Annotated in this window: 50 protein-coding genes (1 of these 50 running past the window's edge); 17 read left to right on the forward strand and 33 right to left on the reverse strand. The window is 61.0% G+C overall.

From position 1 onward, the window contains the following. The 3 genes from B7X90_RS01170 to kdsA form a co-directional block, all read right to left on the reverse strand. Positions 1-1,556: TonB-dependent receptor (locus B7X90_RS01170; RefSeq protein WP_292620968.1), on the reverse strand; the 1,556-nt coding region annotated here is incomplete at its 3' end. A 167-nt stretch (positions 1,557-1,723) separates the two neighbouring features. Then, entirely contained in the window at positions 1,724-2,749 is a 1,026-nt protein-coding gene (locus tag B7X90_RS01175; protein WP_292620969.1) for a phytanoyl-CoA dioxygenase family protein, read from the reverse strand. A gap of 47 nt (positions 2,750-2,796) precedes the next feature. Further along, complete coding sequence (kdsA, locus tag B7X90_RS01180) at positions 2,797-3,627, reverse strand: 3-deoxy-8-phosphooctulonate synthase (protein WP_292620971.1); 831 nt, start codon at positions 3,625-3,627, stop codon at positions 2,797-2,799. Between the two features lie 174 nt (positions 3,628-3,801). Here kdsA and B7X90_RS01185 point away from each other — a divergent pair, with 174 nt between their 5' ends. The 5 genes from B7X90_RS01185 to B7X90_RS01205 are packed head-to-tail and all read left to right on the forward strand — an operon-like array spanning position 3,802 to position 8,911. Beyond that, positions 3,802-4,809 (forward strand): KpsF/GutQ family sugar-phosphate isomerase, encoded by a 1,008-nt coding sequence (locus B7X90_RS01185; protein WP_292620973.1) that lies wholly within the window; start codon positions 3,802-3,804, stop codon positions 4,807-4,809. After that, positions 4,802-5,638, forward strand: coding sequence for a 3-deoxy-manno-octulosonate cytidylyltransferase (gene kdsB / locus B7X90_RS01190; RefSeq protein WP_292620975.1), 837 nt, complete (start codon positions 4,802-4,804; stop codon positions 5,636-5,638). Before B7X90_RS01185 ends, kdsB begins: the two co-directional genes overlap by 8 nt. Before the next feature lie 11 nt (positions 5,639-5,649). Next, positions 5,650-6,246 (forward strand): histidine phosphatase family protein, encoded by a 597-nt coding sequence (locus B7X90_RS01195; RefSeq protein ID WP_292620976.1) that lies wholly within the window; start codon positions 5,650-5,652, stop codon positions 6,244-6,246. Continuing rightward, positions 6,243-7,715 carry a beta-3-deoxy-D-manno-oct-2-ulosonic acid transferase gene (locus B7X90_RS01200; protein WP_292620978.1) on the forward strand — a complete coding sequence of 491 codons (1,473 nt, stop codon included), beginning with the start codon at positions 6,243-6,245 and terminating at the stop codon, positions 7,713-7,715. Before B7X90_RS01195 ends, B7X90_RS01200 begins: the two co-directional genes overlap by 4 nt. Beyond that, entirely contained in the window at positions 7,712-8,911 is a 1,200-nt protein-coding gene (locus B7X90_RS01205) for a glycosyltransferase family 1 protein (protein WP_292620980.1), read from the forward strand. The genes B7X90_RS01200 and B7X90_RS01205 overlap by 4 nt, the downstream gene beginning before the upstream one ends. Before the next feature lie 34 nt (positions 8,912-8,945). Here B7X90_RS01205 and B7X90_RS01210 read toward each other — a convergent pair whose 3' ends face one another. Beyond that, positions 8,946-9,563: a sterol desaturase family protein gene (locus tag B7X90_RS01210; RefSeq protein ID WP_292620982.1), complete on the reverse strand. Its 618-nt coding sequence runs from the start codon at positions 9,561-9,563 to the stop codon at positions 8,946-8,948. 267 nt (positions 9,564-9,830) lie between these two features. On the opposite strand from B7X90_RS01210, the gene B7X90_RS01215 reads away from it, so the two are divergent. After that, positions 9,831-10,622, forward strand: coding sequence for an SDR family NAD(P)-dependent oxidoreductase (locus B7X90_RS01215; protein WP_292620983.1), 792 nt, complete (start codon positions 9,831-9,833; stop codon positions 10,620-10,622). On the opposite strand, the gene B7X90_RS01220 is transcribed toward B7X90_RS01215, so the two are convergent. After that, positions 10,593-12,029 carry a sulfatase-like hydrolase/transferase gene (locus B7X90_RS01220; RefSeq protein ID WP_292620984.1) on the reverse strand — a complete coding sequence of 479 codons (1,437 nt, stop codon included), beginning with the start codon at positions 12,027-12,029 and terminating at the stop codon, positions 10,593-10,595. The two genes, B7X90_RS01215 and B7X90_RS01220, sit on opposite strands and share 30 nt — an antisense overlap. A 165-nt stretch (positions 12,030-12,194) precedes the next feature. Then, on the reverse strand, positions 12,195-12,599 hold the full coding sequence (locus tag B7X90_RS01225; protein WP_292621026.1) for a hypothetical protein: 405 nt from the start codon (positions 12,597-12,599) through the stop codon (positions 12,195-12,197). On the opposite strand from B7X90_RS01225, the gene B7X90_RS01230 reads away from it, so the two are divergent. The 4 genes from B7X90_RS01230 (at position 12,489) to B7X90_RS01245 (ending at position 16,221) form a co-directional block, all read left to right on the forward strand. Then, a complete protein-coding gene (locus tag B7X90_RS01230) occupies positions 12,489-13,451 on the forward strand; it encodes a capsular biosynthesis protein (RefSeq protein WP_292620985.1) in 963 nt (320 codons plus the stop codon). The genes B7X90_RS01225 and B7X90_RS01230 overlap by 111 nt on opposite strands. A gap of 120 nt (positions 13,452-13,571) precedes the next feature. After that, positions 13,572-14,777, forward strand: a complete 1,206-nt coding sequence (locus tag B7X90_RS01235; RefSeq protein WP_292620986.1) for a Wzz/FepE/Etk N-terminal domain-containing protein — start codon at positions 13,572-13,574, stop codon at positions 14,775-14,777. Between the two features lie 2 nt (positions 14,778-14,779). Next, positions 14,780-15,577, forward strand: coding sequence for an ABC transporter permease (locus B7X90_RS01240; protein WP_292620987.1), 798 nt, complete (start codon positions 14,780-14,782; stop codon positions 15,575-15,577). Next, positions 15,574-16,221, forward strand: a complete 648-nt coding sequence (locus B7X90_RS01245; RefSeq protein WP_292620988.1) for an ABC transporter ATP-binding protein — start codon at positions 15,574-15,576, stop codon at positions 16,219-16,221. The genes B7X90_RS01240 and B7X90_RS01245 overlap by 4 nt, the downstream gene beginning before the upstream one ends. A gap of 144 nt (positions 16,222-16,365) precedes the next feature. On the opposite strand, the gene B7X90_RS01250 is transcribed toward B7X90_RS01245, so the two are convergent. The 9 genes from B7X90_RS01250 to B7X90_RS01290 form a co-directional block, all read right to left on the reverse strand. Then, complete coding sequence (locus B7X90_RS01250; RefSeq protein WP_292620989.1) at positions 16,366-17,307, reverse strand: hypothetical protein; 942 nt, start codon at positions 17,305-17,307, stop codon at positions 16,366-16,368. A 113-nt stretch (positions 17,308-17,420) separates the two neighbouring features. Next, positions 17,421-19,175, reverse strand: a complete 1,755-nt coding sequence (locus tag B7X90_RS01255) for a glycosyltransferase (protein WP_292620990.1) — start codon at positions 19,173-19,175, stop codon at positions 17,421-17,423. A 262-nt stretch (positions 19,176-19,437) separates the two neighbouring features. Further along, the gene (locus B7X90_RS01260) at positions 19,438-21,033 is read right to left on the reverse strand and encodes a glycosyltransferase family 4 protein (RefSeq protein WP_292620991.1); all 1,596 of its coding nucleotides are present in this window, start codon (positions 21,031-21,033) and stop codon (positions 19,438-19,440) included. Next, entirely contained in the window at positions 21,030-23,786 is a 2,757-nt protein-coding gene (locus B7X90_RS01265; RefSeq protein ID WP_292620992.1) for a glycosyltransferase, read from the reverse strand. The genes B7X90_RS01260 and B7X90_RS01265 overlap by 4 nt, the downstream gene beginning before the upstream one ends. Position 23,787: 1 nt before the next feature. Continuing rightward, complete coding sequence (locus tag B7X90_RS01270) at positions 23,788-24,366, reverse strand: HAD family hydrolase (protein ID WP_292620993.1); 579 nt, start codon at positions 24,364-24,366, stop codon at positions 23,788-23,790. Next, the gene (locus B7X90_RS01275) at positions 24,359-25,816 is read right to left on the reverse strand and encodes a bifunctional heptose 7-phosphate kinase/heptose 1-phosphate adenyltransferase (protein WP_292620994.1); all 1,458 of its coding nucleotides are present in this window, start codon (positions 25,814-25,816) and stop codon (positions 24,359-24,361) included. Before B7X90_RS01275 ends, B7X90_RS01270 begins: the two co-directional genes overlap by 8 nt. Then, positions 25,813-27,042, reverse strand: a complete 1,230-nt coding sequence (locus B7X90_RS01280; RefSeq protein WP_292620995.1) for an AGE family epimerase/isomerase — start codon at positions 27,040-27,042, stop codon at positions 25,813-25,815. The genes B7X90_RS01275 and B7X90_RS01280 overlap by 4 nt, the downstream gene beginning before the upstream one ends. 348 nt (positions 27,043-27,390) lie before the next feature. Next, the gene (locus tag B7X90_RS01285) at positions 27,391-28,143 is read right to left on the reverse strand and encodes a DUF5672 family protein (RefSeq protein WP_292620996.1); all 753 of its coding nucleotides are present in this window, start codon (positions 28,141-28,143) and stop codon (positions 27,391-27,393) included. 5 nt (positions 28,144-28,148) lie between these two features. Beyond that, on the reverse strand, positions 28,149-29,741 hold the full coding sequence (locus B7X90_RS01290; protein WP_292620997.1) for a glycosyltransferase family 2 protein: 1,593 nt from the start codon (positions 29,739-29,741) through the stop codon (positions 28,149-28,151). 181 nt (positions 29,742-29,922) lie between these two features. On the opposite strand from B7X90_RS01290, the gene B7X90_RS01295 reads away from it, so the two are divergent. Then, complete coding sequence (locus B7X90_RS01295; RefSeq protein ID WP_292620998.1) at positions 29,923-31,056, forward strand: polysaccharide biosynthesis/export family protein; 1,134 nt, start codon at positions 29,923-29,925, stop codon at positions 31,054-31,056. A gap of 1 nt (position 31,057) precedes the next feature. Here the strand turns inward: B7X90_RS01295 and B7X90_RS01300 are convergent, their stop codons facing one another. The 12 genes from B7X90_RS01300 to B7X90_RS01355 form a co-directional block, all read right to left on the reverse strand. Further along, positions 31,058-31,870, reverse strand: a complete 813-nt coding sequence (locus B7X90_RS01300; RefSeq protein ID WP_292621000.1) for a class I mannose-6-phosphate isomerase — start codon at positions 31,868-31,870, stop codon at positions 31,058-31,060. Beyond that, entirely contained in the window at positions 31,867-32,907 is a 1,041-nt protein-coding gene (locus B7X90_RS01305; RefSeq protein WP_292621001.1) for a sugar phosphate nucleotidyltransferase, read from the reverse strand. Before B7X90_RS01305 ends, B7X90_RS01300 begins: the two co-directional genes overlap by 4 nt. A gap of 71 nt (positions 32,908-32,978) precedes the next feature. Then, positions 32,979-34,271: a glycoside hydrolase family 130 protein gene (locus B7X90_RS01310; protein WP_292621002.1), complete on the reverse strand. Its 1,293-nt coding sequence runs from the start codon at positions 34,269-34,271 to the stop codon at positions 32,979-32,981. Continuing rightward, positions 34,258-36,645: a glycosyltransferase family 4 protein gene (locus B7X90_RS01315; protein WP_292621003.1), complete on the reverse strand. Its 2,388-nt coding sequence runs from the start codon at positions 36,643-36,645 to the stop codon at positions 34,258-34,260. Before B7X90_RS01315 ends, B7X90_RS01310 begins: the two co-directional genes overlap by 14 nt. Before the next feature lie 179 nt (positions 36,646-36,824). Further along, on the reverse strand, positions 36,825-37,595 hold the full coding sequence (locus B7X90_RS01320) for a TonB family protein (protein WP_292621004.1): 771 nt from the start codon (positions 37,593-37,595) through the stop codon (positions 36,825-36,827). Positions 37,596-37,627: 32 nt separating this feature from the next. Further along, complete coding sequence (gene fdhD, locus B7X90_RS01325) at positions 37,628-38,422, reverse strand: formate dehydrogenase accessory sulfurtransferase FdhD (RefSeq protein WP_292621005.1); 795 nt, start codon at positions 38,420-38,422, stop codon at positions 37,628-37,630. Further along, the gene (locus tag B7X90_RS01330) at positions 38,403-38,669 is read right to left on the reverse strand and encodes a formate dehydrogenase subunit delta (RefSeq protein ID WP_292621006.1); all 267 of its coding nucleotides are present in this window, start codon (positions 38,667-38,669) and stop codon (positions 38,403-38,405) included. The genes fdhD and B7X90_RS01330 overlap by 20 nt, the downstream gene beginning before the upstream one ends. After that, positions 38,666-41,518 (reverse strand): formate dehydrogenase subunit alpha, encoded by a 2,853-nt coding sequence (gene fdhF / locus B7X90_RS01335; RefSeq protein WP_292621007.1) that lies wholly within the window; start codon positions 41,516-41,518, stop codon positions 38,666-38,668. Before fdhF ends, B7X90_RS01330 begins: the two co-directional genes overlap by 4 nt. Then, complete coding sequence (locus B7X90_RS01340; protein WP_292621008.1) at positions 41,508-42,041, reverse strand: molybdenum cofactor guanylyltransferase; 534 nt, start codon at positions 42,039-42,041, stop codon at positions 41,508-41,510. The genes fdhF and B7X90_RS01340 overlap by 11 nt, the downstream gene beginning before the upstream one ends. Before the next feature lie 115 nt (positions 42,042-42,156). After that, positions 42,157-43,671, reverse strand: a complete 1,515-nt coding sequence (locus tag B7X90_RS01345; protein WP_292621010.1) for an NADH-ubiquinone oxidoreductase-F iron-sulfur binding region domain-containing protein — start codon at positions 43,669-43,671, stop codon at positions 42,157-42,159. Then, positions 43,668-44,081, reverse strand: coding sequence for an NAD(P)H-dependent oxidoreductase subunit E (locus tag B7X90_RS01350; protein ID WP_292621011.1), 414 nt, complete (start codon positions 44,079-44,081; stop codon positions 43,668-43,670). Before B7X90_RS01350 ends, B7X90_RS01345 begins: the two co-directional genes overlap by 4 nt. 72 nt (positions 44,082-44,153) lie before the next feature. Next, positions 44,154-45,041, reverse strand: coding sequence for a LysR family transcriptional regulator (locus B7X90_RS01355; protein ID WP_292621012.1), 888 nt, complete (start codon positions 45,039-45,041; stop codon positions 44,154-44,156). 204 nt (positions 45,042-45,245) lie between these two features. On the opposite strand from B7X90_RS01355, the gene bioB reads away from it, so the two are divergent. From bioB to bioD, 3 genes are read left to right on the forward strand one after another with little or no spacing between them, the layout of a single operon-like run. Then, the gene (gene bioB / locus B7X90_RS01360; protein WP_292621014.1) at positions 45,246-46,310 is read left to right on the forward strand and encodes a biotin synthase BioB; all 1,065 of its coding nucleotides are present in this window, start codon (positions 45,246-45,248) and stop codon (positions 46,308-46,310) included. After that, the gene (locus B7X90_RS01365) at positions 46,310-47,458 is read left to right on the forward strand and encodes an 8-amino-7-oxononanoate synthase (RefSeq protein WP_292621015.1); all 1,149 of its coding nucleotides are present in this window, start codon (positions 46,310-46,312) and stop codon (positions 47,456-47,458) included. Before bioB ends, B7X90_RS01365 begins: the two co-directional genes overlap by 1 nt. Next, the gene (gene bioD, locus B7X90_RS01370) at positions 47,455-48,075 is read left to right on the forward strand and encodes a dethiobiotin synthase (protein ID WP_292621016.1); all 621 of its coding nucleotides are present in this window, start codon (positions 47,455-47,457) and stop codon (positions 48,073-48,075) included. Before B7X90_RS01365 ends, bioD begins: the two co-directional genes overlap by 4 nt. 56 nt (positions 48,076-48,131) lie before the next feature. On the opposite strand, the gene B7X90_RS01375 is transcribed toward bioD, so the two are convergent. The 4 genes from B7X90_RS01375 to B7X90_RS01390 are packed head-to-tail and all read right to left on the reverse strand — an operon-like array spanning position 48,132 to position 52,106. Beyond that, positions 48,132-48,911 (reverse strand): cyclase family protein, encoded by a 780-nt coding sequence (locus B7X90_RS01375; protein ID WP_292621017.1) that lies wholly within the window; start codon positions 48,909-48,911, stop codon positions 48,132-48,134. Further along, on the reverse strand, positions 48,908-50,065 hold the full coding sequence (locus tag B7X90_RS01380) for an alpha/beta fold hydrolase (protein ID WP_292621018.1): 1,158 nt from the start codon (positions 50,063-50,065) through the stop codon (positions 48,908-48,910). The genes B7X90_RS01375 and B7X90_RS01380 overlap by 4 nt, the downstream gene beginning before the upstream one ends. A 3-nt stretch (positions 50,066-50,068) precedes the next feature. Beyond that, entirely contained in the window at positions 50,069-50,971 is a 903-nt protein-coding gene (locus B7X90_RS01385) for a VOC family protein (RefSeq protein WP_292621019.1), read from the reverse strand. A 19-nt stretch (positions 50,972-50,990) separates the two neighbouring features. Beyond that, a complete protein-coding gene (locus B7X90_RS01390; RefSeq protein ID WP_292621020.1) occupies positions 50,991-52,106 on the reverse strand; it encodes an FAD-dependent oxidoreductase in 1,116 nt (371 codons plus the stop codon). 239 nt (positions 52,107-52,345) lie between these two features. Between B7X90_RS01390 and B7X90_RS01395 the strand changes: the two genes are divergently transcribed. Continuing rightward, positions 52,346-53,554, forward strand: coding sequence for an MFS transporter (locus B7X90_RS01395; RefSeq protein WP_292621021.1), 1,209 nt, complete (start codon positions 52,346-52,348; stop codon positions 53,552-53,554). Between the two features lie 62 nt (positions 53,555-53,616). Here the strand turns inward: B7X90_RS01395 and B7X90_RS01400 are convergent, their stop codons facing one another. Beyond that, complete coding sequence (locus tag B7X90_RS01400) at positions 53,617-54,630, reverse strand: aromatic ring-hydroxylating dioxygenase subunit alpha (protein WP_292621022.1); 1,014 nt, start codon at positions 54,628-54,630, stop codon at positions 53,617-53,619. A 56-nt stretch (positions 54,631-54,686) separates the two neighbouring features. On the opposite strand from B7X90_RS01400, the gene B7X90_RS01405 reads away from it, so the two are divergent. Continuing rightward, positions 54,687-55,316: a TetR/AcrR family transcriptional regulator gene (locus B7X90_RS01405; protein ID WP_292621023.1), complete on the forward strand. Its 630-nt coding sequence runs from the start codon at positions 54,687-54,689 to the stop codon at positions 55,314-55,316. On the opposite strand, the gene B7X90_RS01410 is transcribed toward B7X90_RS01405, so the two are convergent. After that, positions 55,306-55,776, reverse strand: coding sequence for an Lrp/AsnC family transcriptional regulator (locus B7X90_RS01410; protein WP_292621024.1), 471 nt, complete (start codon positions 55,774-55,776; stop codon positions 55,306-55,308). The genes B7X90_RS01405 and B7X90_RS01410 overlap by 11 nt on opposite strands. A 103-nt stretch (positions 55,777-55,879) precedes the next feature. On the opposite strand from B7X90_RS01410, the gene putA reads away from it, so the two are divergent. Then, positions 55,880-57,671 carry the 5' portion of a bifunctional proline dehydrogenase/L-glutamate gamma-semialdehyde dehydrogenase PutA gene (gene putA / locus B7X90_RS01415; protein WP_292621025.1) on the forward strand. The gene runs 1,667 nt beyond the window's last position, so only the first 1,792 of its 3,459 coding nucleotides appear in the window; its start codon is at positions 55,880-55,882; the stop codon falls past the right edge of the window.

A 57,671-nucleotide genomic window follows, 5' to 3' on the forward strand; every position in this document is an offset into this window, starting at 1 on the left:
TCCTTGCGGAAATCGGGATTGCCGATCTCGACCGCGCCGGTGGCCGCGTGCGCGCCATTGGCAAACATTTCCTCGGCCGAAGGCGCACGCTCGCTGCGCGCCCCGCTCAGCGCAAAGCGGAAACCGCCGCCCAGATCGACCGAACCGCCCAGCGATACCGAAACCGAATCGAACGACCGCTCGCGCCCGATCACATCGGACTTCACATTGGCATGTTCATAGCGCGCGCCCGCTTCGAGCCGCGCCACGCCCAGATCGAATTCCTGCAACGTGAACAGGCCGATCTGCCGCGTTTCGTTGGCGGGGATATAGGCCTCTTCGCCCACCGCGCTGAAATTGCGGCTGAAATATTGTACGCCCGTCGCGCCCTGCCAGCCCTTGCGCTCGGCCTGAACCAGTTCGGCCCGCGCTTCCCAGCTCTTGTTGAAAAAGCTGGTGCCGATCTCGCCGGTCGATTCGATCTCATCATGGCGATAGTCGGCCCACCCGCCGCGCAGCTTCAGTTCCTTGAACGCGCCGCCCAGCGGCACCGCGCCGCGTACATCGACGCGGGTCTGGCGCATGTTCAGCGTGATGTCCGATTCATGCCCGTGGCCTTCCTCTTCCCCGGCCTCAGCCTCCTCATCATGGTCTTCATGCGGCAGGTCGAGGCTGTTCGGAATGCCATAGCGGTTTTCCAGATGGCTCACCGCAAAGCCGAAGTTCGCGCCGTCCTGTCCGATCCAGCCAAGCCCGCCTGCAACGTCCCACGTGCGTGCGGCGGTGTTCGGAAGGCGTCCGCGCGCCTGCGCCTCTTCGGCCACTTCGCCGCCTTCTTCCGCCGCTTCATCGCGCAGATCCTTGCTGAACACGAAGCCGCCCGTGCGGTAATTGCCCGATTCGAAGAAGCTGCCGTCCACATGCGCCACAAACCCGCCGCCAAGCGGGGCATTGATCGAAGCGGCGATATTGCGCTCCTCGGCTGCCGAAGCGACGCCCGCCACGGCATCCACGTGTGGCCCCGCTTCGGGCACTTCACGCGGAATGCGCAGGTCGCGCATATTCACCACACCACCAATCGCGCCCGAACCATAAAGCAGCGCCGCCGGTCCGCGCAGGATCTCGATTCGGTCTGCCAGCAGCGCATTCGTCGCCACAGCATGATCGACCGAGGTATTGGACACGTCAAAGCTGCCGATCCCGTCGGTCAGCACGCGCACGCGCTCAGCATCCAGCCCGCGCAGAATCGGGCGCGAGGCGTTGGGGCCAAAGAACGTGGACGAAACCCCCGGCTGCCGCGCCAGCGTCTCGCCAATGGTCGAACGCTGCTGCAATTGCAGGTCATCGCCCTGCAGCACGGTCACCGCACTGGCGACCAGTTGCCGGTCACGCTCATAGGGGGCCGAAACGACGATCTGCGTCGATGGGAAGCTGTGTCCATCGTTCGTGCCGCCCGATTGCGCATCGCCTGCATCCGCCGCACCAGCGGCCGGTGTAGGCGCTTCGTTAGCCAACGCGAGAGGGGCCGCGGCCAGTGAGCCGAGTGCAGAACCGGCAAAAAGAGCGAGCATTCGCATGAAATTCTGTCCTTTGCGGAATGTCAGAATGCCGCAAACGTTTCCGTCGGCGGCTTGGCGCGTGTCATAACGACCGCCTCGCAATGTGACAAGATAACATTACGTTATTGATCTATCCTTTTTTAGGCCAGCCTGTTTTTGTGCCAGTCTGCCGACAAAGCGTTGGTTCAGCGCGTGTCTGTCGGCGTTCGCGTACCCACCGGCTTCCACGGCTGTCCGATCCGCGCCTCCAGCCGGTCCCGCAGCGACCAGAGCCAACCCACACGGCGCTCGGCAATGCCCGGCAGACTCAGCAAATCTCCACCGAGCCACGGCAGGAACGGATTGCGTCGCGCGTAGGACCATATCTCCACCCGCTCGCCAGACCGATAAGCCGCGCCGCGCGCATGAAACCCCGCAGTATCAGCCACCACCAGCGTATTGGCGGGCACCGCCAACGCTTCAGGCTTCGCCAGCTTCATCGCGGCCAACCCCTCGGACGAAACGCGAGGCGATCCACGGGCTGAGAGACGATCGATCTTCGTGGGGTCGGCGAGACTGCGTTCCCGCTCCCATGCAAGCCGCTCAGGCGTGAAGCGGTGTGATCCACGCACATACGTGAACGGCCCTTCTTCTACCGACACCGGGTTGAGGAACAGCCACGATTTCAGCGAAGAATGGAACGTATCGGCGTGGAGCGCTTCCTGCGGGTCCGGCTCATTGCCATCCACATGGCTGACTATGGTCTGGACGTAGTGCAGCGGCGTCGTGCGAAAGCTCGCCACATAGTGCAGCAACGCCACGATGTCGGGCCGGTTCAGCAACTGGCGCAAAGCTGGAATGGCCTGCAACATCTGGCCATCAATCGCGATGCGCCGCGTAATCGCATCGCCTTGCCGCATCTCACGCGCGGGAGCAGCGAACGACAGGATCGCCTCGCGCAAAGCAGAAAAGTCTTGCGACGGCACGATATCAGGAATCGCAACAAACCCGTCGCGGTCAAAAGCCTCGCGCCATTCGGGCCGCACATGGCGCGCCAACCGACGCCGCCGCCAATTGCAAAGCGCGGCCGCCAGCCGCACTCGCCGCTCATGCAGTCCGCGCTGATTAAGCCCGATCGAGCCAAGCAACGGATTGTCGAGGAAACTCTTCGCACCGGTTAGGAGTTGCGCAATCCAGACAGGGGTCAGCAATATCTTGCCGAGGCGGCTCATAGCAAAGGCACACTCTTGATCGTTCCGCCCCCCGGCTTGATCGCCGGTTACGCCTGCTTGACCAGAGCGTCAATCGCCAGCAGTCGCGCCACCAGTGGTTCGAAGTCTGCCAGCGGCAAGGCATTCGGCCCATCAGACAGCGCCTTTTCCGGGTCAGGGTGCGTTTCCATGAACATCCCGGCCACACCGGCCGCCACCGCAGCGCGCGCCAGCAACGGCACGAATTCGCGCTGGCCGCCTGACCGTTCGCCAAGCCCACCCGGTTGCTGCACCGAATGCGTCGCGTCGAATACCACCGGGCAGCCGGTCTGCGCCATGATCGCCAGCCCTCGCATGTCGGAAACCAGCGTGTTGTACCCAAACGAAGTGCCGCGATCGCACAGCATGAAAGAATCGGGATCATGCCCCGCGGCGGACGCAGCATTGCGCGCCTTGGCCACCACCTGCGCCATGTCCGCAGGCGCCATGAACTGCGCTTTCTTGATGTTCACCGGTTTGCCCGAAGCGGCAACCGCCGCAATGAAATCGGTCTGCCGCGCGAGAAAGGCAGGTGTCTGAAGAACATCAGCCACTTGTGCCACAGCCCCAACCTGCTCACGCTCATGAACATCGGTCAGCACAGGCAGGCCTGTCTCGGCGCGGACCTTTTCCAGAATGCGCAAACCTTCGTCCATGCCCGGCCCGCGGAACGATTTGTCTGATGAACGGTTCGCTTTGTCGAACGAACTCTTGAAGATGAGCAGCATCCCCAACCTTGCTGCAACCTTCGCAAGATGCTCCGCAACGCTAAGGGAATGGTGTTCGCTTTCGATGACGCAGGGACCGGCAATGATGAACAGCGGCGATGCGCCACCGATTTCTCTACCAAAAAGGAGCATTCTCTTTCCTATTGCAGCGCAAACAAGGTCTATTCATCGCGGGTCAATCAATGTGCTGCACTGCACATACTCGCGCTCATAGCCCCTGTATGGGGGCACCGGCAATTGCCAAGCGTGAATTGCGATAGGGTTGATTCCCGCTTCGGGCAAAATCGTGAGTGGAAAAGGCATCACATGGCAGCTACGAAAACCCGGATGACCACCGGCAATCTCGCACCAAGCTACACGCATTCCGCGCTCAAGACCTTGGAAACCGAGATTCAGGGGCTTGAGGCTCTCAAGGCCTTTCTGGATACACCGCCATTTCGCGGCGCGCTGGACCGAGCTATCATTGCCATGGCACGCACCGAAGGTCGCGTGATTGTCAGCGGGATGGGCAAAAGTGGCCATATTGGGCGCAAAATCGCAGCCACCCTGCGCTCAACCGGGACGCCAGCCCTGTTCCTTCACCCCGGTGAGGCAAGCCACGGCGATCTCGGCCTGATCACCGACAAGGACGTGGTTTTTGCCATAACCTGGTCGGGCGAGACGAGCGAACTCAAAGACATCTATGAATACTGTAATCGTTTTGGCGTCACGTTGATTGTCGCCACGGCGTGGGGGGAGAGCACAGCTGCCCGCGCCGCAGACATTTGCCTCACGCTCCCGCTAGTACGAGAGGCGTGTCCGAACGATCTTGCTCCCACCACTTCCACCACGCTCCAGATTGTGCTGGGCGATGTTCTCGCAGTGGCTCTGATCGAGGCCCGTGGCTTCAGCCCTTCAGATTTCAAGGTTTTCCACCCCGGCGGTAAGCTTGGTGCAAAGCTGAGCATCGTCGACCAGATCATGGGCATTGATGGAGCCGTGCCAAAGGTTGGCCGTGATGCCACGCTCAGCCTTGCCACTATTGAAATGAGCCGGAAGCGCTACGGCGCAACCGCCGTTGTTGATGATGGTAACCGGCTTGTAGGCGTATTCACCGATGGCGATCTGCGTCGCTGCATCGCAGTACACGATATGCAGGACCGCATCGAACTGCACATGTCGCCCAATCCGGTCACCGTTCCCCCCGGCACGCTCTGCACCGATGCGCTGCGCATCATGAATGAGAACGCAGTATCAGTGCTGTTCGTCGAAGACGCGGGCAAGCTGGTTGGCGTGGTTCATATGCACGATGTTGTCAGGACCGGCATTGTCTGAGCCATCAGGCGGGGCAACACGTCCTGACCTTATCGTCGTTCCTGCCCGCTACGGGTCAAAGCGCCTTCCCGGCAAACCGCTCCTGTCCATCGCGGGCCGAAGCCTGCTAGAACGCGTGGTCGCCATCGCCCGCGCGGCGGCGGACGTTGCAGGCAATTGCACGGTCCTTGTCGCCACCGACGACAAGCGGATCGGTGATCACGCAACTGCACTCGGCGTGGCCTGCGTCATGACTGATCCAGAACTCGATTCGGGCACTCTTCGCGCGCAGGCTGCTGCACACCAATTGCAATCGCCGCCAGCCCACGTGATCAACCTGCAAGGTGATGCTCCGTTCATTCCCGCTGCCATCGTTGCCGGCCTGCTTGAAACGCTCCGCACCGGGTCAGCCGATGTCGCCACACCTGTCTTCGCGCTCGACTGGCCCCGCCTTGATCGCTTGCGCACGCACAAACAATCCGCACCATTCAGCGGCACCACCTGCGCCCGCGCTGCCGATGGCCGCGCCTTGTGGTTTTCCAAAAACGTGATCCCTGCCCTGCGCAATGAAGACACTCTGCGTGCCGCGCATCCACTCTCCCCAGTCTGGCAGCACCTTGGCCTCTATGGCTACACACTGGCCGCGCTCGACTGGTTTGCCGCAGCCTCGCCCGGCACCTACGAAGCACTTGAAGGGCTCGAACAGTTGCGGTTCCTCGAAGGTGGCCTTCGCGTCGATACTGTTGAAGTAGAAGTTCCCGCGCACCTTCTGTCGGGGATCGATACCCCGCAAGACCTTGCCACGGCCGAGGAAGCCATTACCCGCTACGGCGATCCTTTCCCCGCCTGAGCATCATCACAATGCTGGTCATCGTCCGCCACGGCAACACTTTCAACGCCGGGGAACCTCCCCGCCGAATCGGCGCGCGCACCGATCTTCCGCTGACGCCTGAAGGCATGGCGCAGGCCGATGCTTTGGGCCGCCACTTCGCGCACCGTGGCTGGCACTTCGCCCGCACACTTACCTCTCCGCTGCTGCGCACCCGCCAAACGGTTGCGGCAATTCTCGCCGCGCAAGCCACCCCCACCTCGCTCGAATCGGCCGAGTTCCTGCGCGAGATCGACCATGGGCCGGACGAAAACCTTACCGAACCCGAAGTCGTCGCCCGCATCGGTCAGCCGGCCCTCACCGCGTGGGACGAACACGCCATTGTCCCTCCCGGTTGGACGGTCGATGCCGACCGTCGCATCGGGGCGTGGCAGGCACTGCTGGATGCACTGGCGCTCGATCAGTCGCCGATCCTGCTTGTCACCAGCAATGGCGCGGCAAGGTTTGCCCTGAAGGCGTTACCGACACTTCCGCCTGTCCCACTGAAGCTTGCCACAGGCAGCTATGGCGTGATCCGCCGCAATTATGACGGCACGCTGGCGGTCCCGATCTGGGGCCAACGCCCATGACACCGCCCCCGTTCCTGCGCGCGCCCCCCTTCCCGCAGGCACAAGCCCTGGTTGCCAAACCCGCCCAACTGCCCTCTCACGTGCCCGCCGATGCCCTTGATCTGCTGCGGGCGGCGCGCGTTGGCGGCACATTTTGGCTTGCATCTGATCCGTGGACCGCTGTCGAACAGACTAGCCACCTCACCGCTCACGGCGATGATGAGCGTGTGGCGATCGCCGCGATTCTCGGCATTCCAGTCACCGTCCTGTCCGCTGGTCCATGGGGCGTGCCCGATGCTTCAGCTGAAGCATTGCGCAATCACCTGATACAGGCCCTCGCCGCGCTGGACTATGTCGACCCCTTCACCGGCAACCCTTCCAGCTTTGCAGCCACCATTGATCTGCTCGCGCAGTGGAAGCGCGAAATCGCCACGAATCGCGCGATCGTTGCCGCCAGCGGCATGGCGTGGTGGAAGCGCAGCGAAATCCGCCGCTTCCTATGGGTTCCCGAACGCCGCCTGCATATCACCCGCAGCGCCAGCCGTGCCCTGCGCATCGCCCGTCAGCACAACGGCGATGTCGCGGTTTGGCCTTCACGCGTGTCATCACAATTGCTGAGCGAAGCCAAGGCGCAACACACCAGCATCGTCCGCGTGGAGGACGGATTTGTCCGCTCGGTGGGTCTTGGCAGCAATCTGGTGCCCCCCTCCTCTGTCGTCGTAGACACGCGCGGTATCCATTTCGATCCGGCAAGTCCGAGCGACCTCGAACATCTCCTGAGCAGCACCGAGTTCGCCGCTACACTCACCAACCGCGCCGCAACCTTGCGTGAAACCATCGTGGCCGCAGGCATCAGCAAGTACGCCGCCGGGCCTGCCGCTCCGCTCCCGCCGCGTGACCCATCGCGCAAACTGATCCTCGTTCCCGCACAAGTGGAAGACGACATGTCTGTCCTTGCAGGCGGCGGTGGCCTTACTTCAAACCTTGAACTCCTGCGCCGAGTCCGGGCCATGGAGCCAGACGCCGAGATCTGGTTTCGCCCGCATCCCGATGTCGATGCTGGGCACCGCAAAGGCGCGGTGCCCGATGCTGACGCACTGCTTCATGCAGACCGGGTCGTGCGCGGTGGCGGCATGGCTCCGCTGCTTGATGTGGTCGATGCCGTCCACGTCCTCACCTCGCTTACCGGGTTCGAAGCGCTGATGCGGCACCGCGAGGTTACCTGTCACGGCACGCCGTTCTATGCCGGATGGGGCCTCACACGCGATCTCGCCCCAGTGCCGGACCGGCGCGGGCGTACGCTTTCGCTTGATGAACTCGTTGCTGGCGTCCTGATCCTGTACCCGCGCTACCTTGATCCCGTAACCGGCCTGCCCTGCCCGCCCGAAGTGCTGGTTTCACGCATGGCCAGCGCACAGGCCACCAATCGGCTCAGCTGGGTAGCTCCCTTGCGCCACTGTCAGGGCTGGTTCATGGCCCACTTTCGATGAGCCGGGTAATCCTCGACATATCGCGCCTGATCTCGCGCGTGCGGCATTCAACACCTTCGGGCGTGGACCGCGTGGAAATGGCCTATGCGCGAGGATTGCAGCGCCGCTACGGCGATGATCTAACCTTTGCCGCTGTCCATCCGACGGGTCGCTATGGCAGGATCAAAACTGCAACCGCGCTCGCCTATCTCGACGAACTCGAACGGCGCTGGACGCAGGAAAACAAGGGCCACGGACAACGCTCGATCCTGCAAGTCCTGCCGTGGATGTTGCGTCTGTTGCCACACAAGCAGCCAAAGCCCGGCCCAAAGCACCCGGTCTATGTGCAAGTGTCACCTCATCATCTGACCGACCATCGCAAAGTCCGCCGCATCCTCGCCGGGGAGAATGCGCGTTTCCTGTGCATGGTCCATGACCTCATTCCTATCGAATACCCGGAATTCGCCCGTCCCTCGGGCGCGGCGCAGCATCGTCGACGCATGGAAACCGTCGTCGCCTGTGCCGATGCAGTGATCGTCAACTCCGCAGCCACCGGTCGCTCGCTCAAACCGTGGATCACGCAAAGCGGACGGCAGATCGCCACGCATATAGCGCTGCTCGGCACCGAAGCACTGCCACCTGCCATGGATGCCGCGCCCGACGCCCGCCCTTATTTCGTCTGCATAGGCACGATCGAACCGCGCAAGAATCACCTGCTGCTGCTCAACCTCTGGCGCAACTTTGCCGAAACCCTGCCGCCCGAAAGCGTGCCGCGGTTGGTCATCATCGGCCGTCGGGGCTGGGAGAATGAACAGGTGCTCGACATGCTTGATCGCTGCCCTGCGCTCAAAGGCCATGTCGAGGAACTGGCGGGCTGCCCTGATCGGCAATTGGCCAGCCTGTTGCGCGGCGCGACTTCACTGCTGATGCCATCGTTCACAGAAGGGTTCGGTATGCCGGTGGCCGAAGCCCTGTCAGTTGGCGTGCCAGTAATCTGCAGCAACATTCCCGCTCATCACGAAGTGGGTGGCAACGCTCCCGATTATGTCGATCCGCTTGACGGGCTAGGCTGGAAGACCCTGATTGCCGATCATGCTGCCAAAGGCCCGCGCTGGCGGGCACAAGTTGCCCGCTTGACACAATGGCAGGCACCAACATGGGATGGCCACATGCGCATCGTGGCAACCGCCATTCACGATCTACAAGAAAAATACTGATTGCCCCCGCATTTCTGCAGGACGTCCGCAGGCGTTACTTTGCAGGCTTGAGCGAAGTCACGCGCGAGCGCATGATCGTGTCCAGAAACAGCGCCGAGATGGCATAGTTTCCATCCTTAGCACCATAGTGATGGCGCATATGATGCTTCTTGAACGGCAACCAAATTCGGCTTTTCATCGGCCATTGGTGGCAGGCATAATGCAGCATATCGTAGATGATGTAGCCAATGATGAAGCCGACGAAGGCCCATGTACCGGCTATGCCAAACAAGGCCAGAAACACCAACCACACCGATCCGGTGATCGGAATGCTTGCGATTGGTGGCATCAGATTGCGCAGGGGATCGTTCGGTACATCATGATGATTGCCATGCATGATGTAGACAAAGCTCTGCATAAGCTTGTTCTTCGGCTTCCAGTGGAAGGCCCAACGATGCAACGAATATTCGAATATCGCCCAGAACATCAGACCGCCAATGCCCAGCCCAATTGCCTGCATTGTCGTGGCGCTTCCCCAAGCCAGCCATGCCAGCAGAGGTGTCAGCACGGCCCAAGTGATCGCAAACCCGACGGGCGTGATCACGGTGAAGCGCTCCAGCCAAGGATGGCTGAAAAGCTGGACTTGTTGCGAGTGCGAAGAAGGGTCAGCCATCGTTGCTTTTCTGGACATTACCGGGCGTTACCTGTCAATCACTAAACAATCCGAAAACGGTGAACTGCCCCAAAGTTTGGCCATCCGTTCATCCACTGAACGAGACCCAGCCCCTGAACCCTGCAAATGCTGTAATGCAGCAACATCCATCTTTGTTCCTGATTGCCGTGACCAAGATTACCGCGCAATGAACAGAGCCGTGACATTTTCGGGAAATACCTCACGCAATTGGCCAATAAAAAGACCTGGGCACAGCAGAGAATGAACATGCTCCATTTCGGAACTATGAAACCGGGCAGCCGCGTGCTGGTCCTTGGCGCATCGGGCGGACTCGGCAGCGCGATCGCCCATGCTTGCGCGGGCACCGGGGCCAGTCTGATACTGTGGGGCCGCGATACGGCAAAGCTGGAAGCGTTGAAGGCACTGTGCCTTGCCGCAGGTGCCAATACCGTTACCACGCGCTCGCTTGATCTTCGTGATCTTGATGATGCACTGGTCGCGCTCGTCGCCGAAGATGATGCACGGCCTGTCGACATGGCAATCTTTGCATCAGGCCTCGGCGATATACGCGCACCAGGCGATCTGTTTGAAGACCCCCAGCTTGTCACCCGGCTCGCCACGGTCAATTTCGTCGCGCCAGCGTCGCTCGCATCGGCAATGGCCCAGCGGATGGCCGTGCGGAGACGAGGACGGATCACGTTGATCGGTTCAGCGGCAGCTTTCCACGGATTGCCGTTCTCTGCCGCCTACTGCGCCTCCAAAGCCGGTCTTGCGCGATTTGCCGATTCGTTGCGCATCGCGTTGAGGCCGCATGGTGTCACAGTCACGCTGGTTTCACCTGGTTTTATTGATACACCCGCTGCGCGTCAGGTGCCGGGACCAAAGCCGTTCATGCTTTCCCCGGAGCAGGCCGCCCAGGCAGTGCTGAAGGCAACTCTACGGGGCAAACCTCATTTAATTGTGCCGTGGCCCTTTGCGCTCGTACGCCTGCTTGTAGCGGCGCTGCCACGCTTTTTGCGCGATCGCCTGCTAAAGTCCCTTACTCCACCCGGTATCTAGAGCATTCAGAATCAGATGGTGCAGCCCTGCTGGTGTAATATCCTGCGGTTGTGTTGTGGTGCTGATCGCATGGCCGTTCCGGTCGAAACGCAGCATGACGTAGGGCGTATCGCGCGCACCTGTGGGGTCCGAAATGCCTGGAATGCTGGGCCGGTGGTCACCAAAAAAAACCAGCGTTACCGGCCGTTGCATCGCCTTGAATGCGGAATGCAAGGTTTCCAACATGGCATCACCCTTACTCAGCAGACGCAGATATCCGCTGCGCAGGCTTTCGCCCTGTGACGATGCCTTCCACGGACCATGATTCTCGATTGTCACAGCATAGATCAGCGTCGGCACTGTTGCAGACTCGGCAAGAGCCAGAATCTTCGCTGCTATTGCAGCGTCCGTTACATAGCGGCCTTCGTCGACCGCAGGTGGAGCAAAACACGCTTCCCCGATCAACTCGGAAAATCCGCCAGCAGCCATGATTGTGTCGCGGCTGTAGAAACGCATATCGTGCGGGTGGACGAAGAGGCTGCGCCAGCCAGATGACTTTAGCCGCTGCGGCAAGGCAAAGCTGGCCTCGCGTGCTGCGGTAAGGAACGGGTCAAATCGGCGGAAACCCAGATCTTCGTCGCTCCGACCGAACAGAACGCCATATTCGGTGCGCATGGTATAAGCCCCGAATCCGCTCACGCCGAGCGCCCCGCTTGCCCACGCACATGTGCGTGCAGCCTCAAGAGCAGGGAGAGCAAGCGAACTGTCGCCGAACAGCGCCACCGGATCAGCAAAGGATTCGCACTGAATCACGATTGCCAGCTCATCCGGTTCCGGCACCCTGCCTATTTCGGCATTGATCGGGACAGGATCGTCGCTTGCACGCCAGCGCTGCCAATGCAGGAACACTGTTGCGATCAACCCATGACGCACTACATCCGCCTCGGCATCGGGCACAGGCGCCAGCCGCGACCATGGCGGCATTCTGATCGCAAGACGAAGGAGCAGCAGCCCTGCGGCCAACAGAGCCAGGCCGCTCAGATGAGCGTACAAATCATGCACAAAAACTCGCCAAAGCAACCCTGGCACAATCGGACAAGCGAGCGCCAACAAGGCCTTCTGCCCTTTCGTCAGCGCCGAAAAGTAGAACTGCGGATGCCGGAACACCGCGCCCAGCAATGCCAGATCGGAAAAGACCAATGCCTCGCCCAGCATGGCACGCTTGGCGTTCGATACCATTGTGAACAGACCGACCAGCGCAAGCGCGAGACCAGCCGACACCGGCAGGTTGCCGCTGATCGCCAGAAACAGCGCAAGTGGAACCGACGTCAGCACCCACAGCAGCCAAATCCCAGCCACTGATCGCATTTGAAAAAACGCGCGAGAGCGCGGACGGGCGAGGGCATCCAGAATCAGCGACCCGGCCATCAATGCAAATATTGCGAACACTTAGGTCGGCCAGATCCTGTCACTGCCCATTGCGAGCATTCGACCTGAAGCCATAACAACGGCGAAGTCCGCTGTCACCGCCTGCAAACACCCATGCGGATGTATTTGCTGTTGGAAATCTCAAACATCGCCATCGACCAGACCCTACGTCGGCGCTAGAGCCGCCACATGCAATCCCAAAGCCGCCCACAGCGCCGCGTACTTCTGCTGCAAGGCCTTATGGGGCCATTCTTCCGTCGCCTCGGCCAAGGGCTGATCAAGGCGGGGCATGACGTATTCAAAATCAATTTCAATGGCGGCGACCGCTTGTACTGGCGGCTTCCGAACGGGATCGATTACTTCGGCACCTTGGCGGAATGGCCACAAGCATTCGCGCAGATTTTGGCCGACAAGCAAATAACCGATGTAATCCTCTTCGGCGATTGCCGCGACCATCACATGGCCGCCACAAAAGTCTGCCGGGAATTGCGCATTCCGGTTCATGTCTTCGAAGAGGGCTATATCCGGCCAGACTGGGTAACGTTCGAGCGGGATGGCGTGAACGGTCATTCCACGCTGCCGCGCGATCCGCAGTGGTATATTGATGAAGCCAAAAAGCTCCCGCCGGTTGAGCAGCACAAGGCGATGCCTTCGTCCTTCCGCCGCCGCGCGACCGAGGGACTAATCTACAATCTGGCCGATGTGCTAACCCGCTGGCGCTATACCAACTGGAACAACCACCGCCCGTGGCACCCGGTGGTGGAGGGCATGGGGTGGTGGCGCAAACTCCGGCGCCGAAAGGAGCGGGAGGCGCAGGCGAATATTCTTCTAGCCCGTCTGAAAGAGGCTGCGCAGCCCTATTACCTGTTTCCGCTGCAACTCGATTCAGACGCGCAGATCCGCCTGCACTCACCGTTTGCAGGCATTGCCGAAGCTATGAAGGTGGTAATCGGATCATTTGCTGCCCACGCCCCGGAACACACCCGGCTGATGATCAAGGAGCACCCGCTCGACAACGGCGTGCGCGACTGGGAATTGATCGCACGCGATCTTGCCGCCCGCTTTGGCGTAAGCGACCGTATCGACTATTTGCCCAGCGGCGATATCGTGCCGATTGCCAAACATTCGCTTGGTATGGTCACGATCAACAGCACGAGCGGAACGTTGGGACTTTCGATGGGTGTCCCGGCGGTCGTGCTGGGAACGGCAATCTATGACATTCCCGGCATCACCTGTCAGGAGGGGCTAGATGCGTTCTGGCGCGCGCCCCTCACCCCGGATACTGCAACGTTCGAAGCTTTTCGCCGGGTCCTGATCGAGCGCTGCCTGATTCCTGGCGGCTTCTTTTCTGACGAGGCGCTAAACACGGTCGTTCGCCATGCCATTGCACGTTTCGATGTCGAAGCCTCAATCAAGGGCTAGAGCGGTTTCCATTCACCCCATACCTGAGGCGTCAAACTTGCACGTTGTGGGCACTTCGCCTAGCGCGTCTGTATTGCTCAGCGGCGCATTCGCGCCCAGAAAGCTCGGCGAAGGCACACTATGAATGCTGAACAGACGTTTCCCGCGCTGGACGATGCGGAGCCGGTTCGGGAACTGACAGAACCGGGTCTGCAGGTGAGCCGCCAAAGCAGCCCGACTTTGCTTGAGCGGCTGAAGAAGCGGCGCTGGTTCCTGTTGGCGGTTATCCTGCCGACACTGCTGGCGACGCTCTATTTCGGTTTCATTGCGTCGGATGTCTACGTTTCCGAATCCCGCTTTGTCATCAAGAGCCCGGACCAGAAGCGTTCGCAGGTGTCGTCGCTCGCCAACCTGATCCAGACCACCGGTCTTTCGGGCGGACAGGAGCAGACCAACGAAATTCTGGGCTTTGTGAAATCACGCGATGCGCTGAAGGGACTCGAGCGCAATGCCGATATCCGTAACCGGTTTTCGGCGCAGGGAATCGATTTCCTCTCTCGTTTTCCGCAGCCGCTGCAAAGCAATTCCTTCGAGGACCTGTACAAATACTACAACCGCATGGTGGAAGCCCGGCTGGACAGCGAGACTGGTCTGGCCGTGATCAAGGTCAAGGCCTATACCGCACGCGATGCTTTCTCGATCAACCAGCAACTGCTTGAACAGAGCGAAGCGCTGGTCAACCGGCTTAATGCGCGTGCGCAGAACCGCGGCATTGCCGAGGCCCAAAAGCAGGTAGAACTTGCAACCGCGCGCGCGCGCGAAGCCCGCCTTGCGCTGGCATCGTTCCGCAACCAGCAGGAAGTCATCGATCCGGCCAAGCAGGCCACCGGCGTGATGGAAATTTCGAACACGCTCATCGCGCAGCGTGCCGCCCTGATGGCGCAGCTTGACCAGATGCAGCGCCTGACACCTGCCAACCCTTCGATCCCGGCCGTGCAGAACCGCATCAATGCCATCTCGGTGCAGATCGCGGCACAGGATCGCCGCGTAGTCGGCACAAGTACCGGTATCGCCTCCAAGCTCGGAGGGTATGAGAACCTGCTTGTTGAACAGGAATTTGCAACCGAGAGCCTTAACGCTGCCAATGCCGGGCTGGTGCAGGCCCGGGCAGAGGCGCAGCGCCAACAGTTCTATCTCGAGCGCGTGGTCGATCCGAACATGCCGGATACGCCCCTGCTGCCCAGCCGTCTGTTGAGCATCCTGACGGTGTTTGCCGCGGCCATGTGTCTGTACTTTATCGTCTGGATGTTCGTTGTTGGTATTCTCGAGCACTCTTCGGAGGATTGAGGATGGCATCGGCAAGCTGGCGGAATTTGCACAATGCGTGGAAAATCCAAACCCGCGTCATCCACGCATTGATCATCCGCGAACTGTCCACGAGGTTTGGCCGCGAAAACATCGGGTTCCTGTGGATCATGGTGGAACCGCTGCTGTTTGCCAGCCTAGTTGGTCTGCTCTGGAGCGTAATCAAGGGCCCGGAGGAACACGGTATCAGCGTCGTAGCGTTTGCGGCCACTGGCTATATCCCGCTTACCCTTTTCCGCCACGGCGTGCAGCGTAGCGTGCTTGTGTTCACGATCAACAGCAGCCTGCTTTATCATCGCCAGATCAAGATCATGGATTTCATCCTTGCGCGGTTCATTATCGAACTGCTGGGCTGCATGATGGCCTATTTGTTCATCGGCGTTATCCTGATCGCCACTGGATACATGCCGATTCCATCCGATATCCGGCTATTCCTTGCCGGTTGGGTACTTTATGCGCTGTTCTGCCTGTCGATTTGTCTGGTGCTATCGCCCTTGTCCGAAGTGTCCGAAGTGATGGAAAAGTTCATCCCCGTCACTACTTATATCGTACTGCCCTTCTCTGGCGCGTTCAACATGCTGTCATGGCTGACACCCTCGATGCGCGAGTTTCTGCTGTATTCGCCTTTCGTCAATGGCATGGAAATGATGCGCAAGGGCATCTGGGGTGAAAAAGTGACCGCTTATTACGATGTCTGGAATCCGCTGATCTGCTCTGCGGTGCTGATCGCGATTGGCCTGCCGCTGTGCCGCCGCGTACGCCGGAGGCTGTCGGTCGAATGATCATCTGCCGCAATGTCAGCAAGGAGTATCGCCACGCGGGCCAGCGCAAGCAGGTTCTGAAAGGCGTGAACCTGACCGTGAACCGAGGCGACCGGATCGCGCTTCTTGGCCGCAATGGTGCGGGCAAGAGCACGCTGATCAAACTGATCGGCGGCGTCGAAATGCCAACTTCGGGACGGATCGAGCACAGCATGTCGATTTCCTGGCCGCTGGGTTTTGCCGGGGGCTTTCAAGGCAGCCTGACCGGCTATGACAACGCCCGTTTCATCGCCCGCATCTATCAGCGGCAGTATGCGGATATTCGCGCGTTCGTTGAAGACTTTACCGAACTGGGCGCGCAATTGCGGATGCCAGTCAAGACCTACTCTTCGGGCATGCGCGCTCGCCTTGCCTTTGCGCTTTCGCTGGCAATCGAATTCGACTGTTACCTGATCGACGAGATCATTCTGGTCGGTGACCAGAACTTTCACCGCAAGTGCCGCGCCGAACTTTTCGAAAAACGTGCTGACCGAACAATGATACTGGCATCACACGATACCGGCACTGTACGCGAATTGTGCAATCGCGCCGTGATCATCGATCAGGGGCAGGCCGTGGCCTATGATGACGTGGACTTCGCGGTCGATACTTATTCCGCACTATGAGAAACTGATCCGAAATTGGCTGGTGGGCCACAAATACAAATCGTCATCACTCAAGACGTTTTCGTGACTTGCGACCAACACCAATCCTGACCATCCGATACTACCTCCAAGAATGGCCTTACGTGCGGTGGTTGACTGCGGCTACTACTCCGAAACCCAATGCTTCGGTGTCGTGGGCGCACCATGCTGAGCACCGAACGAATAAAACCGCGGAGGTTCGTAATGCGTTTCAGCGGTGAATGGTTCACGGAATTTGCCGAAGGCTTCATCGTGCTTCACGAAATAGGCATTCACGCCGACCAGATCGCATCCGACCAGAGCCATGCCTTTTGCGGCGCCGATCTGTTCAAACACCTTGAGACTGGCACCATACCATGCCGTTCCATCCCAGATGGCTTCGGGATTGTAGGGAACACAGACCGGTTCGTTGGGCGGCAATGTGCAGTTATATTCCACACAAGCCACGCGTGACGTGCGATTTACCGCCTTCCAGACATGAGAGGTATTGTAGTCGATATCGATCGACATGTAGTCGAGTTCTTGTGGGACTCCAACCTCATCGAGCAAGTCATTGATGTTTTCAGCGGTGATGAAGGCTTGCAGGATCGAAAGCTGTCCAGATTCGATGTAGGGACGGAAGAAATCCCGTGCATGATCGACATGTCCGGGTGAACCCTCCAGCCAAAAGCCGCGCCAGCCACGTTCAAGCAGAAATCTTGTGGTGTTTTCCCGCCCGTCACCGATACCGAATTCCAGAAAGGTTCGATCGCGAACACCGATCCGGCTAAATATCTCGGCAATGACGCCATCTTCGCCCTGCTGGCTGTACATGCGACGATTGAAGCGTGCGAGAGACTTGGGATCAGCATATCGCCCATCGGCTGCCAAGGCCGCAGAAATCTGCATCGATTCTGCAACCGCACGGACCTGCCAGCCATCAGCCCGGATCGAACCGAGCAGGTCAATGATCGTATGCATGGTGCCGGTCAGATCAGCTAGCTGGCGCGCCATACCCGCCAGTTCCGCCTTCAATTCAGAAACCACACCCAACGCGGGATCCCCCTTGTTCAGTTCAGCTTTTTGCATTGAAACTCCTCTCAATATGCCGGAGCCGAGGCCCCTTAGTAGTTGAAGAATTGTATAAGGTTGCGCTGTGCCAATGCCGCCGGAACGGCCAGTTGGATGATGAGGGCGCAAGTTCAAGCAAGGCTGGCGCTCCGCCAGGATTCTGCCGGTTCAGTTGGCGAATTGACCGCAATCTGGCCGGATACTGCAGCCATGTCAGCATTTCGACTGTCGAGCAGATCAAGCATTTCGCGCCACCGCTGACCCACGGCTTCGGGCGAATACAGTGTCCTGATGCGCCGGCTGCCGGCTTTGGCGAGGCCTTCGCGCCATGGCCGATCCTGTGCCATCCTGTGCATCAGGGCGCCTGCGGCGGCGACATCGGGTTCGGCCCAGATCTGCCCTGTGCCGAAAGGATACTCTCCGGCCAGAACCGGACGCAGGCGGGCGGGCACCAGTGCGGCTGTATCCCACTGCGTAAAGTCAAGGTTGCCGGAATGCGCCGTCACGATGACCGGCAGCCCCAGCGCCATGCATTCGGCAATGTTGCGCCCGAACCCTTCGGCACGATGCAGTGACAAGAAACAGTCGCAGGCCCGATAAAGATCAAGGAGCGCGCCGCGTTCAAGCGACTTGTCGATCAGGAATAGACGAGGGTCCTGTGCAGCCCTTGCCTCAAGCGCCATCCACGCTTGCGAATCCTTGGCCCGTATCCCCTTGATTACGATACCGACGGGTTCATCCCCGCGCGGAAAGGCGCTGTCGAACGCCTCAAGACAGGCATTGGGATTCTTGCGTGCGCTGGAAGATAGGGCATCATAGGCGAAGACAAACAAGAAGCGGTCATCAGGCAGGCCGAAATCCTTGCGGGTCAGGGCATTGGTCTCATCATAAGTGACGACCATCGGCATGTGCCTGACCGGTACGGGAGACGATCGCAGATAGGCATCGCGGGTGTAGTGCGTCGAGGCCCAGACTTCATCGACCAGAGCATATGCGTGTTGAAACATCTCTGGAAATTCGGGCAATTCCCATGGCCAGAAACCAATCAATACCTGCCCATCGAATGCCTGCCTGCCAAGGAGGTTCACGATACGGACCGTATCCAGCCCTGTCGCGCAAAAGACAGTATAGCGATAGGGCAGATCTTCAGAGACAAAATGGTCGAGACTGCGGTCTTCATGTCCCACCGGCGAGGTGCCGGAAACGTCGCAAACCGTAAACGGCACCCCCCCAGCGGCAAGGGCGGATGCGGCCATGCGCACGTCTTCGCCAATGCCAAACCGCCCGCGCGGATGACCTACCAGATTGACGCCGAACGGGAGATCGGGGTTGGGCGGCGGACGCAGCCCGTCTGCCAATCCGATATGCGGATGAGCAAGGAGCGGCCAGCGCACACCGCCACGTTCGCGTAGCCACGATCGAAATCCGCTATCGGCAGGGCTGGAAAAACGTCGTGACAGTTGCTGATCTTCGTCCCAGATCCATTGGACGATGAGGGGGATATCAGAGCCCGCCTCTACCGAAAGCAGAGCGTCGGCCTGATCCTTGGTCAGGAGCGAGAACCAGTTGTACTTTGCAATCGCGGTGAGAAAAAACCAGCGAACGATGCGTTGCTGCGCTTCGGACGCGCGCAGGTCTTCCGCCGAGAATCCCTGACGCAACGCTGCTTCGTGCATCAGCCAAGTCAGCGGCAACGGGCCGAAGCACGGCAAATGGGGGACGGCGGCGAGCCACGGCCGATACGCCTCAAGGGTCGCCCGGTCAGCCGGGACGCCGATCTCGCTGAAGCCGTGGAATATCAGCCATTGCGAGAGGGCATGATGCTGGTCCTTGCGGTCCAGATCGAATGCGGCTTGCAAATCGGGACGCTCAGCCCGCAATTTCATTGCGAGATCGGACAGGGGAAGACGCGGTGGGGCTGCCCTTTCTTTCCCGATCTGCCTGAGCCGATGAAGTAAGCGCTTCAATTCAGAAAATCCTTCATCGCCTGCGGTTGCATGAAGAATGCCGCCAAGGATGCACGCCTTGCCTGCAACTGCGGATGCCGCCGGACACAATGCATCGCGAATATTCCCATCCGAGGCAAGGAAGACCGTGTCGACTTTGGCGCAGGATCATCGGCAGATGAAGGACATCGGCGGCATTTGCTCATCCCGGAGGCGGGAAATTGGGCCGGGAGCGGAGCGCACGTACAATCACGCGCGGCCGGGCACGGCCGGGGAGCACTCGCAAAAGCAGATCGAAACTCAGCGCCTGCAAGCCGGACCATGCGCGCTGAAGGATTCCGAACGTGCGGTAAGACCGCAGACGAACGCATTGCTGCCGTTGGCCTGCCGTGAGCCATTCTGCGGGCGCCAGCAGGCTTGCCTTCAACAACTCTTCGGGTAGGTCGGCGCGGTCGGGGTCTTCAATCCTGCCCGCACATGAACCCACAATTCCGACGACCGGCTTGGCCGGGGAAGGCAGAAGTTTTGCCGCGATGACCTGCCTGAACAATGCTTCGATCATGGCGGCCTGTGCTGGAAAGCCGCGATTTTCCATACGGACCTTGGCATTGCGCGCAAGGCTCTGCCGGTCATCGGGATGGTCCACCAGTTCATCAAGCAATTGCGCCAGCATTGCGACGTTGCCCGGCTCGCACAGTCGGCCGGTCACACCGTCCTCAATGAGCTCGGGAATGCCGCCGATCTGGCTGGCGACGACCGCAAGTCCGCTCGACATGGCCTCCATGATTGAGACCGGCTGGTTCTCGCTCCAGACCGATGGCAGGACCATGATATCCGCATTTGCATAGACCTGCGACATTTGGTCTGGCGCAATGCGGCCTGCAAATTCAAGCTGATCGAGCCCCGCGCGCAACGCCTGTGCGTGCAGCGCGTCTTTTTCGGGGCCCACGCCGACAAGCTTCAGCCGAACTTGCGTGCGCCGTTTCATCGCGGCGACTGCATCGATCAATCCGGCCACGCCCTTGTGCGCGCCGAGATAGCCCACATAGAGTATGCGCACCGTGGTGTCGGCTTCGCGGTCAGGTGTGATGCAGGGGAACGGGTCCATGCCATTGGCGATCACGTTCATACGGTCCGCCGGGAGGCCCCAGGCCACATAGCGATCGGCCAGAAAGCGGCTGGGTGAAACGAAGGCCGCCACTGATGCCAGCGATAACGCGATGGAATCCTTGCGCAACCGCATGGGCAGATTGGGGATGCCCGCTTCGGTGCTGACAGGTAGGCACATGCGGCATTGCGTGGTGTCTTCGCACTGGCGGCCATCGGGGCGCATGAGCGTGTTGCGAAGGCAGATGCCCCAGTAATCGTGCAAGGTCACGACGGTCGGTATGCCCAACTCGCTGGCGATGGTGGGCAACCTGACCGAAAGCCCCATCAGATTATGCGCATGAACGACGTCTGGCTGGAATTCAGTCAGTACGGCGGCAAGGTGGCGATCCACCTTGCCGTGGACGAGGTTTTGCCAAGCCGGATCGAAATCACGCGGAGCCATGCCGATCCTGTGGATCACCATGCCATCCATCATATCGTCCAGACGGTCCCCGTGCGGGATCGGACCGCCAAGATCACCTGCAAACACCCGTACTTCGTGACCTTGCTGGGCAAGGGCGAGAGCCAACTTGTGCGCCATCAGTTCTGCCCCGCCAACAAAGCGCGGGGGATAAACATTGGTGGCAACCAGAATGCGCAACGTCCCTGTGTGAGAGACCGGCACCATCTGGATCGGCGCCGTATTCACCTTTTCACCGCAGCGGCGATTTCCTCGACAAAGGCATCATTGTTGAAGGCCAGGCAATACTTGTATCCCGCAACGCAGGTGTCGAAGTGATATCGCTCCTGGTAGTTGCAAGGCGCACAGGCAGGATGATTGGCAACAATGACTGGGTTTGCGCCAGGATGGACGATGTTTTCGCGCATGTCCCGGCTCAGCACCAGAACGAAGTCATCGCGCAGGAACTGGGCAAGATGGGACGTGAAACTGTCTGTCGTCAACAGTTTTTCAGCATATCGCACCAGCCGAAAGGTATCCATCAGGTCATCGATATTCCGGGGCTTGAGATCGCCCTTCTCGAAATCGGCACGCCAGGCGCTGTCGTTCTGGACGTAGCATTCGAAACGATCACATCCCAGTCGCTGGTTGACACTGGCAAGAACATGCGGGGGAATCGTCTGGAATGACTTTCCGGCAGGAAAGCTGACATTGTGGCGAAATGCATCACGTGTGCTCTCTGGCGTCGCATTATCAACATATGCGCCAAAAATCTGGCGGATCTTGGCAATCGACCGCTTCATCTGGGTCATGAATTGCAGCGGATAGACTTTGTGATGCAATGCCAGTGGCAGCCAGACGCGATAGCCCACGTAAGATGGCGTCGCCTGGGTCCAATTCTGCCGTTTGAACAACACGAATTCCGAAACCCTGAGCCTTGCCCGCTTTTCAAAGGACAAGTCGGCACCGTCCCGCGGAAAAGTTTTTTGCCGGTCAAGTGCTTCGACCCAGTTCATCCGCCAGTCTCTACCGATGTAAGTATCGCGCCATTCGCGCCAGGTTTCGGGCGGTAACGGCGAGTAGATCGGGCTGGCCGGGTTCTGAGGTGCGCCGCGTCGCACTTCGAGTCCGAAGGCGCCGAACAGGCGTTCTGCCAGATTGGCCAATATCGGCTGAACATGGATCACGCATCCCGGCGCGCAAAGGTCGACACCCATGTCGAGCAGGGTGAACAACCCCGCCCAGATCATAAGGTTGTCTCCCAGGCCGACATTGGAAAGATCAATGGTTCGCAGCCGTCGTTCAGGCATGAAGCGCGCCGACCGTGCCTTCTTTGCCAGATAGACGGGCGCAGCAACCGCAAGCGCCACCTTCTGCGCGGTGCGCAAGGCCTTGTGGCGAGGCGGCTTCACCGGAACCGCGCTCGGCAGCACAGGCAGGCGCGGCTCGGGGAAATTGGGGCGGTGCAGGCTCATCAGGCGATGGCCGAGCAGATCGATCAGAATGTTCATGCTGCCGACATCGGCCGTCCCCTTGGGAGGACTGATCGGCCTTAAGGCTTCAATATCGGCGAACAACCTGGCCCAAACCGTATCGAGATTGTCGGCAATGACATCGGCAACGACAGAGCGCGCCTCTGCGCCCAGCTTCCGTCTGCGAGCGGGGTTCAGAAGCAGCCCTGCAACTTCATTTGCCAATTCGGCGATCTGTCCTTGCGGAACGACGATGCAGCCCTTTCCGGCGCGCAGATATTCGATCTGCGGCAGGTCGAACATCACGGTGGGTACGCCGTGTGACCACACTTCGCCCAGCACCATGGGATAACCTTCAAAATCCGAAGTCATCACATGCACCGAGGCTTGTTCAATATATCGCTGCACCTCGGTGGTGTAGCCGATGAAATGAACTTTCGAGCGAATATTGAGCGCCTCGGCATACTCTCGCGCCCAGGCAAGATCAGGGCCTCCCCCCACGATGAGCAAGCGCGCATCGGGTACCTGTTCAAGGAGCAGCGGAAACATCTTGAGAAGTTGATCCACGCGCTTCTGATGGCGTTCAACGCGCGCAATCCAGACGATGGTATTGTCATTCAGGGGCGCCAACTGATCTGGCAGGCGGTCAAACGTGAGCGGGTTGTGGATCATCCGGGCGGCAATGCCCCAGCGTTCGAACCACACGCGGTCGACTTCGCTGAGCACAACCATGGCATCGGCATGTTTGTAAGACAGGAAGCGCAAGTAGGAGATTGCCAGATCGTCGACGCTGTTGATGCCGGCATCAAAGCAGTTATGCCAACCTATGACTGTCGCGATGCCAAGGCTCTTGGCAACCAGCATGTCCCAGACGGTTGAGAATTCGTACCATTGGTTCGTGATGAAGATGTCAACCTTCTCGCGCACGAGAACATCGGCCAGTGCCCGGCCTCGTGGAGGGTAATGCTTGTTGAACATCATGCGTTCTGGGAGGATGAAACGCTGGATATCTTCGCCGTAATCGTAATCATTGACCGGATCAGCCTCCTGATCGGTCAACAGGATGACGCGATATCCCATCGCGGTCCACATCTGCACCTGCCTTGCAGTTACCCGTTCGGTGCCGCCATTGTTTATCCGCCAATAGTAGATGGCAATGGTACGTATCTTGCGCGGGACAGGGGGGGCAAAGGCTGCTGACTTCAGCTTCTTAAAGAAATCTATGTCATTGAAATATTTGGAGCTTGCTTCGATAACAAAATCAAGATCAGCTAGTTCCGTCTCTTCATCGCCCCGCGCGCGCAAGGTGGGTGTCGCAACTACGCCTGACGGGCCTTTTGGAGAACCTTGGCGAGACCGATACTCAGCCGAATTCTGAATTTCCCCCAACACCCAAAGCGGAGTCGCGCCTTTGCGCAGCGCTTCGACATAGCCCCGCGAACCATCCGCATCCGGTTCACGGCCAAGCATCGAGCGATAGAGACCCGCCACATAATCCTCAGGCGAAAATTTAACGTTCCCTGCCTTCACGTCAGTTACCTTTCCCGGCCTCGAACGGAGCACCAGCCATCAATGTTTGCTGGTGGTTGGGGTATCCCGCCAGTATGTCGCCAACAAATTGATCGAGAGCGCCACCAGGGAAGAGATGACCGGCAATGCCGGCCGCTGCTGCCGCATCAAGGTCGCTCTGGCGATCACCGATCATGAAACTTTGTGCCAGATCGGTCGGGAACCGCGCGAGCGCCTTTAGCAGCATTCCCGGTCGCGGTTTGCGATCCTCATGATCGGCCCGATATTGCGGGATCACCGCTTCGGGGTGATACGGGCAATGATAGAAGGCAGCGATGTGTCCGCCAGCACGCACGATTTCGCCCGCCATCCAGCCATGAAGCGCCTCGACATCCTGTTCGGTGTAGAGCCCGCGCGCGATGCCTGACTGGTTTGTGACCACCACACAGCGGTAACCACGCGCGCATAACAACGCCAGCGCAGCCAATGCCCCATCAATCCATTCGATCTGTTCGGGCCGGTGAGGGTAGCCCGTGTCCCGGTTGAGCACGCCATCCCGGTCCAACAGCGCCAATGGGCGAACCCGCGCGCTCTCAGACATCGGGCACTGGCACCGTCATGCGTGAAATCAGACGCGACGAAGACTGCCCCAGGGTGAGATCGGCCAGCAGAACGCGGCCGTTGCGGGCCATCACCAGATCGGCCCCCACGACAGTATCGATGGTGTAATCTGCGCCTTTGACCAGCACATCGGGCTGGAGCGCTTCAATCAGTTCCAAGGGAGTGTCTTCATCAAACAACGTAACAAGATCGACCCCCTTGATCGAGCCGATCACCTGCGCGCGCGCCACCTCGTTTTGGATCGGGCGGCTGCTGCCTTTCAACCTTTGCACTGAGGCATCGGTGTTCAGGGCAATGACGAGCCTGTCGCAAGCGGCGCTTGCCTGATGAATAAGAGAGATGTGACCGGGATGAATCAGATCAAAGCAGCCGTTTGCAAAGCCAATCGACAATCCCTGCGCCGTCCACCGGCGGCAAGTTTCGATCGCTTCTGTGCGTGATACCAGTGCACCGTCAATGCTGAGATGCCCGTCAGCCTTGGCCGTAGCTTCGATGACTTCGGCAAAGCTCACCGTGGCCGTTCCCGCCTTGCCCACGACGACACCTGCTGCATCGTTCGCGAAGCGGATGGCAGCATCGATCGGCTCATCACAGGCCAGCATCACTGCGAGTGCGGCAACAACCGTGTCACCGGCGCCCGATACGTCGAATACCTCGCGCGCGCGCGCCGGGAAATGCAGCACCTGCCCAGTCGTGGGGTAAAATGACATGCCCTTTTCCGACCGCGTGAGCAGGACCGCGGAACCACAGATGGCCTGAACACTGGCAACTGCTGCCTGTGCCTCGTCATCGGTTTCGCAGCGCATTCTCGTGGCGGCAACCAGTTCACCCCGGTTGGGCGTTATAACTGTAGCGCCGCAATAGCCGGAAAGATCACGCCGCTTCGGATCGACGATGACCGGCTTGCCCATCGTTTTGGCCCCGGCAATGACCGCGGCGAGCAAGGCATCGGTCAGCACCCCTTTGCCATAGTCGGACAGGACGACGACGTCGGCAGATGCCATGGCAGCAGTAGCCCGCTGGATGAGCGCCTGTTCAATCTCGACAGAGAGCGGATGCAGATCTTCAAAATCGATGCGTACGACCTGTTGACCCGCCGTGATCCGCTGTTTGCGGATAGTACGCCGGGAACTGTCGACAACCATTCCGCCCTGATCAACATATCCGCGCGCGGCCAAAGCATCGGCAAGATCCTTCCCGTCGCAGCCGATAAGCCCGACAATGTCGACTTGCGCCCCGAAAGCCAGAACGTTTGCTGCAACATTTGCAGCGCCCCCGGGCACATGGCGCTGGTCGCGGGCGCGCACAACGGGCACGGGCGCTTCGGGTGAGATGCGCTCAATCACCCCGTCGAGGTAGACATCAAGCATAAGGTCACCGATCACGGCCACACGGACTTTGGCAATCCGGTCCGCTATTGCATCACTCATGCCTTGGGTTCCTCATTGGGTCGGGCTCCGGACAACGGATCTATCGTCATTATAGGACTGAGGCCCGATACGATGTGATAGAGCGAACTGGCAGGTACCGGCTCGCTTTTAAAGCGACCAGTCGCCGCATCGCAACGTTCATGCCAAAGTCCTTTTACCGGTACATCTAGATAGCGCTGCAACCACACCATCGCCGGATCGGCCGAACCAACCCCACTTCCCGGCTGCACAAGACTGGCGCGCAGCCATTCGGTAACCACCCAAATGCGGCAGGTCGTATCTTGGACCGCTACCACCCCCCCCGGAGGCTTGAGCAGCGACCCCAAAGGCAGCCCTACCGAACCAAAACCGTATGCCTGCACAGTTTCGCCCAACGCACAACCAATCGCATCCGTGCCTTCACAAGCAACGCCAAGGCGCCGCGCTTCGCCGAGCAGCCAAATCCATTCAAAATGGTGCCCAGGTTCAAATGTACAGAGATAAGGATCGGACGGTAGATTCCACGAATCGTCGAAAAATTCAAACAAGACTCTATCACCGCTGCGGTACAAATGGTTCTCGAACAGATGGATGAGATCGCGGGCGGCCAGAAAGAAAATCGGGTCATCCACCAGCGGAATCCACGCAAGACAAGCTTCGAGCAGGTGCATATGGGGGTTCTGCCGACGGGGCAGAACCGGCGGCAGTGATTCGACAAAGCCACCAGCGGGATGAGCCATTGCACCGGCAATTAGATCCAGCACGTTACGCGCTTCATCCATCACCGCACTTTCACCAGTCACCTTGTAAGCAGCTGCCAAGGCAAACACAACGAAAGCATGATCGTAAAGATCTCGCGTCTCGTCGAGCGGCACTCCTTTAAGCGTAGTTGAGCGGATGAACCCACCGTCAGGATGACGAAGGCGCGTAAAAAGATAGTCCAACCCGTGTAGCGCCGCTGCTCGAGCACCGGACACACCCCAGCCAGCCATCTTGGCAAATACGAAAATCTGTCTCGCGCAGACGCGCAGCCGCTTGAATTCACAAGCGTTTCTTGCCTCGTCGAAAGAGAGTTGGTCGAAAAACCCGCCATCGGAACGATCTACGGATCGATCAAGCCACAGACCCGCAGCAGATCCAAGCAACCATGCCCGCAAGGCCTCCATAGAACCAGAGCTGACGTTGACATCACAAGCCGTAGAATTGACCATTCGCCTCAACAAAATACGATCTATGGCAGATGACATTTGCCATAGTTACTGGCCCGAGCATAGCTGATACTGGTTCATATTCGACTCGAACTCCCTATCCAATTGAAACGAAGCGTCTTGTCGAAGAACAATGAACCGTGTCGCAGATCACACTAACCAAAATTAGTGATTTCGCTTAGCGCGGCAACGTGGATTGTCAACCGAACTGTTGTTGCATGACGGCTCTGGAGGCCCATTCCAGCCTCGTCAAAAAAGTTATCTAACTTGCCGCTGCACAGCACGAAAACGCAAATCTAGCGGAGGGAGCGGTGAGTGCGGCAGGTCCAGCGATTTTGCGGCAGCACATCTCGCGCGTTGGCAACCCGGCGCTTTGCTTCATACGAATCAACGGCGACGGATGCGGTCTAAAAGCATCCGCGCCGCTCGGTTGAAACCGGCAGGGTGCCGCACCGTATCGCGCAGGATCGCGCCGAAATCGTGCCAGATCGTCCCTCGATCATCGAGGCTCTGATACACGCTCCAGAACGCATCCATCCCGATCGCGCGGGGCATATTCCACACACCGTGATAGCCAAAACAGGCGCCCGGATCGCTCGTGCGCTCAGCCGCAAATTGGTCTGCGATGGCCTTCGGAGCAAAGCACATTCCTATGCTTTCCAGCCACGGGCGATTGGTGCGGCAGATCGCCACATCTTCGGGGTGATGCGCATTAAACGCCTTGTCGCGGCACAAGTCCATCAAGCGGCGGCTGCGCAGCGAAAAGCCGCCATTGCCCACATCGTGTCCATCGCTGAACTGTGGCCAGCTTGCACCGACATAGTCATAGTCCAGAAACGCAGGCCGCCAGTTTTCTGCACTGATTACGTGGCCATCCCATTGCGTCACAAGACAGTGGGACGTTTCGATATGGTCCGGCAGGGCTGCCAAAAGAAACGCGGAGTAGGCCTTCGACGATGTTAGCCGGTCGATCGGCACGATTTCGATCCTGTCATCATCAGGTCGCAACCGGACATCGGTGAACAGCTTCACCGCGCCGAAGTCTGCATAGGCCATTGACGTTGTCAGCGCCTGCACCGTGGCGGCGACGTTGATCGAAGTAACGGCGCACAATGTGACATTGGGGAGGGTAAGCCGCATGATCTTCAATCACCCCCGGCGCGCACGGCAAACAGCTCGCTGTACCGGCTTAATTGGGGATGATGGAAAGGATCAACGTCCTTTGTGAAATCGCCTGTGCCCCATAGCTTCTTAAGCGCCTCCAGTTCTGCGGCAAAGCGGGCCACACCCACTGGATCGCGATCAAACCCGCGCGATACCGATTCATGGTGAATCAGCATAGCGCGCGGTTCGTACAGCGATTGCCATCCGCGCGCGTTCAACCGCATACAGAAATCGACGTCATTGAAGGCAACGGCAAACCGTTCCTCGTCCAGGCCGCCCACAGCCTCGAAGCACGATCGCCGCACGACAAGGCAGGCTGCCGTCACAGCCGAAACAAACTGCGGCAATGCGTGTCGCCGAAAATAGCCCGTATCATCCGGCCACAAAAATCGATGTGCATGAGCAGCACCGCCGCAAATGCCCAACACGACACCCGCGTGCTGGATGCGCCCATCGGGATAGAGTAACTGCGCACCAACTGCGCCAACCTCGGGACGCAAAGCCTGCTGCACCATCGCCGTAAGCCAGCCCGTATCGACAATTTCAATGTCATTGTTGAGCAGGCACAGCACGTCTCCGCCCGCAATCTGCGCAGCGCGGTTGTTAAGGCGCGAGAAGTTGAAGGCACCATCGTCACGCAGGACGCGAAACCGACGGTTATCGAGGTTCGCAAGCCATGCCAATGTCGCCGGATCATCACTACCGTTATCAACAATGATAACCTCGAAATCCGGGTACTCTGTTCGTTCCAGCCCGCCTATGCAGGTGCTCAGGAGGTCCAGCCGGTTCCGTGTCGGCACAATGACCGTGACTTTCGGCAGCGGCGCCGACAAGCTTTCCAGCTTGTGGGGCACAACGGGGTCTTCGCGCTTTCGCCGGTGGTGCAAGACATGGGGAATCCGCACCGGCGGCGGGCCGTCTGAAGCCAAAGCCGCGGCCAGCAATGCTGCCGCCCAACCAGAGCCTGCCCCATTGGAACTGATGGCTTGCGCCAGATCATCGGCATTGATGCGCACCATGCAGGCACCTGCAAGATAATCGAAATGATGATGGAGTTCGGCATTCCACGAAGGCTTGAAGTGCGGCGAATGGCGCCTTCCTCGCCGGTCTATCAGATCATCATCAGCGTATATGACAGCTGCGCCGGTCTTGCTTGCTGCATCGCGATAGGCCGCAATAGCATTGTCATGCAGATGATCTCCTGCGGACAACAGCATAAACCAGGGTCGCCCGCTCCAGTCGATGCAATCAACCGCATCGTCGAACGCTCCGTCACGAATCGCGAATGCAGGCACCCCTTGCCCTGTCGCACACCGCAAGGTTTCCTTGTCACCCTCACCTGCCTCGACCAGCACCACTACCGGAACCGAAGCGGACAGATCCACAGGCGGGACGGGCTCATCCAGCAACCACAGGCGGTAGGCCTGTGGCGTTGCGCCCAGAAGCGCGTCAAATCGTGTCCTGGCACGCAAACGCTTACCCAGAATAAACGACCATAGTGCTGCGAGCCAGGCATAAGGCTCCCGGCCGACCGCGTTCAGGTGAGCGATGGCCTTCAACCAAAAACCGTTCATCGCCCGTGGCAACCTTTGCCGTCCCTTCGTCTGGATCATTGTGCGACAGTCGTTAGCAACTTCATCGTGTTCGGAAAGCGCGAAGTTGCACGTGACCTCGCCGCACCGCTATTGCAGCACACGCGAAGATGATGCTACCGGCACCCGACATATCTGGTGTCGCCAACTGAGTGCCCCTGCAATGCAGATGAAGTACATTGCCAACGTTTTCCTGCTTGCAGGGCTTGCCGGGTGCGCTTCCCTTCCGACCAGCGGTCCGACAGGCAAGCAGATTGAGCAAAGCCTGCGCATCCCCGACGGAAAGCTTCCGATCAAGGTAATCGAAGTCAGTTCGCTCGACGAAGTGCCCGCCGCACGACTTGCGGCAGCGACTGGCAACCTGCCCGACCTTGCGCCGCCGCCAACCGATATGGTCGGGCCGGGCGACGTACTGGACATCAGCATCTACGAAGCCGGGGTCACCCTGTTCTCGTCTGGTGGTGGTGGAGCCGAAAACGCGATGGTCGGCGTAAACCCCGGCGTGCAGGTGCAAAAGCTCCCGCCAAGCCGCGTCGATGACAATGGCGACATCACCATCCCTTACGGCGGAAAGCTGCGCGTTCTGGGCCGCACCGTCGGTGAAGTGGAAGGGCAGATCCAGCGTGCCCTGCGTGGCCTGTCTCAAAACCCCAAAGTGCTTGTCACGCTCAGCGAGTCGATTACCAATTCAGTTATTGTCAGCGGAGAAGTTAACCGTCCTGGCAGACTGGTGTTGCAGACCAATCATGAGACGCTGTCAGACGTTGTCGCCCTTGCCGGGGGCTATCGCGGCAATGCACGCGATCTTATCGTGCGGGTCATTCGGCAAAGCCGGACTGTAGATATCCGCTTCAATGCGCTGATCGACAATCCTGATTTTGACGTGCCGGCCTATCCCGGTGATCGTTTCATGCTCATCCACTCACCGCAGTCTTATTCCGTACTGGGCGCGCCCGGAAAGGTGGAGCAATTCGGCTTCTCGCGCTCAACCGTATCGCTGGCAGAAGCGATTGCATCAGCCGGGGGGGTCAGCGCTGGAACGGGCGATCCCGCCGCCGTTTTCCTTTTCCGTTACGTGAAGGACGATGCTGGCACCGACACCCCGGTTGTCTATCACGTCAATATGATGACAGCAGGTTCCTATCTGCTCGCTCAACGCTTTTCCATGCAGGATCAGGATGTCCTTTACATCGGCAATGCATCGGCGAACCAGCCTGGCAAGTTGCTGCAACTCGTCAGCCAGTTGTTTACGCCATTGGTGACCGTGACGGCAGCGGTGCAGACCCTGCAAAACTGACCTATGCCGGCATCCCCTGCACAAGCAGGCAGGTGCCCGAAGGTGGCTCAAGGCGCAGTTCTCCGCCCGCTTCGGCCATGGCGCACTGCCCCGGCTTGATAACCTGATCGCGTACCACTGCATTGCAGGCAACCGGCACGACCAGCGTTGGCGCATCAAGAACTACGGTGGTGACTTGGGCTGGTTCGGCCACCGTGTATTCGACCTTGAAATAGGGGCCATTTACCAGTTGCAATGACCGGTCCAAACTGACCTTTCGCCGCAACGCGGGATCGTGCAACTCGCCTCGCGCCACTTGCAACCCCTTGTCCAGATGCAGTTCACGCCCGCGGCCATAGTCGTACAACCGATAGGTTATGTCGCTGTTTTGCTGGATCTCGATAAGGCTGACGCCTGCGCCAATCGCGTGGACAGTTCCTGCCGGGATATAAAAGAAGTCCCCCGGCTGTACCGGGTACCACTCCATCAATGCCTCTATGCTGCCGTTCAGCGCAGCAACGCGCATGGTTTCTGCATCGACCGGTTGCTTGAAGCCGATACCAAGAACAGCGCCCGGCTCAGCGTTGATCACCAGCCAGCACTCTTCCTTGCCCCGGTCACTTTCGCCCAGATCCTTGGCCTGCACATCATTGGGATGCACCTGCACCGAAAGCTTTTCTCTAGTGAAGATGTACTTGATGAGAATATCGGGCAATTTCGGCGGCGGCTCGAACCACACTTCGCCGATGCGCTTGCCTTCGGGCACGTCAAATTGGGGCGGGAGAACGTCCTTGCCCCAAGGCTTTTCAACGATCTTCGTACCCAGCAGCCTCACTGGTTGGCGGCTCCTGCCAGCTTGCCAACGTTCTGCGCCCCCGCAGGGGTGCAGACCAGCACTTCGTTGCCATCCACTACTACGATAAGGTCCGAAGCGCCCACCACTGAAACGCGCGGGCCGTCGCTTATCACCAGCACGTTCGTGCAGTCCTTCAACTCGGCTGTGCCGTTCACGGCATTGCCTGCCTCGTCACAAGCCAGCGCCTCGTGCAATGCCTGCCAGTTGCCGATGTCGGACCACGCCATCACCGCCGGGACCATCGCCGCACGATCGGTGTTTTCCATTACCGCGTAGTCCACCGATTCGCTCGGCACGGCGGCAAACGTTGAGGCATCGGGATGGAAGCGCTGCCCATCGGCCTTCCCGGCGGCTACCGAAGCCCGCACCGCATCCAGGATCTGCGGCCTGTGGCGGCCCAGTTCTTCAAGGAACGTGCCAACGCGGAATGCAAAGATCCCGCCGTTCCACGCATAGTCCCCACTCGCAAGGAACTCCATCGCACGGCGCAAATCGGGCTTCTCGACAAAACGCTCGACCCGGAACGCGCCCGCCCCGGCGATTGCTTCACCCTGCTTCAAATACCCGAAGCCTGTTTCGGGCGCGGTCGGAACAATTCCGAAAGACACCAGCCAGCCTTCTGCAGCCAATGATGCCGCCGTCTTCGCTGCGGCGCGAAATGAATCGCAATCGCCGATGTGGTGGTCGCTCGGACACACCAGCATCACCGAATCTTCAGGCAGCGACAGGGCGGCAAGCGCGATGGCTGCCGCCGTATTGCGGCCCTCCGGCTCGACAATGATGCGCGTGTTGTCACAGTCGGGCAGTTGCTCTTCGACATGCTGCAAATGCGCAAGTCCCGTCACCACCATCGGCGCGGCGAAGCCATGGTCACGCGTGCAGCGCAGCACTGTCGCGGTAAACAGCGTGGTGTCGCCCACCAGCGGCAGGAACGGCTTGGGCTTTTGCTTCCGTGATCGGGGCCAAAGCCGGGTTCCGCTTCCCCCACACAGTACAACAGGAACAATGTCGATCATTTACAGCCCACGTAAGAGTTTCTGTGACGGACGTCGATGAATATGCTGCATGTGCACAGTTCCTGATAGCCCTAGGCGAATTCCTCCATCAATGCCAGCAACTCCGAAACGGATTGATTGGCAAATCCCACTGCGCTGTCCGATATTCCATAGGGCACAAGCAATTGCTGACCCACCATAAGGGCGCCGCAGGTATAGACTACGTTCGGGACATAGCCAAAACGGTCCGCATCGGTGGCCGTAAGAATCGGCTTGCGCGAGCGTGCGATAACTTTCGAAGGATCGTCACGATCCAGCAGCGCGCATCCCAGCGCGTAACGCCGCATCGCGCCCACCCCGTGCGTGAACATCAACCAGCCTTCATCGGTCAGGATCGGGCTGCCGCAATTGCCGATCTGCACGAATTCCCACGGAAACTCAGGCTCCATCAGCAGGACGCCTTCATCGTCCCACCGCTCAAGATCGTCGGATCGCAGCAGGTACAGATTCTTGCCATCCTGCCGTCCGACCATGCAATAACGCCCATCAATCTTCTGCGGAAACAGCGCCATGCCCTTGTTCCGTCCGGCGCGCCCCTCGATAGGTTCAAGCACGAACTGCCGGAAATCACGGGTGCGCAACAACTCCGAACGGATCGCAGACCCTGAATATGCCGTATAGGTGCCGATCCATTCATAATCGCCGCCGCCATGATCGAATCGCACCAGGCGCAGATCTTCGAGTCCGCCCGCCTGCCTTTCGGTGATGGGAAAGATCACGCTGTTGGTCAGGCTGCTGTCAGCATGGCGATGCACCGTTACCGCGCAGTCCCCCGCCCGGCAGGCTTCGCCGCTGTCATCAGGCAGCATCGATGTGGCAAAGTGGCTTTGCGGCCACAGGTCGAACGTTCCGTCAGGCTTGGCAATGCCTTCCCGGAACACAATCGAGCTGATGTGCCCCTCACCCACGGCCCGCAAACTCATCACAAACCGCACCGCGCCATCGTTCATCCCCGACTGGTCAGGGTGCGGCACGATGCTGGGATTCATCAAAGCCGCAGCAGCGTAAGTGTATTCATGGCAGAAATAGGCACCAATCAGCCGCTTGCGTGCGGGCGAAATCGGTGAATCGTGCAAGGCCAGCATAGCCTCAATCTCGGCATACCGTTCCTCGAACAGCTTTTCGGTCTGCCAGTGGCGTTCGGCAAAGTCCCGAAGCACTTCCGCATACTCGTTGGCTGCCTGCTCTTCAGACAAAGCTATGATGTCCGCCACCAACTTGGCGGCGCGGGCACGGTCACCACCCATGCCCTGCCAGCCAAGATGAAACGGGCGCAACACGACCCGCGAAGGGTCGGCGTGCAATCTCTGATCAAGCACCCGCAAGTTTGTGCGCACCCTTTGTGTTCAGAACGTCCGCCATGCCAGCCTCTCCGCCTTTTACCATGCTGCCTTCCGGCACCACATTTCCCTGCACGTGTCTTGCACCCGTCTGCTGACGCAAATCGCGCAGGGCATAGTGGGCAAGCTGGAATGCAAGAATCGATTCCGCGCCACAATTCAGATTCACACCCTGTGGGGTAACCCCGTCCCGGCACCTGCCGCTAACGAAATCGGCCAGCACCACACCACGGTCATTGCTGCCCAGAAACCAGCGATAGGCCATTTCGGCATGACGCAGCCACGCCTCATCACCCGTCGCCTTCCAGGCCGTGCCACTCGCTTCTACTGCGGCCCAGGCCTCGATCGGCTGCTGATCGAACGGCATGGCTTCATCGCGCTTGCCGAATGTATCGGAGCCGACCGGGCGAAAGTGTCCTTGCGCCGAACGTTGTTTGCTGGCGAGAAATTCAAGGCTTTCCAGCCCGTATTTCAGCCATTCATCGTTCCCAATCAGGGTGCCGCCTGCAATCAGTGCCTGCGGTATGCGTGCATTGTCATACCCAAGGCCGGTCTCGAACCAGCACCAGTCCGGCTTGCGCGATGCAGCGTACAACCGGCAAAGTTCTGCACCACCCAACGCCAGCGCCATGCGCGCGCCTTCCTGCGCCGGGTTGGCGCGGAGTGCCTCAACACAGCCGAGCATCACAAAGGCGATGGTGCGTGGTGATGTCAGCGCTGCAACCGATGGCAGCGCAATGTCGAACCACTGCGCAGCCCACGCGCGAAGGCCATCATCCGGCGCATTGTTCATCGCGCACCCCAGCGCCCAGATCGTCCGGCCGTTGCTGTCTTGCGAACCAATGCTTTCGCACCAGGTACGATCATAATTCATGAAGTTGCGAAACGCCCGCACGTCCGGGTTCCATGCGTACTGGATGAATGCGGCATAGACCGTCGCCCAGCGTTGCCGCTCTGCCAGCGGAACCGCATCGGCCGCGCCCATCAGCATCAAAGCGCGCACATTGTCGTCAAGACAATAGCCGTGCCGCCGATCAGGAATGGTGCCGATCGCGTGCTGCAACATGCCGGTCGCGTCCGACATTGCCGCCACGCCTGCAAACCCCGGCGTTGCCAGCAAGGGCACGGGCCGCACCGGTCGTGCCACCACGCTTTCCACCAAAGCCTGCGTGGCGGCGGCAAAGCGGGGCCAGATCGTCTCGCGCCCCTTTTCCCACGCCCGCCACTGCATCGCGTGCAAGCCGGCGGGGTCATCGAACAAGCCGGTCACCGCATGGGCGATCTGATCCGCGCTGTGCGGTTCCACCAGAATGCCGATACCATCGCCCAGCAATTCGCGCGCGTGGACATAGGGCGTGGATACCACCGCCTTGCCCAGCGCCACGGCATAGCTCAGCGTGCCCGATGTCGATTGCTGCAAATTTTGGTACGGGGTCAGGTAAACGTCGCAGGCTTCCAACTGGCCCAGCAGTTCGTCATTGTCCAAAAAGCGATTGTCCCATTCCAAATGCGCGGCCACCCCCAGCTTTTCGGCAAGGCCGGCCAAGCTTTCGCGGTAGCGCTCTCCCTCACTGGCCAGCAGGTTGGGGTGGGTTGCGCCTACGATACGGTAGAGCGCATCGGGGTGCCGCTCGACAATCGCAGGAAGCGCCTCGATCACCGTCTCCAGCCCTTTGCCAGGGCCAAGCAGGCCGAACGTCATCATCACCTTGCGTCCGGCAAGGCCTGCCCGCGCCTTGAATTCCTCGCCGCGCCCGAACGGACGATCAGGCGCCCCATGCGGGATCACCGCGATCCGGTTCGGATCGACCTGATGAACCTCCTGCAGCAGCCATGCCGAATGTTGCGACATCACCATCACCCGCGATGCCCGGCGCAAAAGATGATCCAAAACGTTACGTTGTTGCAACGATGGCTCGGCCAGCACGGTATGCAATGTCACGATCAGCGGCGCGGCCACGCGGTCCACCAGTTCAAGCACCATCGCCCCGGCCTCTCCGCCGAAAATCCCGTATTCGTGCTGGAGCCAGATAGCATCGACTGCGTCGTCGTTAATGGTGCGGGCCGCAGCCCGATAATCTTCCACGCGGTCGGCAGAGATGACGCTGCGGACACCTTCATAAACCAGCCCGGACCGCCCATCGTCGATCACGTGCATGTCGATTTCCAAACTGCACCTAGATGCACCTAAATGCACATAGATGTCCGTTGTGAAGGTTGCGATGCCACATTTGCGGGGCTGAAAGCCGCCGATCAGCGCAATGCGGCGCACGCCCTTTGCACGGGTGTGGCTACGGAAGGAAAGAACATCACCGGGAAGCGCGCTGGCAAAGCCGGACGTATCGTTGCTGGCAATCATGGACAGTGGTCTTCCAAAATGGCGGGCTTTGCCGCAATGGCAAAACCCTTGACCGTCACTGACCAAACGCTGATGGCCCCGCCCGGTTGCAACACTTTGCAACAAGCAGTCGAATTTATTGTACGATCTGCCGCAGATTCAGAACAATACGTTGTTAAACAACAACATTTCCCGATTACTCACGGCGCAAACCAGCGCTGCTCCCACCCATAGTCGGAAACCACCGGATTGCCAGCGGCATCGGTGGCGGGGCGAAAACGGAACCGCTCGCGCGCCAGCTTGCAAGTTACGGCATCCGCTTCTGACACTCCGCTCGCCCGCCAGATCTTGCAGGCGGATACGCGGCCATCGATGCCCACCGTCAGCAAAATCACGACCCGCTTGCCGATCCGCGCATCGCGGCTTGCGGCGGGATAATCGCGGGTGGAGCGGATATCGCCTGCGATCTTTTCGGCCTTGCGAGTCAACCCGCCGCCCGACCCGTTGCCACTTACCCCACTGCCTGTGCCTTGGCCTTCTCCGCCCCCGCCTGTGCCCTGACCTTGTGCCGCCGCGCCCGATTGCTGGGCATTGCCGGTGGAGGCGACTGGGGGCGCAGGCATTTTCTTTGCCGGAACGCGGGCCTTTGCCACGACCGGCTTGGCGACGGCCTTCTTCCCTTCCTCGCCCGATGCCCCTGCCGGTTCGGGCGTAGTCGGGCTGGGTGTAGGCGTCGGCTTTTCCAGCGGCACGTCAAAGGTTTGCACGGTATAGCGCTCTTCCGCGCCGAATGGCAGCACCGGGACGCCACCGAAGCCATGCACCACGCCCCACAGCACCATCAGATGCAGCACCACCGCCAGCGCAGTCGCGGCCATGCGGTTGCGACCTGACCCGGTCTGGTCGGTGAAGCGCTGCGAATCGGATAGTCCCTCGTCCACAGCCTCCACATAGCGCAGATTTGCGGCCATCGGCTTCAGCGGAATGGTCTAGCCCGGACGGATCAGGACTCCAGCAGGCTGTCCCGCCGCGTAAGGCTCACCAACCGCAACCCGTGCGCCGCCGCCTGCTCCACCGCCAAGGTCGATGCGGCGGAAACCGTCGCCAGCAACGGAACGCCTGCGATCACCGCCTTCTGCACCAGTTCGAAGCTGCACCGCGCAGTCAGCAGAACAAAGTGTTTGGTTGGATCAAGGCCTGCCCGCGCGGCAGCACCCAGCAGCTTGTCGAAAGCATTGTGCCGCCCCACGTCCTCGCGCACCAGCAGGATCGTACCATCGGGCGCGCAGAGCGCCGCCGCATGGGCCGCGCGCGTGGCCTGTCCCAGTACCTGCTGATCGCCCAGCGCCTCTACCGCCCGAAACAGCGCGGCAGGCGAAACCTCCAGCTTCGCCGTGACGGGCAACAAAGGCCGCATCACCTGCTCAAGGCTCTCGATCCCGCATAGCCCGCAACTGCCCTCGGACAGCCGCAACCGCGCGCGTTCCAGCAGCGGACCTGCGCCCGATGCGGCCAGTTGCACCCGCAGCATCCAGCCGCCTGCCTCTACCGGTGCGGCATCGGCGGACATGAACTCGTCGACCGACGCAATCAGCTGTTCGGAAAGGCAAAACCCCAGCGCATAGTCTTGCAGATCTGTGGGCGTTGCCATCATGACGGCGTAGCCCAACCCGTTGATCTCGATGGCGACCGGCGCTTCTTCGGCCAGCGCACGCGTTATGTCCTGCGCAGGGCGACCATCGGCAAAGTGCTCCTGAAACTGGAAGGGACGTGCGCCCTCAACCGGCATCGGAGCCATGAACCGCAGGATCGGTTGCGCGCGTCTGTGGCGGGGGGATGCGACCTGCGGCAATGCGTGCCACCGCCTCTGCCGCCACTGGTTCAAGCGCGCCTGCGCCTTCAGCCAGAAGAGTGTCGATCATACGCGGCGTCCAGAAGGCCACGATGTGATCGGCCACCGAAGCCACCGGCGCTTCATCGTGCACCATGTTCCGGGCGATCTGGTTGGCCATATAGGCCAGCTTTTCTGCCGTCTGCCCGCTCATTCGGCAGGTTCCATCGCGGAACCGGCAATTCGGCGTGAGCGTGTGGCCTGTGCCTCGTAGTCCGCTTGCCATTCGCTCGGCCCGTTGCTGGGCGTGATCTGCACGGCCGTCACCTTGTATTCGGGACAGTTCGTGGCCCAGTCCGAATAGTCGGTGGTCACGACATTGGCCTGCGTGGCGGGGTGGTGGAACGTGGTGTAGACCACGCCCGGTGCGACGCGGTCGGTCACCGTCGCGCGCAAGGTCGTCTCGCCTGATCGGCTGGCAAGCTTCACCCAATCGCCCGATTTCAGGCCCCGGTTCTCGGCATCGGTCGGGTGGATTTCCAGCAAGTCTTCCTCATGCCAAACCACGTTTGCCGTGCGCCGCGTCTGCGCGCCGACGTTGTACTGGCTGAGGATGCGGCCCGTGGTCAGCAGCAGCGGGAAGCGTGGGCCGGTGCGTTCGTCGGTCGGAACGTAGTCTGTCACGACAAACTTGCCCTTGCCGCGCACGAAACCGTCGATGTGCATGATGGGCGATCCGTCGGGCGCCTTGTCATTCACTGGCCACTGCAAGGACCCCTCGGCATCGAGCCGCTTGTAGTTCACCCCGGCGAAAGTGGGCGTCAGGCGCGCGATCTCGTCCATGATCTCGCTCGGGTGGGTGTAGTTCCAGTCCAGCCCCACGGCGCGGGCCAGTTCCTGCGTGACCTCCCAATCCTCATAGCCGTTCAACGGCTCCATCACCTTGCGCACCGGCTGAATGCGGCGCTCGGCATTGGTGAACGTTCCGTTCTTCTCAAGGAAGGTCGATCCCGGCAGGAACACGTGCGCGTAGTTCGCGGTTTCGTTCAGGAACAGGTCGTGGACGATCACGCATTCCATCGCGGCAAGGCCCGCCATGACGTGCTTGGTATCCGGGTCGGACTGCAGAATGTCCTCGCCCTGGATGTAGATCGCCTTGAATTCGCCATCGGTGGCGGCATCCAGCATGTTCGGGATGCGCAGGCCCGGCTCGGGATCGATGGGCACGCCCCATTCCGTTTCGAACAATGCGCGCGTCGCCGCGTCCGATACGTGGCGGTAGCCGGAAAGTTCGTGCGGGAAGCTGCCCATATCGCAGGCACCCTGCACATTGTTCTGCCCGCGCAAGGGGTTCACGCCCACACCGCGCCGCCCGATATTGCCCGTCACCATCGCCAGATTGGCAATGGACATGACGGTCGACGAACCCTGCGAATGCTCGGTCACGCCTAGGCCGTAATAGATGGCACCGTTTCCGCCCGTGGCGAAGAGACGCGCAGCACCACGGATGGCCTCGGCGTCGACACCAATAACTGGGCTGAGGAATTCCGGGCTGTTGCGCTCTGCCGAAACGAATTCGGCCCAGTGCTGGTACTCGTCCCAGTCACACCGTTCGCGGATGAAGGCCTCATCCGCCAGCCCCTCGGTCACGATCACGTGGGCCAACGCGGTCAGGATCGCCACATTGGTGCCGGGGCGTAGCGGCAGATGGAAATCCGCCTCGATATGCGGGCTGCGCACCAGATCGGTGCGACGCGGATCGATCACGATCAGCTTTGCACCCTGCCGAAGCCGCCGCTTCATCCGGCTGGCGAAGACGGGGTGCCCATCGGTCGGGTTCGCCCCGATCACCAGCATCACGTCGCTGTCTTCGACGCTGTCAAAGTCCTGCGTGCCCGCCGAAGTGCCGAAGGTGGTCTTCAAGCCATAGCCAGTGGGCGAATGGCACACCCGCGCACAAGTATCGACATTGTTGGTGCCGAAGCCTGCCCGGATCAGCTTCTGGACAAGGAAGCCCTCCTCATTGGTGCAGCGGCTCGACACAATCCCGCCAAGCGCATTGCGGCCATACTTGTCGCGGATGCGGTTGATCTCACTCGCGGTGTACGACAGCGCCTCTTCCCACGAAACCTCGCGCCAAGGCTGGTCGATGCTTTCGCGGATCATCGGCGAAAGCACGCGTTCCTGATGCTGGGCATAGCCCCATGCGAAGCGGCCCTTGACGCACGAATGCCCGCGATTGGCCTTGCCGTCCTTCCACGGCACCATGCGCACCACCTGTTCGCCGCGCATCTCGGCCCGGAACGTGCAGCCCACGCCGCAATAGGCGCAAGTGGTGATGACCGAGCGTTCGGGCTTGCCGATGTCCTTGACCGCCTTTTCCTGCAAGGTGGCGGTCGGGCAGGCCTGCACGCAAGCCCCGCACGAAACGCATTCGGACGACAGGAAACTGTCCGAAGTGAGGCCCGCAGAAACCTTCGAGTCAAACCCGCGCCCGTCGATGGTCAGCGCCAGCGTGCCCTGCACTTCATCGCAAGCACGCACGCAGCGCGAACAGACGATGCACTTGCTGGGGTCGAAGTCGAAATAAGGGTTCGAGATATCGGGCATCTCGCCCAGATGGTTCTCGCCCTCATAGCCATAGCGCACATCGCGCAGGCCCACGGCGGCGGCCTGATCCTGCAACTCGCAATCGTTGTTGGCGCTGCAGGTCAGGCAATCGAGCGGGTGATCGGAGATATAGAGTTCCATCACGCCCTTGCGCAGCTTCTGCAGCTTGGGCGTCTGGGTGTTGACCTGCATTCCCTCAGTCACCGGAGTGGTGCAGCTTGCGGGCGTGCCGCGCATCCCGTCAATCTCGACAAGGCACAGACGGCAGGATCCGAACTGCTTGAGGTTGTCGGTCGCGCAGAGCTTGGGGATCGATCCACCGGTCAGTGCGGCGGCGCGCATGACGGTGGTGCCAGCAGGGACGGTAACTTCGCGCCCGTCGATGGAGCAGGTTACCTGCGTGTCCGAACGGACCTCCGGGGTGCCGAAATCAGCCTGACGTTCATAGCCCATGTGATCGCCTCTCCGCAGACTCAAGGTCTGCCGGTGTATTGATATTAGCAGGATTTTCCGAAAATTGCACCGCGCGTGCGCCGATGCTCTGCGCAAAGGCCAGCATCGAATGGCGGCCTTCACTGGTCAGCATGGCATCCAGCGTGGCCGAAGCACCGGCAGGCCACAGACCGATCACCGGCTGACTCTCGCAATAAGCGGGCGCAGGCTGCAACTGCGCAACCAGATCGCTTCCCAGCCCGACGCTATCGACCGAACAGGTCAGCACATGCGTGTAACCCGCATCGCGCGCATGGTGGAGCGCTGCGGCGATCCCGCCCAATGGTCCCATATCGGCGCGCGGCCAATCGGGCATGGTCGGGGCAGGTGCAGTTTCGCGTCCGATGACGACTACGGCATCGCAATGGGCCTCCAGTGCTTCCACCGCACGCACCAGCAGTGTGCGCCCGCCAAGCTCGGCCAGCGCCTTGTCGCTACCGAAGCGGGTGGATTTGCCACCGGCAAGGACCGCGCCGAGGATCACTGTTGCCGCGCCCTTGCGCGGCCATGCTTCGACAAGCTCAGCATGAGCGGGGTTGGAATGGCGATCTCAACCAACATCCGCTCATCCTGAGCCTGTCGAAGGATGCCAAACGCCCTCACGCCCCGAAATCCTCAGGAAAGTTCCGCAGCGCCGACAGCACCGGATAGGGCGTGAAGCCGCCCAGCGCGCAGAGCGAGCCGAACTTCATGGTCTCGCACAAGTCTTCAAGCAGCGTGATCTCTTCGGCCAGCGAACGTTCGACCTTGCGCGCATTGTGCATCTGGGGAAGCGCCTCGACCCGATCGGGCTTACGTCCGACCTTTGCCCGGATACGGTCGATCAGTTCCACCCCGCGGGTGGAGCCGATGCGGCAAGGGGTGCATTTGCCGCAGGATTCCACAGCGCAGAATTCCATCGCAAATCGCGCCTGCGCGCTCATGTCCACCGTATCGTCAAACACGGTCAGGCCAGCGTGGCCGATCAGGCCATCGTTGGCAGCAAAAGTCTCATACTCGAACGGCAGATGGAACTCGGCGGGCGTGTGATAGGCTCCCAACGGTCCGCCCACCTGCACCGCGCGCACCGGGCGGCCCGATGCCGTACCGCCACCCACGGTCATCACCAGTTCGCCCAGCGTCACGCCAAAGCCCACTTCGAACAGCCCGCCGTGCTTGATGTTGCCAGCAAGCTGGATCGGCATGGTGCCCTTGGACCGCCCGAACCCCACCGCCGCATAGGCCGCCGCGCCATTGGCCATGATCCACGGCACGGCGGCCAGCGTCAGTACGTTGTTGACCACGGTCGGTTTGCCGAACAGCCCTTCAAGCGCGGGCAATGGCGGCTTGGCGCGCACTTCACCACGTTTGCCCTCAAGGCTGTTGAGTAGCGAGGTTTCCTCGCCACACACATAAGCGCCTGCGCCCACGCGCACTTCAAGTTCGAACGGCGCAATCAGATGCGCGCTCGCCCGCACCGCTGCTTCCATCTTGGCAATCGCGTGCGGATATTCGCTGCGGATATAGACGTAGCCCCGGTGCGCGCCCACCGCCAGCGCAGCAATCGCCATGCCCTCAATCAGCATGAAGGGATCGCCCTCCATCACCATGCGGTCGGCAAAGGTCGCGCTGTCACCCTCATCGGCATTGCAGACTATGTATTTTTGGGTGCCCGCAGCCTTGGCCACGGTGGTCCACTTGATCCCCGCCGGGAACCCCGCCCCGCCGCGTCCGCGCAGACCGGACTCGGTGACTTGCGCGATGGTAGCCTCTGGCCCGATTGCGCGCGCCTTGGCCAGACCATTCCAGCCACCGTGCTCGGCATAGTCATCAAGGCTCAAAGGCCGCGTCTTGCCTGCACGGACAAAGGTGAACCGCTGTTGTTTGGCGATGAAGGGGTGGTCTTCAATTCTGCCGATGGCCTTGGCGCTGGTTCCGTCCAGTACCGCCGCAACGTCTAAAGGCTCCAGCGGGCCGAAACCGTGCCCATCAAGTTCAGCCAGCGGTTCAAGCCAATGCATCCCCCACGAGGACACGCGCTCCACCGTGCAACCCGCCGCCACAAAGGCCGCTGCCACCTCGTCCGCACCGCAGGCCAGCGCCAGCGCGTCGTCCGAAATCCGCACCACAGTCATGCCAGCGCCTCCACCAGCGCACCGAGCTTCACAGCATCCAACCGCGCATGAACCTTGCTGCCGACCATTGCATTGGGGCCGACCGAACACAGGCCAAGGCAATAGACCGCCTCGACTTTCACCCGGTGATTCTCTGCCAGTCCAGCCGCCAGCGCCTCAACGCCCCGCGCCTGACACGCCTCGGCCCGGCAAAGCTTCAACACCGGCCTTGCTTCCGGTTCGGCGTGGAAATCGTGGTAGAAGCTGACCACGCCATGCACTTCGGCCCGGCTGAGGTTCAGCGCCAGCGCAATAGCGCGCACGGCGTCCTCGGAAACATGGCCAAATGCGGCCTGCACATCGTGCAGGATGGGCAGGAGCGGACCTTCACGTCCGGCATGTGCGGCGATGATCTCTTGCAATCGTTCCATGGTGCCATCTGCCTTCCCCGAAAGCCAATGAAGGTCAAATCGAAATTGCCTAAGTTTGATAGGATTTACCTATCATACTTGCGCCAGGCTCCGCCCTACCGACAGTGCTGCTGCGGCCATCGGGCTTAACGGCACGCGGTTTACCACTACCAGCCCGATCCGGCGCGGCTCGTCACTCTCGTCCAAGGGCACGAACTTCGCCCAGTTCAGCCCCGCCAGCAGGCTTGCGTAAGTGTCCGGCACGATCGTGCAGAATCCGCCCGAACGCACCAGATCGAACAGCGTCACGTAACTGTCTGCCACCACGCGCGGAGTAATCGCCAGCCCGCGTGCGCGCATCCGCGCATCCAGAATACGCCGGAACTGCATCCCCTGATGCAGCAGGCACAGCGGCTGCCGCGCCGCCTCTTCCCACCCAACTTCTGCTAGCGCGCCAGACTCGCCGTCGGCGCGGGTCACGAAAAGATAGCGTTCGGCATGAAGGGCTACCGAAAGCACGTTTCCCGGTGGCTCGTGGTCGAGATAGGTCAATCCTGCATCGCATTCAAAGGCGTTGAGCGCGCGCTCGATCTCTCGTGATGTGGCCGATCGCACCGACAGCGTCAGGCCCGGATGCCGCTCAAGCAACGCCTCGCCAAACACGCCCGCCAAAGGCAGCGCCGCCGGAATCGCTGCGAGGGAAAATTCGCCGGTGACCTGCGCCGAGCGCGCCGCCACCGAACTGGTCATGCTCGCCACCGCCCCCAGAATCTGTTCCGCCCAAGGCAGCATCGCCTCGCCCTGCGCGGTCAGCCCCACAAAACGGCGGTCGCGCTCTACCAGCCGATGTCCCACTTCCTGCTCCAGCGCGGACAGCCCAGCCGAAAGCGTCGGCTGCGAAACCCCGCATTCCGCCGCCGCATTGGCAAAATGCCGCAGCCGAGCAATGGCGACGAAATAGCGCAGTTGTCTCAGATGCATCGGCAAAGTCGCTCAGCTGATAGGGCGTCTCTATCAACGCCTTGCTGCCGGGCCTGTCAACCGCCCACCGATTGGCGATGCAAAAGCTGGTTGCACCGAGTGAAATGCAAAGTCTGGCTTTGCAGCTTTGCGAATTCACTTGAGCATATATGCCAGATTTGGGTTAAGGGCGCCCGGTCAAACAGATTCCGAAGGACAATCGCCGTGCAAGACACACTGCTCCGCCAGCGCGAAGAGACTGCCTCCGCAGGCGTCCGTACTGACTGGACGCGCGAGGAAATCGCCGCGCTGTTTGACTTGCCGTTCACCGAACTGCTGTTCCGCGCCGCGCAAGTCCACCGCACGCACCACCGCGCAGGCGAAGTGCAACTGTGCACGCTGCTCTCGATCAAAACCGGCGGCTGCCCCGAGGACTGCGGATACTGCTCGCAATCGGTCAAGGCTGACAGCGGGATCGAAGCGACCAAGCTGATGGAAGTGCAAAAAGTGCTGCAATCCGCCGCGCAGGCCAAGGACAACGGCTCCAAACGCTTCTGCATGGGCGCCGCTTGGCGCAACCCCAAGGAGCGCGACATGCCGGCCGTGATCGCCATGATCAAAGGCGTGCGCGAAATGGGCATGGAAACCTGCATGACGCTAGGGATGCTGACGCCCGGCCAGGCCGCGCAGCTCGCCGAAGCCGGCCTCGACTACTACAACCACAACATCGACACCTCGCCCGAACGCTATGAGGAAGTGATCACCACGCGCACCTTTGCGGACCGCCTGAACACGCTCGACAACGTGCGCGCTGCCGGAATCAACGTCTGCTCCGGCGGGATCGTGGGCATGGGTGAAACCCGCGCGGATCGCGTCGGCTTCGTCCACGCGCTGGCCACATTGGAGCAGCACCCTGAAAGCGTGCCGGTCAATGCGCTTGTGCCGGTAAAGGGCACCGTGCTGGGCAACATGCTGGCCGACACGCCGCTGGCCAAGATCGATGACATCGAATTCGTTCGCACCATCGCCGTTGCGCGAATCACGATGCCGCTGTCGATGGTGCGCCTCTCGGCGGGCCGCGAGTCGATGTCGGAAGCCACGCAGGCGATGTGCTTCATGGCCGGGGCGAACTCGATCTTCACCGGCGACAAGCTGCTCACCGCCGCCAATGCGGGCGATGATGCCGATGCTGCGATGTTCGCGCGCCTTGGCCTCAAGCCGATGGAAGGCGAAGAGCCCATGCGTGCCATGAAGGCGGTCGGAGGCTGTTCGGGCGGCTGCGCGGCATAATGGCCGAGACGACCACCCTCACAGGCAACCTGTGGTCGGCCCACACGGCTGACCTTGCAGCACTGGGCGAAAAGGCGCGCTTGCGCAGCCTTGCCCCCCGGCGCGGCGTGGATTTCGCCTCGAACGATTACCTCGCCATGTCCTCCAGCCCGCGCCTTGCTGCTGCGGTGCAGGACGCCATCGGGCGCGGCGTGCCGCTCGGTTCCGGCGGCTCGCGGCTGCTGCGCGGCAACGATCCCGAACACGAACTGTTGGAAGATGAAGCAGCGCGCTTTTTCGGCAGCGAATCCGCGCTGTTCTTCTCGGCAGGCTACGCCGCCAACGTAGCGCTCCTGTCCACCCTGCCCCAACGCGGGGATCTGATCGTGTACGACGAACTGGTCCACGCCTCGATGCACGAAGGCCTTCGCCTCACCCGCGCCACTGCGGTCAGCGCGGCACACAACGACGCGCAGAGCTTTGACGATGCGGCACGCGAATGGCGCGCCAAGGGCAACATGGGGCGCGTCTGGCTGGCCTTCGAAACGCTCTATTCGATGGACGGCGACATGGCCCCGGTGGCCGAGATGGCCCGTGTCGCCGAACGCCACGACGCGATCATGCTGATCGACGAGGCCCACGCCACCGGCGTGTTCGGCCCTGACGGACGCGGCCTTGCCGCCGAACTTGACGGCCGCCCGGACACCATCGTCCTGCGCACATGCGGCAAGGCGCTGGGCTGCGAAGGCGCGCTGGTCCTCGCCCCGCGCGTCGTGCGTGATTTCCTCGTCAATCGCGGTCGCCCGTTCATCTTCTCCACCGCCCCCTCCCCCTTGGTTTGCGCGGCAGTGCGCGGAGCTCTGCGCATACTGGCGGACGAACCCCACCGCCGCGACGCGCTCCAAGCTCTTGTTGCCCACGCCGAACGCACACTCGCACCGCACGGCGCACAGGCCACTGGGTCGCAGATCCTGCCGCTGATCCTGCACGAAGATGCGCGCACGATGGCCGTCGCCGCCGCGCTTCAAGGCAAAGGTTTCGACGTGCGCGGCATCCGTCCGCCCACCGTGCCGCAGGGCACCAGCCGCTTGCGCATCTCGCTCACGCTCAACGCCACGCGCCAAGACGTTGACGCTCTCAGCGCGGCACTGGAACACGCGCTGACATGACCGCTTTCGTCGTTACCGGCACCGATACCGGCATTGGCAAGACAGTGTTCTCTGCCGCGCTGACGGGCGCGCTCAACGCACATTACTGGAAGCCGGTGCAGGCCGGGCTGGACGACGGCGCGGACCGCGATCACGTGGCCGCACTTTCGGGCGTTCCTGCCGACCACGTGCTGCCCGAAGCCTATCGCTTCAACACACCATGCTCGCCCCACCGCGCTGCCGAGCTGGATGGCGTATTGATTGACCTTGCAAACCTAGCCTTGCCACCGCAACGCCCGCTGGTGATCGAAGGTGCAGGCGGTGCGCTCGTCCCGGTCACGCGCAGCACCACGTATGCCGATATCTTTGCATGGTGGAACCTGCCGGTGATTGTGGTCGCGCGCACCGCCCTTGGCACGATCAACCATTCGTTGCTCACGCTGGAGGCGCTGCGCTCACGTGGGGTGCCGATTCATGGCGTGGCCTTCATCGGCGATGCTAATGAGGACAGCGAAGCTACGATCTGCGCGATGGGTGAAGTAAGGCGCCTTGGCCGATTGCCCATGCTGCACAGGCTGGATCAGCAGAGCCTCGCCATCGCCTTTTCGCAGGGCTTCAAAGCCAAAGACTTCCGTTAAGCCCCGCACAATCCTCCCCATTTTTGCGAAGCACAGACGGGGAGGACTTCGCAACCTCAATCCTCAAAGATTGCCACCGCGCGCGTCCACCCGGCCGATGCACCCCTGATCTTGTGCGGGAAGCAGCTCACCGTGAAGCCATGGGGCGGGAGCACTTCCAGATTGTGCAGCTTTTCCAGATGGCAATAGCCGATGTCGCGCCCGGCCTTGTGCCCTTCCCAGATCAGCGAGGTATCCCCGGTTTCCTTCACCTTTTCAGCCGTGTGGACGAACGGCGCATCCCAGCTCCAGGCATCGGTGCCGGTCACACGCACCCCGCGTGAGGTGAGATACATCGTCGCTTCATATCCCATGCCGCAACCGATGCTGACATAGTCGGGATTGCCCACCGCCTTGCCCGCTGCGGTGTTCACCAGCACGATCTCCAGCGGCTTCAACTCATGCCCGATGCGCTTGAGTTCATCCTCCACGTCCTGCGCGGTGACCACATAGCCATCGGCAAAGTGGCGGAAATCCAGCTTCACACCGGGCTGAAAGCACCATTCCAGCGGCACTTCATCGATCGTCATGGACGGCTCGCCGCCATTCATGGTTGGGTGGAAGTGCCACGGGGCGTCCAGATGCGTGCCGTTGTGCGTGGTCAGCGTGACGTTTTCGACCGCCGCAAAGCCAGCGCTGTCGGGCGTGTCCTCTGCCTTCACGCCGGGGAAGAAGAACCCCAGTTCCGGCATAGTCTCGCCATGCTTCTGGTATTCGATCTTTGGACGCAGGAACGGCGGATCGGTGATGACGTCGTTTTCAAGGTAGATCGAAAGATCGACGAAACGGCGGCTCATGCGGTCACTCCCCCCAGTGTCTCGGCAAACCAGTCGGCAATGCAGTCACGGCCATAGGACATGTTGTCTGCGCCGACGTGTTCGACGCCGCCCTCGCGGGCAGTGAAGATCACCTTCTCACGGCGCGGCGCATTGACCAACTGGTCATAGAGATCATCGGCATAGCTGACGCTGATCTGGCGGTCGGTGGCACCATGGGTAACAAGGAACGGCACCTTGATTCGGTCCATGTGCCCGTTGAGGTTCATGTCGGTGCTCTTGGCCAGAAACTCGTCCATGTCCTTTGCGCCGAATGCCCACATCACGTGCGCCCAATAGTGCGGCACGGGATTTTCGCCCTCGCGATTCAGGCGCTTGTCCTGCACCTCGCGCCAATTGTGGTTGGCACCCCAAACCGCGCCGCTGGCAAAGCGCGGCTCATAGGCCACTGCGCGCGGAGCGAAATGGCCGCCGAGCGAGATGCCGGTCATGCCGATGCGCTTGGGGTCTGCGTCGGGCTGCGTTTCCAGCCAGTCCACCGCCTTGCTTGCCCAGTTTTCGGAATGCGGATCGACCGGCAGGCCCTGCAGGCGCAATGTCTCACCCGAACCGGGCTGATCGACGCAGAGCGTGGAAATGCCGCGCCGCGCCAGCGCTTCGGGCAGACGGCTCCAATAGAGCAGTTCCTTGCAGCTATCGAGACCGTTGCAATAGACCACCACCGGATGCGGCCCCGGCCCTTGCGCGCGGGTATAGAGCGCAGGCATCGTGCCGTTTTCGAGGGGTATTTCCACCCGCTCGCGGTCGATCTTGCCCAGCTTGGTCGACTTCGCAAAAGCGTCCAGCGCCTTGGCGTAAGTCTCCTTGCGGCCGGGCGCACCGTGGCCCTGCATCCGCTCTGCCACCAGCAGATAGAGCGAGGCACGCTCCAGCTTGTCCGAGGCAGAGAACATGCGGCCCTTGGCCTCGTCCTCAGCCGCCAGTTCGATCAGCTTGTCGCCATAGGCGGCCCACTGCTTCATGAACTGCGGCGTTCCGGCATCGCCGCCGCTGGCCGCCGCTTCGATGATCGGCTGGCACATGTCGACGATTTCGCCGATCCGCCCGCCGCTTTCCATCGCGATCGAGACCGACAGGTTCCAGATGTAGTTCGGAAACGGTTCGTACAGCGCCATGGATCAGGCCTCTACTGTCTGGAACAGGCCGGGATTGGGCGCGGCGTGTGGCAATGTCTGCGGCCCGCCGGTGCCGATGCCCCACTGGTCCATGACCATCGGCGCAGGCACGTGGACTTTGTGCTCGTGCGTTTCGAAATCGACCTCTTCCAGCTCCGAGGTATATTCCACGGTAAAGCCGCCCGGCGTGACGAAATAGCTGAAAGTGTTGTTGCCAGCGGTGTGCCGGCCCGGCCCCCAACCAATGTCCATGCCCTTCAGCTTCAGGCGGTGAATACCCCGCATCATGTCGTCCACGCTCAACATGTCATAGGCCACGTGGTTCAGGCACGGCGGCCCGGGCAGGATGGCAATGCGGTGGTGTGCCGAATTGCAGCGCAGGAAGCACATGAAATCACCCAGCCAATCCGAAATTTTCATGCCCAGCACCTCGGTGAAGAACTTCACCAGCGCCTGATGATCGGGGCTGTGCAGCACGATGTGGCTGATCTTGACCGGCACACCTTCCCAGCGCGCCAGTTCCCGCTTCGCACCCTTGGCCACGTCGCTGGAAATTTCGAGAAGCAGGCCATCGGGCGAGAAGAAGCGGAAGCCATAACCGCCGCCGGGCGAGGTCAGTTCCGCCGGTTCGCTGGCAATGCGGCATCCCGCAGCCTCAACCTTGGCGCGCAGAGCATCTACATCTGCGCGGCTGTCAGCAGCAAGTGCGATCACATCGACGCGGCTTTCGTCGGCCTTGCGCAATTGCACAACGTGGTGCTCGTCATGGCCCTGCGCCTTGAACCAGGCCTCGGTGGCCGTTTCGCCAGCAGGCTCCAAACCCCAGACATCGGCATAGAACGCCTTCTCGGCGTCAAATTCCTTCACGCCATACCCGACATAGCGGATTTCGGTAACGCGGCTCATAAGTTTCGTCCTCGAAAAATCAGATAGGTTGCGCGACGACTGCGAACATTTCCGCAGTGGCCTTGTGATTGTCGACCGGCGGGCCTTTGCCCAACTGGCCGTGGCAGATGGCAAGGCTGCTCTCCACGATGTAGCGGCAGCGCTCGAACCGGCGTTCGCGATAGGCCAGCAGCGCGGCTTCAACATCATCGTGCCGCTCCAGTTCTTCGGCCAGCACGATCGCGTCCTCGATTGCCATGCCCGCACCCTGCCCCAGATGCGGCGTGGTGGCATGGACGGCATCGCCCAGCAGACCCACACGGCCCTTGCTCCAAGCCCCCCGGATCAACATGCCTTCAAGCGGGCGGTAAACCACGCCATCATCATCGGTGATCTGTTCGCCCAGTTCGCGGATCTGGGGTGAGCAATTGGCAAGTTTCGCGCGCATCGCAGCAGCAATACCCTGCGTTGGGTAGCGCGGGTTGTCCGGCTCTGGCGTAGTGACATACATGTACATCACTTCCTCGCTCATCGGCACAAGGCCCACACCCGTCGGCCCGTTGTACACCTGCAACGCGTCCAGACCTTCGGCACGCGGGAAGTTGTAACGCCACACCGCCTGCCCGGTGAATTCGGGCTTCTCCGCTTCGGGCAAGACCATCGCGCGGGTCTGGGAATAGACACCGTCCGCCCCGATCACCGCGTCATAAATGCCGGTTGATCCGTCGGAGAACGTAACGTGGACCTTGGCCCCATCGTCCTCGATTGTTTCGGCGGTCACCCCCAGCCGCAATTCCGTGCCCAGCCCCTTGGCGCTGTCGCCAAGCACCTTTTGCAACGCGCGCCGTCCGATGCCCACGTTGGCGGGACGCCCTTCAACCAGACGCGGCGTGGGCACGCGTGCCACTTTGGTGCCATCGGGCGTGAATATCTCCACCGCATCAAAGCCGCAGGCTGCGTCGAGGAAGCTGTCGAGCATACCCAATTGATCCATCGCCCGGATCACATTGGACTGCTGGATGATCCCCACGCCATAGACCGACCATGACGGATCACGCTCGATCGCGGTGACCGAATGGCCCTTTCGGCTCAGCGCAATAGCTGCCGAAAGGCCACCAATGCCTGCTCCGATGACAAGAACTTCAAGCTTTTTCATAATGGTAGCTATGCATCCGATCCCGATGGTGTGCCGCCGCACGGCACAAAGGCGTCTCCGCATCAGGATTAGGGCCGGTCTAACAATTCACAAACCAAGTATTTTTTATGCGGCGCCATCCATGGAATTGATAACACGCCATTCTGCGCTTTCGCTTGACTCGAACAGACCTCGAAACGATACCGTTTAAGAACAGAGGTTCTAATAAAGCGCCCCAACGGCGCTGACCGGGAGAGCAAATGTCCATCGCACCCAAGGCCTATCGGCAGCCGGGACTCGCCCAAGGGCTAACTATCGTCGTCACCGGCTTCCTGCCGATCATCGCGATTGTGTCGATGTTCCCGGCAGTGCCTGCGATGATCGCGCACTTCTCCGCCGATCCCTCGGCGCAGACCAAAGTGCCGGCAATGGTCTCGGCCCCCGGACTGACCGTCGCCATCCTCGCGCTGTTTGCCGGGCTGATGGTCGATAAGTTTGGTCGCCGCCGCCTGTTGCTGCTTTCCACCGGGCTCTACGGCTTTGTCGGCATGGCCCCGATGTTCCTTGATGATCTCAATCACATCTACGCCTCGCGCCTGCTGCTCGGCGTGGCAGAGGCGGCGATCCTGACCACCGCCAACACCCTGATAGGGGACTACTGGGACGAGATTGGCCGCCGCAAATGGTTGGCGCTGCAAGGATTCATCGGCCCGTTCTTCGGCAGCGCGGTCATCTTCACGTCGGGCTATCTTGCCGCGATGAGCTGGAACACCGTGTTCCTGATCTACGGCGTCGGGTTCCTTGCCTTCTTTGCAATGCTGGCTTTCATTTATGAGCCGGAGAACGACGATACAGCACGCAAGATGCTCGGCATCGGGGCAGAGGCCAGCACGCCGTTCCCGTGGTCAGGCGTCCTTACCTTCGGCCTCGTCACCCTGTTCGGCGGTGCGCTCTACTATGTGTTCATCATCAACGGCGGTATTGTCTGGCAGGAACTGGGCGTTTCGGATCCTGCCGAGATCGGCCGCCTGACCACGATCCCCAGCCTGTTCGTGATCGTGGGTGCGGCAATCTTCTGGTTCACCGGCCGCTTCGGGCCACGTGCGCAGCTCACCATATTCCTCACCCTGCTGGGATCGGGGCTTGCTGTGATCGGCATAGCGTCGGACTGGAAGCTGATGGTTGCGGGCATGGCCCTGCAGCAGACTGGCGCGGGCATGGCGGTGCCGACGCTGATCGCCTGGGCGCAAGGCTATCTGCCGTTCGAACACCGCGGACGCGGCATGGGCGTGTGGACTTCGGCCTTCTTCCTGGGCCAGTTCGTATCGCCGCTGCTGGTGAGTGTGGCCCGCACATCGAGCGGGACCATGCAGGGCGCGTTCCTGATCGCGGGACTTCTGGGAATTGGTATCGCAGTGGCCACATGGTTCATCGTTGCCCCGCGCCTGCCAGCGCCGGGCACCGTCTGACCGTTCTGGAATGGGCCGACAAACAAGGAGGGCGCGGATCCCATCCGCGCCCTTCGTTGTTCTTATGCTGATGCACCCTCTTCGGCACGGCGCAACTGCATCATCCGACGCCGTACCCGGATTGCGCCTGCATCGGACGGCAGGATCACAGGCTTCAAGTCCCAGAAGTCCGCCTCACCCATCGCCTGCTGCTGCGCATGAAGCATGGGGTGATCCTCCTCAAGGAAGGCCTTCTCAAGCAAGGCAAACGATTCGGGCGTGGGTTCATGGGTGTAGAAGTAGTGCGTGGAAGTGCCCGTTTCCGGCACGAGAATGTGCGGATCAGCCATCGGTGGCACCACCATGTCCTTCCGGTCCGTGCCCGACTTTGCCAGGCCGATGAACAGCGCAAGGCTTGACGGTGCATTCCACCGCATATGCAACCACTGGTCCGTTTTCGCTCCTTCGGGCAGCATCGGCACGGCCCATGCGGGCGGATCGGAATCGGGCATTGTCCAGTTGTTCCAGATCGCTCCGCTCTCTTCCTGAACCACCTCGTGCTGACCGCAGGTCAGCAGCGACCCGTTCACCCCGAAGCTGTCGCGGTGAATGAATTCGGCATGGCTCAGGTCCATCAGGTTGTCCGTCACCAGTTCATAGCTTGCATCCATACGGATATGGCCGCGATGCAGGGGACGGTCGGAGTCGAGAAAGCTGAAATCGGGGATCAGCGAAGGATCGGCCTTGTCGGCATCGCCCGGCCAGAACCACAGCCCGGTATGTCGTTCAACCACGGGCAGAACTTCCACGCGCGCCAGATCAAGCGGCTGCCCTGTAAACGGATTGTGCGCGCACGCCCCGCTGCCATCAAATGCCAGCCCGTGATAGGCGCAGCGCATCATGTCACCATCGCGCGCGCCTCGGCTGAGCGGCACGAAGCGGTGGGCGCAGCGGTCTGCCATCATGACAGGCGTGCCATCGGCCTTGCGCCAGATCACCCACGGCTTGTCGAGCAGGCGGCGGGCCAGAAATCCGCCGTCCGGCACTTCATGGGTCCAACACGCCATATACCAGCCATTGCGAACGTAGACACTCATCGGCATTCTCCCCTGATGTCGAATCAAATAAACCAGTTGGTGTCTTTATATCTGAAATGGCCATTTTGAAAAGCCCCGTCAGCCGCAATCCCGCCGTCGTGCGTGGGCGCATCCTCGATGCCGCGCAGGCCGAATTCATGGCTGAAGGCTTTGCCGCCGCCAGCACCAATCGCATTCTCGAACGGTTCGGCGGATCAAAGCCCACGATGTTCCGCCACTTCCCCACCAAGCGCGCCCTGTTCGAAGGTGTAGTCGCACGCATTGCCGAGCGCTGGCGCGATGCGGTGGACATGGCCGATGCCGATGCATCCCAGCCCCAAGCGTGGCTTGAACAATTCGCCCAGCGAGCGCTCGCATGGATTCTCACCGACGAGAGCATTTTCGTCGGTCGCATGGCGATTGCCGAAGGACACCTCTTCCCCGAAGTGGGCCAGACCTACCGCGAACATGCGGTCGATCCGCTCAACACCCTGCTCGCAGGCCAGCTTGAGCGTTGGACCGCATCCGGCCTGCTTGCCTGCACCAACCCGGCGCGCGATGCGCTTGCGTTCTTCGACCTCGCGCTGGCAGGCATGGTCAGCCGCAAGCTCTACCGCGTCGATGAAGGCTTCGATCCACCCGCGCTGGCGCAACATGCCCGCAATTGCGTGGCTTTGTTCCTGAACGGAATGCGGATCAAGACCTGACCGCCTGCTCCTTCACCGGCTCCATCACCACGAACGTGCTGGTGTTCGAAACATGCGGCAGCGTCGAAATCTTCTCGCCCAGCACCATGCGGAAGCGGCGGATGTCGGCGGTGCGCACTTTCAGCAGATAGTCGAAATTGCCCGCGATCATGTGCGCTTCCTCGATCTCCGGGATGGCCAGCACGCCCCGGTTGAACTCGGCCAGCGGCTGCTCGCGCGTGTCGGACAGCTTCACTTCGGTAAAGGCCACATGCTCAAGCCCCAGCCGCGCCATGTCCACCACCGCGCGAAAGCCCTTGATCACGCCATCGTCGATCAGTCGCTTCAGCCGCACCTGACACGGCGTTTTGGACAGGCCCACCTTCTCGGCAAGGTCCGTCACCGCCATGCGCCCGTCACGCACCAGCAGGTCGATGATCTTGCGGTCGAATTGGTCAAGTTGCCTTTCAGTGGCGCTCACAAGCAGCCTCCATGGATGATTGAATCTCAAATATAGGCAATCCGCCCACAAAATGCCATCGCATAAGGCAGAACGCCAAACCCGCGCATGATATTCTGCGCGCATGACGATCCACGCCCCCTTCTCGCAGTTCGCCCCTGCCCTTGCCGCCTCGCCCGAAGCCCTGCGCGCCGCGATCACCGCCGCCACGCGCCGTCCCGAACGCGATTGCATGGCCGCGCTGCTTCCCGAAGCCACCCTGCCCGAAGCCGTCCGCGCCTCGGCCCAGGCCCTCGCCCGTTCGCTGGTCGAAACCCTGCGCGCCAAGCCACGCGGCAATGGCGTGGATCAACTGGTGCAGGAATATGCCCTGTCCACGCAGGAAGGCGTCGCGCTGATGTGCCTTGCCGAAGCCCTGCTGCGCATCCCCGACAACGACACGCGCGATGACCTGATCCGTGACAAGATCTCCGGCGGAGACTGGCTCGCCCACCTCGGCGCGGACCGCTCGCTCTTCGTCAACGCCGCCACCTGGGGCCTCGTCGTCACCGGCAAGCTTACGTCGAGTGTGGATGACAAGGGCCTCGGCTCGGCCCTCACCCGCCTGCTCGCCCGCGCAGGCGAACCCGTCATCCGGCGCGGCGTAGACCTCGCCATGCGCATGATGGGCGAACAGTTCGTCACCGGCGAGACCATCGCCGAGGCGCTGAAGCGTGCCCGCCCGCTGGAGGAACGCGGCTTCCGCTACAGCTACGACATGCTGGGCGAAGCGGCGATGACCGCAAAAGACGCCGCCCGCTACTACGCCGACTATGAAGCCGCCATCCACGCCATCGGCACAGCGTCCGCCGGGCGCGGCACCCACGATGGCCCCGGCATCTCGATCAAGCTTTCCGCCCTGCACCCCCGCTATGCCCGCGCCCAGCAGGCTCGCGTCATGGCCGAGCTGCTCCCCCGCGTGAAAGCGCTGGCGACGCTCGCCCTGCGCTATGACATCGGCCTCAACATCGATGCCGAAGAGGCTGAGCGGCTCGAACTCTCGCTTGATCTGCTCCAAGCCCTCGCCAGTGATCCCGAACTCGCGGGCTGGAACGGCCTCGGCTTCGTGGTCCAGGCCTATGGCAAGCGCTGCCCCTTCGTGATCGACTGGATCGTCGATCTCGCCCGCCGCACCGGCCGCCGCATCATGGTCCGCCTTGTCAAAGGCGCCTACTGGGACGCCGAGATCAAGCGCGCGCAAGTGGACGGGCAGGCCGATTTCCCGGTCTATACCCGCAAGGTCCACACCGATCTTGCCTACCTCGCCTGCGCCCGCCGCCTGCTGGCCGCAAACGCCGTGGTCTTCCCGCAATTCGCCACGCACAATGCGCAGACACTTGCCACGATCAAGTGCATGGCCGATGCCATGCTCGGCCCTGATTTCCACAGCGGCGATTATGAATTCCAGTGCCTCCACGGCATGGGCGAGCCGCTCTATGACGAAGTCGTCGGCCCCGGAAAGCTGAACCGCCCCTGCCGCATCTACGCCCCCGTCGGCACGCACGAAACGCTGCTCGCCTATCTGGTGCGCCGCCTGCTGGAAAACGGCGCGAACTCCTCGTTCGTCAACCGCATCGCCAACCCGGAAGTGGCGGTGGACGCCATCATTGCCGATCCCGTGGCAGAAGTTGCCGGTGCCGCCGATCCCGGCGCGCCCCACCCGCTGATCGCGCTGCCCCGCGCGCTCTACCCCGATCGCCGCAACAGCGCCGGGCTTGATCTGGCAGACGAAGCCACGCTTGCCCTTCTGGCGGAACGCTTCACGGCTGTCTCACGCCAGCCGCGCCACGCCACACCGGGAGCAGACCTGCCCAGCGCCAACCCTCGCCCGGTCCTGAACCCCGCCAACCACGCTGACCGCGTAGGCACTGTGCGCG

It is taken from the genome of Novosphingobium sp. 17-62-19 (genome assembly GCF_002256775.1).
GTDB lineage: Bacteria > Pseudomonadota > Alphaproteobacteria > Sphingomonadales > Sphingomonadaceae > Novosphingobium.

Coding starts and splice junctions, on each gene's coding strand:
- B7X90_RS01175 (WP_292620969.1), bottom strand. CDS start 2,749: ATGAGCCGCCTCGGCAAGATATTGCTGACCCCTGTCTGGATTGCGCAA.
- kdsA (WP_292620971.1), bottom strand. CDS start 3,627: ATGCTCCTTTTTGGTAGAGAAATCGGTGGCGCATCGCCGCTGTTCATC.
- B7X90_RS01185 (WP_292620973.1), top strand. CDS start 3,802: ATGGCAGCTACGAAAACCCGGATGACCACCGGCAATCTCGCACCAAGC.
- B7X90_RS01195 (WP_292620976.1), top strand. CDS start 5,650: ATGCTGGTCATCGTCCGCCACGGCAACACTTTCAACGCCGGGGAACCT.
- B7X90_RS01200 (WP_292620978.1), top strand. CDS start 6,243: ATGACACCGCCCCCGTTCCTGCGCGCGCCCCCCTTCCCGCAGGCACAA.
- B7X90_RS01205 (WP_292620980.1), top strand. CDS start 7,712: ATGAGCCGGGTAATCCTCGACATATCGCGCCTGATCTCGCGCGTGCGG.
- B7X90_RS01210 (WP_292620982.1), bottom strand. CDS start 9,563: ATGGCTGACCCTTCTTCGCACTCGCAACAAGTCCAGCTTTTCAGCCAT.
- B7X90_RS01215 (WP_292620983.1), top strand. CDS start 9,831: ATGCTCCATTTCGGAACTATGAAACCGGGCAGCCGCGTGCTGGTCCTT.
- B7X90_RS01220 (WP_292620984.1), bottom strand. CDS start 12,029: ATGGCCGGGTCGCTGATTCTGGATGCCCTCGCCCGTCCGCGCTCTCGC.
- B7X90_RS01230 (WP_292620985.1), top strand. CDS start 12,489: ATGGCCGCCACAAAAGTCTGCCGGGAATTGCGCATTCCGGTTCATGTC.
- B7X90_RS01225 (WP_292621026.1), bottom strand. CDS start 12,599: ATGACCGTTCACGCCATCCCGCTCGAACGTTACCCAGTCTGGCCGGAT.
- B7X90_RS01235 (WP_292620986.1), top strand. CDS start 13,572: ATGAATGCTGAACAGACGTTTCCCGCGCTGGACGATGCGGAGCCGGTT.
- B7X90_RS01240 (WP_292620987.1), top strand. CDS start 14,780: ATGGCATCGGCAAGCTGGCGGAATTTGCACAATGCGTGGAAAATCCAA.
- B7X90_RS01245 (WP_292620988.1), top strand. CDS start 15,574: ATGATCATCTGCCGCAATGTCAGCAAGGAGTATCGCCACGCGGGCCAG.
- B7X90_RS01250 (WP_292620989.1), bottom strand. CDS start 17,307: ATGCAAAAAGCTGAACTGAACAAGGGGGATCCCGCGTTGGGTGTGGTT.
- B7X90_RS01255 (WP_292620990.1), bottom strand. CDS start 19,175: ATGAAATTGCGGGCTGAGCGTCCCGATTTGCAAGCCGCATTCGATCTG.
- B7X90_RS01270 (WP_292620993.1), bottom strand. CDS start 24,366: ATGTCTGAGAGCGCGCGGGTTCGCCCATTGGCGCTGTTGGACCGGGAT.
- B7X90_RS01275 (WP_292620994.1), bottom strand. CDS start 25,816: ATGAGTGATGCAATAGCGGACCGGATTGCCAAAGTCCGTGTGGCCGTG.
- B7X90_RS01280 (WP_292620995.1), bottom strand. CDS start 27,042: ATGTCATCTGCCATAGATCGTATTTTGTTGAGGCGAATGGTCAATTCT.
- B7X90_RS01285 (WP_292620996.1), bottom strand. CDS start 28,143: ATGCGGCTTACCCTCCCCAATGTCACATTGTGCGCCGTTACTTCGATC.
- B7X90_RS01290 (WP_292620997.1), bottom strand. CDS start 29,741: ATGAACGGTTTTTGGTTGAAGGCCATCGCTCACCTGAACGCGGTCGGC.
- B7X90_RS01295 (WP_292620998.1), top strand. CDS start 29,923: ATGCAGATGAAGTACATTGCCAACGTTTTCCTGCTTGCAGGGCTTGCC.
- B7X90_RS01305 (WP_292621001.1), bottom strand. CDS start 32,907: ATGATCGACATTGTTCCTGTTGTACTGTGTGGGGGAAGCGGAACCCGG.
- B7X90_RS01315 (WP_292621003.1), bottom strand. CDS start 36,645: ATGATTGCCAGCAACGATACGTCCGGCTTTGCCAGCGCGCTTCCCGGT.
- B7X90_RS01320 (WP_292621004.1), bottom strand. CDS start 37,595: ATGGCCGCAAATCTGCGCTATGTGGAGGCTGTGGACGAGGGACTATCC.
- fdhD (WP_292621005.1), bottom strand. CDS start 38,422: ATGGCTCCGATGCCGGTTGAGGGCGCACGTCCCTTCCAGTTTCAGGAG.
- B7X90_RS01330 (WP_292621006.1), bottom strand. CDS start 38,669: ATGAGCGGGCAGACGGCAGAAAAGCTGGCCTATATGGCCAACCAGATC.
- fdhF (WP_292621007.1), bottom strand. CDS start 41,518: ATGGGCTATGAACGTCAGGCTGATTTCGGCACCCCGGAGGTCCGTTCG.
- B7X90_RS01345 (WP_292621010.1), bottom strand. CDS start 43,671: ATGACTGTGGTGCGGATTTCGGACGACGCGCTGGCGCTGGCCTGCGGT.
- B7X90_RS01350 (WP_292621011.1), bottom strand. CDS start 44,081: ATGGAACGATTGCAAGAGATCATCGCCGCACATGCCGGACGTGAAGGT.
- B7X90_RS01355 (WP_292621012.1), bottom strand. CDS start 45,041: ATGCATCTGAGACAACTGCGCTATTTCGTCGCCATTGCTCGGCTGCGG.
- B7X90_RS01365 (WP_292621015.1), top strand. CDS start 46,310: ATGGCCGAGACGACCACCCTCACAGGCAACCTGTGGTCGGCCCACACG.
- bioD (WP_292621016.1), top strand. CDS start 47,455: ATGACCGCTTTCGTCGTTACCGGCACCGATACCGGCATTGGCAAGACA.
- B7X90_RS01375 (WP_292621017.1), bottom strand. CDS start 48,911: ATGAGCCGCCGTTTCGTCGATCTTTCGATCTACCTTGAAAACGACGTC.
- B7X90_RS01380 (WP_292621018.1), bottom strand. CDS start 50,065: ATGGCGCTGTACGAACCGTTTCCGAACTACATCTGGAACCTGTCGGTC.
- B7X90_RS01385 (WP_292621019.1), bottom strand. CDS start 50,971: ATGAGCCGCGTTACCGAAATCCGCTATGTCGGGTATGGCGTGAAGGAA.
- B7X90_RS01390 (WP_292621020.1), bottom strand. CDS start 52,106: ATGAAAAAGCTTGAAGTTCTTGTCATCGGAGCAGGCATTGGTGGCCTT.
- B7X90_RS01395 (WP_292621021.1), top strand. CDS start 52,346: ATGTCCATCGCACCCAAGGCCTATCGGCAGCCGGGACTCGCCCAAGGG.
- B7X90_RS01400 (WP_292621022.1), bottom strand. CDS start 54,630: ATGAGTGTCTACGTTCGCAATGGCTGGTATATGGCGTGTTGGACCCAT.
- B7X90_RS01405 (WP_292621023.1), top strand. CDS start 54,687: ATGGCCATTTTGAAAAGCCCCGTCAGCCGCAATCCCGCCGTCGTGCGT.